We start from the raw sequence: 53,915 nt of genomic DNA on the forward strand, positions 1-53,915 counted from the left end.
AGACGACAAGCATGTGATGAACGGTTTGATCTTCACCGGGCTGCAGGTCACGCAGCGCGGCAGCCCGTCCGGTGCCGGTCACCACGGCGAATACACATGCCCGGCGGCGGCACAGTGAGGGCGTGACAGTTCTCGGCGACAGCGCCTGGCTCAATTGCGGGATCGGTACCGCACCGCCAACGCCTTGGGCAGGCTCTGCGCCCGGGTGAGCAGGACAACGCCGAGTACCGCAGGGTCCGTGCCGCGCTCAAGTCCCCGAAGTGCACTCCGGGCCAAGTCAGGTGTGCACTCAGCGCTAACGACTTTCCGGCAGGAGCACAGGATCCTGGTCCTGCGCTGCCCTGTCAGGTGGTGCAAGGCGAGGCCGGCCTCACGGCCTCACAATCGAACACGGGGGAGAGACATGGCGTTCGCCATCCGCGCTGCACGCGCTGCCTTCATGACCACTGCTCTCGCGGCCACGGCGCTTGCCGTTCCGCAGGCCGTGGCCGCCGACGCCAGCACAGGGTCGCCGGTCCAGATCTCCGCACCGGCGGATGGGGCAACGCGTGCCGTCGCGGCCGAAGATCCACAGGCGGTACGTGCAGCAGCCACCCGCTGCGGTTCCGGCTACAAGCTCTACGTGGCCGAGCGGCTTCCTGATGCAACCAGGCTCGGCACGCTGTTCACATACACGAAGGACGGATCATCCGGCCTCACTGGTGTCTGTGCCATTTTCGACAACAACACCGGCGCCAAGCAGTACATGAAGCTCAAGCTCTGCCCCAACAGGACGAACCCCACCTGTGACACGGAGGAAGGCACCTTCAGTCAGTACGCCGGCCCTGTGTATGTCACCAGCCCGAAGGGCTACCTCTCCTGCTCCAAGGTGACTGCCATCATGAAGAGCGGCGGCGCCACGGTGATCAACCGCGTGATGACTGCTACTCCCTGCGACTGAGGGTGCGCCATGGAGTGCTTCTCGAAAGACACCACAAAGGGGGCATAATCGGAGTAACGAGTTCTGTGTCCTTGGCCAGCGGCGTCAGTAAGGCTCACGCCTGCGTGGGTCGATGGTGAAGCATTCGGGGTGGGCGGCGCGGACGTAGGGGATCGCGGTGTGCGAGGTGATGCCGAACAAGCGCATCAACCGGACCGGGTCAGCGGTCTCCCGTGCCTCGTCGATGAATCGGTCCTGTCTCGGCCGCCATCCGGCCGACGGCCGCGGCGATCGCCGGCAGTTCCGGGAAAGTTCGGTCTGCTATCCGATGCGCGTGGTCCATCGCCAATGTCCGTGGCAGTGGCAGTGGCAGTGGCAGTGGCAGTGGCGGCCAGGACAGCTGACCGGGAACGTGCGGTGGGCAGACTCTCTGGTCGTCGCGAACGGGGTTCAACCGCGGCCCCGGCGACCAGGAGCCGCCCGCGGGGAACGGGCAGCTCAGGGCCGGAGGGAAGGCCGGCCACCCGGCGTTCGCCCTGCTCGCGAGAGGCACGATACGACTCCGGCTCGGCCTGCATCAGGCCGGCGACAGTGCAGTCGCTCCATGCTCAGCCGCCGGACCGCCCGGCGCATGGACTGCAGGCCGGCCGGCTCCGGGTCCGGGTCCGGGTCCGCCTGGACGGTCGAGAGGTGGCGGCCCGTAGTGCTGGCCCAGATATGGCCAAGGACCTTTGGACGTCCCTTAGCGCCATGCTGCTCTCGTAGAGATGTGTCGCCCGAGCGTGCCGGAAGAGATGGGAATCAAGCAGGTCACCGGCCCGGGAAGAGAGAGCTCGCCAGCGGTCTTGAGCGCCGTGCGGAACGCGTCGGGCTGCACTGCGTGGCCACGGCGATGTTCAAGGCCGCCACCGCCCGCGGCCCGCCCTTCGGAGAGGAACAGTGGTGCGGCCGGATCCGAGGGATCGTCACGGAAAGATCCGCAAGATCAGCGGATTTCCTCGATGTACCGCCACAGCAGCTTGCGTCCTTCCGCGAACAGGTATGCCTGCCGCTCACGCCTGCCCGAGCCGCCGGCTTCCTGGCCCTGGACCACGAGCCGGCCCCACTGCCCCAGCTCCCAGTAGAGGTCCCAGAGGCGGACCGCGCACTTCTCGCTCGCGCGGACGCCGGAGATGTAAGCGAGCTTGGCCAAAATCTGCCGGCGACTTGGAGACCTTGACACGTACCGCGTGAACTCCACTTGGCCGCTGCCGCTGCGCCGTCGCCTTGGCGCGACTACGCCGTCACGGGCCGTATGGAAGCGATCACGGCATGGGGCGGCACTCGGACCTGTCCTCGGGTGAGCACAAGCCTCGGTCCGCAGCGCGCAACATGTCGCTTCCCGCATCGCTCGTGAGGTATCGCAGGAAGGCAGAGGCCAGCGAGCCGTGGGACGGAAGCCCGTTGGCGTAGGCGTACGTCACTCTCCAGAAGGGATAGTTGTAGTAGCTGGCGGTCTGTCTGCCTGCCGCATGCCCGTCGAGGTTGAGGAGCAGGTCGGCAGTCCTCGAGGCTTCATCGAGTTCGCTGTAGCCGAGGGCACCGGGGATTGCCGGTACCGTGTCCAGCACCTCACGGGTCGAGCTGAGTTCACAGCGGACGATACGGTGCGTGGCACCACGGTCCGGACTCTTGCAGTCGGTGGAGGTCAGCGCGGGCTCAGGTCGCCCGAGAACGCTCTGCTCGAGGATCTGCCGGGTGCTGGAGTCGGCCGGCCGACTGACGAGACGGACCGGCAGATCCTTGCCGCCCACCTGTTTCCAGTTGCTGACCTCCCCCGAGTAGATCTTCCTGATCTGATCCAGGGACAGCCCTGTGACTCCCGCATCCTTGTTGACGACGAATGTGTAAAGGGAGTAGGCGATCGGGTACCGGACAAACCGTGGATCGGCTTGGCGGGCTTCGCCTTCGGTGAAAGCCAGCGTCTGCGAACTCCCGGAATCCTTGCCTTGCGCCACGCGGTTGAGTGAGCTCTGCACCTCATAGCCGCCGAGGAGTTCGAAGGAGAACCTGGCGTCCGGGCAGTCGCTCGCGTACCGAGCAGCGGCTTTGCGCATGAGGGGTGCGAAGGCCGTGGAACCGGTGAGAGTCAGCCTGCCTTCGGGACAGTCGCCGACATCAGAGGCAGTCGCCCACTCCCGGACGGCGATGCCTGACGCCACTGATGTGGCTAACAGCACCGCCATCAGAAGTGCCCGGCGACGGGCGACCGGGATCCGGGGCCGCGCGCCGTCTTGGTCTTCCGTGGCGAGTAACGGCGGTGCGGGTTGCCTTGAGGGGGGATCAGGGGGCTGGAAGGCGCGGTTCCGGAATAGGCTGATATGGCTGGCAGAGTTGCGGTGGCCTTGTTGCGGCGGAGGCAGCATTTTGGCCGGGAGCGACTCGGCAAGGTGATCGTACAGAGTCGACATGCTGAGCAACTCGGGCGCGCCCGGGACCCCGCGGACAATGGCGTCGATGAGTTCGCCGGTGAAAGCGGTGTAGGGCTTGCCTTTCGGGGCGAGCGCCTGTCGTGTCGCTGCGGTGGCGGTCAGTACGAACGTACCGCGGATATCGGCTTGCCGTCCTAGGATCCCGTCGGCTGCGGCCATGGTGCCGTCCAGTGCGGCACCGCTCCAGCAGCAGTCCAGGATGACGACCTTACGGCGGGCCCGCGGCCCACCCGCCGCGTACGGGGGCGCCAGCACACGCCGTAGATCTTCGTATCGTAGAGCTCTGTCCAGGCGGTCCTCGCAGGAGTCCTCCAAAGCCAGGTACAGCTCGCGCGTGTAGGGGTCGATCAGGCCGTGGCCCGCGAAATACAGCACCAGCGTGTCGGCGGCAACGGAAGCGGCGGTGTGCAGGGTGTCGAAGACGTCCTTGCGTGAGGGCTGGAGAAGTTCGATGCACCGGTCCTCCGGGAGCCCCCACAACTCCGGGTCGCGCATGAGCTCACCGAGCCGTCTGACATTGCGTTCGACCGCTGGAAGGTCACCCAGGCTCTCGTACGCGTAAGTACCGATCAGCATGGCTTGTGATGCTGCGGGATCGGAGAGTTGCGGCAACGCTGCTACTCCGGCGATGAGGGCGTCGCGTGGTCACCGGTGCGGTGTGCAAGAGGGTGCGGCTCAGGGTTGGTGGCGCTCAGCGCCTCCACGAGTTGACGGATCTCCTCAGGGTCGGTGCTGTACAGGAGGACGGTCGTCCCGTCCCGCTCCAGACGGACCTGAGGCCGGCGCGGGTGTGACAGTCGCCACGTGGCCGCAGTCAGGGCAAGCTGGGCCAACGGGGCAGCCCCGTTGAGTACGGCGACGACCGCGTCCAGCGCCGTTGACCCCATGAGGTCGGTCTCTTCGTCCGGTGCAGCGGCCGAGTTGCCGGAGGCGAGGGACAGCTCGTCGACGGCGCTGCCCACCCCGGGATCGCTGACCAGCCATTGGTAGAGCGACCGCACCGCCTCGGCATGGGCGTCCGGTTCCTCGCCCCGCTCCGCCTCGACGACCTCGATGACCTCGATACGGACCCGCATCCCCCGGCCCTCCATCGCGCTGTGTACGCACGTCACGTGGCCGCTGAGCATAACGGGTTGCACGGATGCGCGTGGGCCCCGCGCGCGAATCGGCAACCGGGTCTTCCCCATCGACTTCGGCGAAGATGACCGCCGCTGTGACCTCGGCCCCGGTCGAAGATCCGCGGCATTCTTCCGGGCGGCGGCAACCGCCGGAACGCCCACCGTGCTCACGATCGACGGCTACGCCGTCCGCGTCGTCCAGGGGCGGAGCTTCTCGGGGTTCCGGACCGCCCAGATGTGCGTGATCCGGTCGCCCGCGACGTCGAATGCGAACACCGCCACGGTGACGCCGTCCTGCTGGGCCGTCAGTCCGGGCTGGGCGTTGACCGTGTGCTCCAGGATCGTCAGGTCGGGCACCCTGCCGACGAGGTCGATCAGGTAGTGCGCGATCCGATCGCTGCCTTCGATGGGACGCAGTACGGCATTGACGAGGCCGCCGCCATCGCCGACCGCCCTGGCGTCGGGCGCGAGCAGGCCGATGAGGCCGTCGATGTCCTTGGCTTCCCAGGCTCGCTTGAAGTCCCTGACGATGTCGGCACGTTGAGCCGCCGGAGCCGTGGGGGCCTGCGTCGCGTGGAGGCGTCGGCGGGCCGAGGAGGCCAGCTGGCGGCAAGCGGCCGGGGTGCGGCCGACGATCTCGGCGACTTCGGCGAAGGAGTAGCGGAAGACGTCGTGCAGGATGAACGCGACGCGTTCGGCCGGGGTCATCGAGTCGAGGACGACGAGGAAGGCCATGTGGACCGACTCGTCGAGGGTGACCCGCTCGGCCGGGTCGGCCGTGATGTCACCCGGCCGCTCGTCGATCCACACCGAGCGTCCGGGCAGCGGCTCGGGGATCCATTCGCCTACGTAGCTCTCGCGCCTGGCCCGTGCCGAGCCGAGCAGGTCGAGGCAGATGCGACTGGCGACCTTCGTCAGCCAGGCGCCGGGACGGTTGACGGCTTCCTGCCGCTGCGGGGACATCGCGTACCAGCGGGCGTAGGTCTCCTGTACGACGTCCTCGGCGTCGGCCAGGGAACCGAGGAGCCGGTACGCCACGCCGATCAGATGACGTCGCTCGCTCATGATCGTGCTCAGGCCCGGATCGAGCGGACCGGGTCCCGGCTCGGACGAGGTGTTCATGGTGTTCCCGACTCTCCCTGGTCGCCTCTGCTCACTCCAGTACGACGAACGACCCTCCCGGAATGTGAGGCGGGACGCCCACCTGACATTCCGGGCGGCTGTCTCGTCGTACTGCTGAGACACCCACCCGCCATCGGACAGAAAGGCCCATCGACACCATGACCGACATCCAGGCCCTCGAGGATCGCGTGGAAATCGAGGCGCTGCGGGGCGAGTTCACCGACGCGGGGATGATGCACGACTACGACCGCTTCGCGTCGCTGTTCACCGACGACGGCGCCTGGCGGATGCCCCACATCCCCGTCGAGTTCGTCGGCCGGAAGGAGATCCGCGCCGCGATCGAGAGGCTGCAGGGGCACTGGGAGTACTTCGTGCAGACCGTGCACCCGGGCACGATCCGGATCGAGGGCGACACGGCGGTCGGCCGTGCCTACGTCGCGGAGTTCGGCCGTATGCACGACGGGAATTCATACCTGAACCACTCCCTGTACCACGACCGCTACCGGCGCACCCGGGACGGCTGGCGGTTCACCGAACGCCGCTACGAGGTCAGGTACCTCGACACGACGCCGCTGACGGGCTCGGCGCCCCACCCCGCGCCAGGCTCCGTACGCGCGTCGTGAGCGTCCCGGAACCCATGCAACCGCGTCGGCTTCGTCGCCCGGCATGCGATGCCGCCGTGAGGTTGTCACATGCACGGGCCCGGCGGTGTCTTCATGTCGAACAGCCAAACAGCCGAACAGGCCACCGCACAGGGAGAACACCATGGCGCTTCGCGTCCCGAAGGCCGAGCTCGCACCCGAGTTCAGGGAGATCATGATCAAGCAGCTCGGTGCCGTGCCCGAGCCCGCCGAAGTGCTGGCGAACCATCCCAAGGTCGCCGAGGCCAACCAGGAGTTCTCGGCCAGGCTGGCGGCGTGGGACGCGGCCGACGCGAGCCTCAAGACGTTCGCGCACATGGCTGTTGCGGCACAGGTCGGGTGCAGCTGGTGCCTGGACATCAACTTTTTCCACGCGCAGAACCAGGACCTGGACCTGGCCAAGGCGAGCCAAGTGCCGCGCTGGCGCGAGTCGGAGGTGTTCACGCCGCTGGAGCGGGACGTCCTCGAGTATGCGGAGGCCATGACGAACACACCGCCGACCGTCACCGACGAGCTGTACGCGAGCCTGCTCGACCGGCTCGGCCCGGCCGCGATGGTCGAGCTCACCGTGTTCATCGGCTTCGCCAACTTCGCGACCAGGTGCAACACGGCGCACGGAATCACCTCGCAGGGCTACTCCGATGCCTGCGAGATCCCGCTGGCCGTACGTGCGGCCGGCACCGGCGTGGCGTCCACGGCATGACGGAGGACCCCTTCGTCACCCATCGCAGCCTGCTGTTCACGCTCGCCTACGAGATGCTCGGCTCCGCGGCCGACGCGGAGGACGTGGTGCAGGAGTCCTGGCTGCGGTGGGCCGACGTCGACCGGTCGCAGGTGCGTGACCCGCGGGCGTACCTCGTCCGGGCCGTCACGCGGCAGTCGCTCAACCGCCTGCGGACGTTGTCCCGCAGCCGCGAGGACTACGTGGGCGAGTGGCTGCCGGAGCCCCTGTTGACCAGCCCTGATGTCGCCGAGGACGTCGAACTCGCGGAGAGCGTCTCGATCGCGATGCTGACCGTGCTGGAAACGCTCGGTCCGGCGGAGCGGGCGGTGTTCGTGCTCCGTGAGGTCTTCGAGATGCCGTACGGCGAGATCGCCGGGGCCATCGGGAAGTCCGCGGCAGCGGTGCGGCAGATCGCGCGGCGGGCCCGCGAGCACGTGGCGGCTCGGCGGCCGCGGGTGCAGGTGAGCCGGTCGGAGCAGCAGACCGTGGTGGATCGCTTCCTGCTCGCGTTGCGCACCGGGCAGTTGCAGGAGCTCTTGGACGTCATGGCGCCGGACGTGGTCATGATCGCCGATGGTGGCGGACTGGTGGCCGCCGCCCTGGCTCCGGTCCACGGGGCCGACGTGGTGGCGAAGTTGCTCGCACGCGCGAACCAGGTGGTGGCCGCGTTCGAGGCGAGGGCCGTTTGGCTCAACGGCGCGCCTGCGGGCCGGATCGAGTTCGACGGCGAGCCGGCCGCGGTGAGCCTCGTGGTGGAGAACGGGCGGGTCACCCGGATCTACGTGGTGCGAAACCCGCATAAGTTGTCCCGGCTCGACGAACTGGCCGAACTCGCCAGGCAATCCGGCTGATGCTCGGGCGTCGTGCGTGTTCCGGGTGGTGGGAACCGGCCGGAACACGCACGTGACCCCGCCGACCGCGTCGGTGATGCGCGGCCCGCCCGACGAACAGTGTCCGTTGCGTGGGATCTGCGCCGGTTCGACGGCGCCCGCCGCCGGCCCGGGCAGGTTCGGGCTCGCCACGGAACGGCTCCGTATGTCGCAGCCGCCGCTGAGCCAGGCGATCCTCCAGCTGGAACGCCGGCTGGGCGTACGGCTGTTCGACCGCAGCGGGCGCAAGGTGACGCTCACCGAGACCGGCCGGGCCTTCGCTGCGGAGTGCCGCGAGCCGGTGGCGGCCGCGCAGCACGCGCAGGAGGTCGCCGGGCAGGTCGAGGCGGGGCTCGTCGGCACCCTGCGGCTCGGCGTCGTCTGAAGGTCACTGCGGGCGCCAGGCACACCCACGTCTTCCGCAAGCGTTCGAGCAGGTGGATCTTCGTCACGCCCCGGACCCGGCTGACCGCCGCCGAGTTGCGCTCGGGCGTGGAGCCCGGTGTCGAGGCCACCGACGTGATCCGGGACCCGGCGAAGTGGGACGGCCGGGCGGTGATCCGCCTGACGACGACGTCCGCCGGCCGGACCTCCTCCGACTCGGTCACCCTGGGCGACGCTCCGCTTCTGACTCAGCACCACCTCCAGTGAAGAAGGCCGGTATCACCAAGCCTCTGGTCACCTTCGACAAGTACGGGGCCCCCTGGACCCAGGACTTCGTGGAGCCCGCCTACGTCAGCATGACCGGCCCGGGCGGCCACCGGCAGGTCATGCGGGTGATGCTGCGCTCTGCCCAGGCGGACCGGGAGGCGGGCCGCGAGCTGTTCGAGAAGGTGCGCGGCCGCGACATCGGCGTCGTACAGGTCACCGACCGGGCCCGCCCGGACGACTGGTCGCTCAACTCCATGGGGAACCTGGAGACCGTTCCGCCCTGTGCGCACGGCGGGCGCTCGTTCCCGGCCGGGCGCATCATCATGGGCGAGCGCAAGGACAGCGGGGCGCGCTCGTCGAAGGTGATGCGGACGCTGCTCGGGGCGCAGGGCCTCCAGGACCCGCTGCTGCTGGACACCTCGTGGCTGGGCGTCGGACACGTCGACGAGTTCGTGCAGTTGCTGCCCGCCGACACCCCGCGCGGCCTGCGGATCGGCGTCGCCGACCCGCAGGCCGGACTGCGGTTGCTGCGCGATGCCCGACGCGACGGCCACGGCAGGACGAAGATGTTCTCCGTCCCGGCGGCGAAGGGCGTACCGGCGCCGAAGGAGACCATCGACCAGGCGCTCGCCTCCCGGCATCTGATGGCCGACAACGAGAGGGCGGCACGGCGCATCGCGGCCACCCTGGAGATCCTGAAGCGGGCGACGGGCGTCACCGACGACGAGATCGTTCGGGTACCCGCCCTGTACACGCGCGAGGCGGAAGCACCGGACAACGGCCGGGGGCCACCCCCGTACCGCGCCTGACGCGGATGGGCGCCGGCTCCGCCCTGGTGGACGCGCTCGGCCGGCACGGCCGGCAGAAGTGACTCGCCGGGAACGGGACCGCCTCTCGTGCGGCGGCCCCGGCGACGGTGACGACCAGCGCGTACGTCCCCGTCGCCGTCAACGGCGTACTCCTGGGCCGCGACCGCTACCTCGCCCCGCGGCAGTGGGGACCGGTCATCGGCGGCAAGGACGTCTTCACCGAGGCGGTCGACGCCACCTACCGGCGTGCCGGACTGAAGGTGTCGTACATCGACGACCACTACACGTACCACCTCGGCATGGGCGAGGTGCACTGCGGCACGAACACCCTGCGCAACGTGTCGGCCGCGTGGTGGCAGCTCCCGGCGCGCTGACCGGCATGCACGGTTCCCCGGCGCAGGCCGACACCGTCCGCGCCACCGGCGTAGCCTGTCGAAGCAGCACGGGGAGTCGGGGAAATGGTGGATCTGAGCAGCAGGCAGGTGGGGGAAGCGTCGGCCCCGGTCCACCACGGTGAGGTTCTGCAGGGACTGTTCACCGAGGGGGGCGTACTCCGCCGAGGGCTGGTCACTCTCCCCTGCCCCCTGTACTCCGTGCACGCGACGTTCACCACGAACGGCCGACCCAGGCTCTCCGTCTCCCCCGGCTGGAAGAGCAAGGCGAGGACAGCCGCCCAACTCACCCTTGGGCTGTTCGGGCTGCCTGTTGGCGGACACCTGGAGATACACAGTGAGGTACCGCTCTCGCGTGGCTTCGGGTCGTCCACGAGCGACGTGCTTGCTGCCATCGGCGCCGTACAGGACAGGTTTTCGCTGCGGTTGTCCGCGCAGGAGACGGCCCGGCTCGCCGTCCGCGCGGAAACCGCCTCGGACTCACTGATGTTCGGGCCGGATTCGGTCCTCTTCGCGCATCGGGACGGTGTGCTGATCGAGGACTTCGGCTACCCGTTGCCGGCCGTGCACGTGCTGGGTTTCGGGTCCAGGCCGGACCGAGCCGGCCGCGGGGTGGAGACCCTGGCCCTGCCGCCCGCGCGCTACACGGACCAGGAGGTCCGGCAGTTCGCCGAGCTACGCGCCATGCTCCGCGAGGCGATCCTCGCCAAGGACGTGCGGCTGTTCGGGCTGGTGGCCACCGCCAGCGCCAGGCTCAACCAGCGCCACCTGCCCGTCCCCCGGCTCGACCGCCTTCTGGCGATCGTCGCGGAAACGCGCGCGGTCGGTCTTCAGGTCTCGCACAGCGGAGACATCGCGGGACTGCTCTTCGACCGCGACGATCCCGATCTCGACGCCCGCTCGGGCTACGCCGAGGAGTTGTTGCGCAGCACCGGCGTGGTCGAGCTGTGGAAGTTCACGACACCCGAATGAACGGGCCCTGCCTCACGACGAAGCAACGAAGCAACGAAGCAACGAAGCAACGAAGCAACGAAGCGTCAAACATGACATACATGATCTCTTGCTGAAATAGTACGATCATGGACATCGCGACTGCCGCCAGTCGGCCGATCCGTGCTCTCCCTGCGCGCCGGTTCCTCCGGTGAAGGCGTGTACCCGCCGCGCAGCCCTCGCCCTGACCGGTGCCGTCGGTGTCACGGGCGCCGCCGTCTTCATCGTCGTCCTCCCCCGCGCCGAGCACCGCGCGCCGGCGCACGCCGGGCATCCCGCGCCCCGTGCCTCCGCCGAGGCCCCGTCCCCCGGCGCCCGGGGCATCGGCGACCCGCTGCTGCCGCTCGACGGCAACGGCGGCTACACGGTCGCCCGCTACACCCTCACCTTCGACTGGCGCGCACCCCGCACGCCCTTCCCGGCCACCACCGCCATCAGGGCCACCGCCACCCAGGTCCTGTCCCGCTTCGACCTCGACTTCGCGGGCAACACGCTGCACACGGTCACCGTCGACGGCACCCCGGCCAAGGCCGTACGCGAGGGCGACGAGCTCGTCGTCACTCCGGCGCAGCCGATCCCCCGGGGCCGTGCGTTCACCGTCCGGGTCGCCTACACCGCCGACCCGACGCAGCGACGGCACCGCGACGACGCGATCCAGGACTACGGCTGGGTGCCCACGCCCGACGGCATCCTGCTGTCTCCCCAGCCCGACGGCGCCAAGATGGTCTTCCCGGCCGACGACCACCCCAGCGTGCGCGCGCCGTTCACCTTCCGCATCACCACCCCGCCGGGCCTGACCGCGGTGGCCAACGGGCGGCTCGTCGAACACGTACGGCAACCCGACGGACGGGTCCGGTGGACGTACGACTCCGAGCATCCGGTCGCGGCCCAGCTGGTCCAGCTGGCCATCGGAAAGCTCGCCTTCGAGGACAGCAGGGGCCCGGGCGGGCTGCCCGTGCGGGACGTGGTCCCGGAAGGCCTGGTCGGCGACACCGAGGCATACCGTGCGCTCACCCCCGAGCACCTGGCCTGGCTGGAACAGCGGCTCGGCCCTTACCCCTTCCGCCGCTACGGCGTCCTGGTCGGGGACACCGACCTGCCGGTGGCACTGGAGACGCAGTCGCTGTCCGTCGTGCCGAGCGCCGACCTGCTGGGCGACCGGATCGACGCCGAGCGCAACCTCGTCCACGAACTCGCCCACCACTGGACCGGCGACAGCGTGGCGATCCGGCGGTGGTCCGACCTGTGGCTGAGCGAGGGACACGCCCGTTTCTACGAGCTTCTGTACGCCGACACGCGCGGCGGCCCCGGCCTGGAGGACATGATGCGGGCCGCGTACGCACAGCACGACCAGTGGCGGCACGACGACGGCGCGCCCGCCCAGCCCACCGAGCCGGCCCTGTTCCGGCAGATGCGCTACGACGGCTCGGCGCTGGTGCTCTACGCACTCAGGGAGAAGGTGGGCGAGGACACCTTCGACCGGATCGAACGGTCCTGGGTGACCACGTACCGGGGCCGGGCCGCCGGCACCCAGGACTTCGTCAGGCTCGCGTCCGACGTCGCAGGCGAGGATCTGACTCCCTTTCTGACGCCGTGGCTGTACGGGGCGCACACCCCGCCCATGCCCGGGCACCCCGACTGGCAGGTGGACCCGGTCGAGGAGGACTGAGCCCTCCGCCGCCGAAGCGGACGGGCTGCCGCCGACCGGGTGGCCTCGGCCCTCGGCTGGTCCACGCCGGTGACGCTCGGCGCGACGCGGCGCGCGAGGCACGGAAACGTACGAGGGGTGACGTGATGGGCAACCGTCTTTGCCCTGAAGGGCAACCCCCTTTGCCCCGGTCGCGTTTGTCCTGGCCGCGCTGAACCTCGTCGGAGGCACCTCCATGAAAAAACGCGTCGCCCCGCGCATCTCCAGTGCCGTACGCGGGCACCGGCGGATCATCTGCGTGACCGCTTCGGCGGCGCTTCTGGTTCCGTTGCTGATCGACCGCTCGGGCGAGGCCGGCCCACCGGCCGACCAACGCCTGCAAGACGACTACACGGCCGCCGCGAACGAGTACCGCGTGCCCCGAAGCATCCTCATGGGCGTGTCCTACCTGCAGTCGAGGTGGGACTCCCATCCGGGCATCCCGAGCGTCGTCGGCGGCTACGGGCCGATGCACCTGGTGGACGCCCATGGGTCCGGGGCGCGGCAGCCGGGCCGGCCGCACGCGGTGACGGCGGGGCCGCCCGGCTCCCGCCCGCAGAACTCGCCGGCCGGCACCACCGGGCAGTCGGCGGACCTCCGCAGGGCCGCCGGCCTGATCGGACTACCTGCCGCGCAGCTGCGGACCGACGACGACGCCAACGTCCGCGGTGGCGCGGCCCTCCTCGCGGCGGCCCAACGACAGCTCGGCAAGCCGCTCAGCCCCAACCCGGTGGACTGGTGGGAGGCCGTGGCACGCTTCCCGGGCACGACCGACCGTGCGTCGGCGGTGGTGTACGCGGACGACGTCTTCGATGTGATCCGCCGGGGCGCGCACCGCACCACCGACGGGGGGCAGCGCGTCAGCCTGCCCGCGAGCCCCCGCGTCCGCCCGCCCGCTCCCCTCGCCCAGGCACCACGGCGGCCGACGGAGGTCGACTGCCCGGCAGAGCTGTCCTGCTCCTGGCTGAAGGCGCCGTACGTCGAGATCGACGACGACGAGTACGGCAACCACCAACTGGCCGACCGGCCCAGGGACCAGCGGATCGACTACATCGTCATCCACGACACCGAGGCTCCGCTGACGTCGATGCTCCAGACCATCCAGGATCCGGAGGAGTCGTCCTGGCACTACTCCATCCGCTCCAGCGACGGCCACGTCACCCAGCACATCAGGATCAAGGACGCGGCCTGGCACTCCGGCAGTCAGTTCGTGAACGCCCGCTCGATCGGCATCGAGCACGAGGGATTTTTGCGGCAGCCCGACGCCTGGTACACGGAGCAGATGTACCGGTCCTCGGCCCGCCTGGTGAAGTATCTGGCGAAGAAGTACGGGGTGCCGCTCGACCGGCAGCACGTCTTCGGCCACGACAACGTACCGGCCCCGACCGAGGACACCATCCCGGACATGCACGACGACCCCGGCCCCTTCTGGGACTGGCGGCACTACTTCGACCTGCTCGGCGCGCCGCTCAGGGCCACGGCCGGTCCGAACAGCGACATCGTGATGATCCTGCCGGACTACGCCCACCACAAGCCGCTGTTCACGGGGTGCACCAAGGGCGGTGTGCAGTGTGCGCCGCACGGCTCCAGCGCCGTCCGCCTGCGCACCGAGCCGGACGACGACGCTCCGCTGATCCAGGACCCGGGCCGGCGCCCCGACGGCGACGACTCCACGGCGGACGTCGACGACCTGGGGTCACGGGTCTCCGCGGGCCAGAGCTTCGCGGTCGCCGAACGCAGCGGCGACTGGACGGCGATCTGGTACCAGGGCCGGAAGGCCTGGTTCAAGAACCCGGAGAAGCATCCGACCGCTGTCGGTGCGCGCGGCCGGATGGTGACCCCGAAGGACGGCCTGAGGGAGGTCGAGGTGTTCGGCCGCGCCCTTCCGGAGGAGGACGCCTACCCGGAGGAGGTGGACGAGCAGCCCGAGTCGTCGCCGCTCCCGTACACCCTTCGCGCAGGTCAGCGGTATGTGACGCAGTCCCGCGTGCTCGGTTCCTACCTGGAGAAGGCGTCCGGCGGCGACTCCCCGTCACCAGTGGTGCAGGGCCAGGAGGCGTACTACGAGATCCAGCTCGGCCACCGGCTCGCCTACGTCCGGGCGAGCGATGTGGACGTGGTGACCGCGTCGGCCGCGGCGGGCCCGCCCGGACACGCGGCACGCCCTCCCCTGCGCTGACCCGGCCCGGTGGATGGGCCGGTGGGTGGGCCGGGCGGCCAGGACGACGACACGACCGCCGTGCCGGGCCCGCGGCCGCCCCGGTCAGCCCTGTGCGCGCTTCTTGCGGCGTTTCCGGTTCGGCCGGTGCGGGCGCTGGAGCGTGTCCAACTCGCCTATGGCGGCCCGGATGTGCGGCGGGTCGCCCGGAGTGGCCGCACCGGCGCACCACCACGACGGGCGCCCGGACACCTTGCGTACATGCATCCCCAGGTCGTGCACGGAGCAGATCGGCCACGCCTGCCACAGGCGCTCCGTGACCGTGTCCTGGGCGGCTTCGGCGACGGCCGCGAGGGCGTCGGCGGCGGTACGGGGCCCGGCCCACAAGGAGTTCCCGTGCCACTGGCCGTCGGCGAGGGCGACGTGGACCTGCTCCGGTTCGCCGTCCTCCCAGGGCGGCAGTGCCATGAGACACAGGGGCCGCTGCTCCGGCAGGGTCACCGCCAGGTCCCGGTTGACCGCCGCCAGGGCCACGTCCCAGAGCGGGTGTTCGCCGGCGGGTACGAAGCGCGGGTCGGGCCGGTGGAAGGGCGAGTGATGCATGGGGTCATCCTCTCCCCTGCACCCGCACTCCTGTCATCTCGTTTCCCACTCGGTCAGCCTGTGCAGCGCCTCGGCCGTACGGCCGAATCCGTCGTCCCCGAGGAGGCCGCGCAGTTCGGTGTTGAAGCGGTCGACCTCGGGCCTGGCGGCGTCCAGTGCGGTCGACCCGGTGTCGGTCAGCTCCAGCACGACAGCGCGGTGTTCGCGCGGATGCGCGGCTCTGGTCAGCAGCCCGGCCGTGACGAGCCGTCGTACCAGACCGGTGACGGCCGGCTCCCCGAGGCCGAGCGCGCGGGCCAGTTCGCCCTGGGTGAGGCCCGGCCTGTCGTGCACCGCGTACAGGGCGCCGAGCTGGGCCGTGGTGATGCCGGCGGCGGCCAGGCAGCGCCGGTCCGCCGTCGTGCGCAGCCGGTGCGCGGCGCGCTGAAGGAGGAAGAACAGGCGCTGGTCGGCGGGCTCGGACATGGGCCGATCTTGACAGACGCACCCCGTCGGCACCACCCTCACTTCACTGGTGAAGTGAGGTGCGTGCGTGAAGGACACCGGGGACGTGACGGACACCCTCGACCTGGAATCGGCCCGCGAGGCCCTGGCGGCGCAGCCGTTCAGCGTGCTGCTCGGGACACGGCTGGTGGCCTTCGGGGCCGGCGCGGCCACGCTCGAACTCGACATCCGCGAGGAGCTGCTCCAGCAGCACGGTTTCCTGCACGGCGGGGTCCTCGGCTACGCGGCGGACAACGCCCTGACGTTCGCCGCCGGTGCCGTGCTCGGCCCCCGTGTCGTCACCGCCGGTTTCACCATCGACTATCTGCGGCCGGCCACCGGCACCCTCCTGCACGCCGAGGCCCACGTCGTCCGGGCCGGCCGCACCCGCGCCGTGTGCCGCTGCGACGTGTCCGCCATCGCCGCCGACGGCACGCCCCGGTTGTGTGCGGTGGCCCAGGGAACCGTTTCGGTGGCCGGACACGCGCAGAGCTGGACCGGCCGCCCGCTGCAGCCTTCGAAGGACGCCCGCTGGACGCACTCCTGACGAGCCGTGAGACTGGTTCGCGTCCGACGCCCCCCGGCTCTCCAGGACGGTGACCATGGAAGAGGAAGTCCCCCGCGTCGAACTCACCCCACAGGCCGCCGAGCTGGTGCGCCGGCTGCGGGCCGAGCACGGCCCGCTGATGTTCCACCAGTCCGGCGGCTGCTGCGACGGCAGTGCGCCCATGTGCTACCCGGACGGCGAGTTCCGTACCGGCGGCTCGGACGTGCTCCTCGCGGAGCTGGCGGTGGAGGGTGTCGAGGAGCCCGTGACCTTCTGGATGTCGAGGAGCCAGTACGAGGTGTGGAGCCACACCCGGCTGATCGTGGACGTGGTACCCGGACGGGGGAGCGGATTCTCGCTGGAGGCACCCGAGGGGGTGCGTTTTCTCACCCGTTCTCGCGTAGTCGACGCCTAGCCACCCCGTACGCCTTCCCCGTCTGGTGCACTTCCCTTGAGTCCTGGGAGAGTTGACGAGACATCAGGGGGCGCAGTGGCGCGCGATCGGCGGCAGACGGCAGCAGGCAGATCGGTTCTCACGGTTCTCACGGCGTTCGGCGTGCTGGCCGGTGCGGCTCTGACGGGGGCGGCACCGGCCGGTGCCGTACCGCTGGGCCAACGGGTCGCACCGGGAATCACCTACCGGCAGTTCGACATCTCGGCGGCGGCAGGGGAGGCACACGCCCATCTGCTCACCGTCGCCCTGGACAATCCGCACGTCCGCCTGGACCTGTTGTACCCGGGGTCGGTGGCGGCCCGCTCGACCGTGTCGAAGCTGGCGGACTCGGCCGGCGCGTTCGCCGGCGCCAACGGCGACTTCTTCAACATCACCGAGACCCAGCACCCGGGCGTCGAGGCGACGGGCGCGACGGTGGGACCGGCGATCGCGGGCGGGCAGGTGCTGAAGGCGGCGGTGCCGAAGGGCCAGCGGTTCGGGCCTTCGCTGCCGCCCGGGACCACCACGACGGACGTCTTCGGCGTGGGCACCGACCACCGGGCCCGACTCGACCGTCTCACGCTCACCGGCTCCGTCGGCACGCCGGAGGGGAAGTTCCCGCTCAAGGGCCTCAACCAGTACGCGCTCGCGGAGAACTCCGTCGGCGCCTTCACCTCGCGGTGGGGCAGCGCCTCACGGGTGCGGGCGACCTGCGGCACGGACACCGACCGGGCGGCGGCGTGCAGCACGGACACCTACGAGGTGACGGTGAAGGGGGGGCAGGTGGTCTCCGCGTCCGACACCCCGGGCAGCGGCTCGATCGCCGCGGACACCACCGTCCTGGTGGGCCGCGAAGAGGGTGCGCAGGAGCTGCGCAAGCTGTCGGTGGGAGACCGGGTCACCGTCACGCACAGCCTGGTGGCGGCCACGAGCAAGGTCCCGTACACGTTCGCGATCGGCGGCTACCCGGTCCTGCGTGACGGCGAGCCGCTGTCCGGCCTCGACGACTCCACCTCGGCCGTGCGCACCGTCGTGGGCTTCGCGGACGGCGGGCAGCAGCTGCTGCTTCTCGCGCTGGACGGGGCCGCCGCCTACCGGAGCGGCCTGACCATCGCGGAAGAGGCGGACGTCATGCAGGATCTGGGCGCGTCCGACGCGTTCAACCTCGACGGCGGCGGCTCGTCGGAGATGGTCACCCGCGATGCGGGCGCGAGCAGCGTGACGGTCCGCAACCACCCGAGCGGCGGCGCCGAACGCCCCGTGCCGAGCGGCATCGGGGTCTTCTCGTCCTGACCCCGCGGCTCAGGGCCGCAGGCTGCTCACCAGGTCGGCGGTCGCGGTGAGCCCGCTGTGGATGGTCGGCGCCATGCTGGTGCCGGCCAGGTAGAAGCCGAGCAGCATGCAGACCACAGCGTGCGAGACCTTCAGCGCTCCGTTGCGCATGAAGATCACGGCAATGACCAGGAGCAGCAGCACCACAGAGATGGAAACGGCCATCGGGAACCTCCTCCGCCACGCCCCCTTGAGCGGCGTTCGGCCGCAAGTGTGGCGTAGCGGAGGGTTCGTCCGGGCGGCTGACATGTCCCCCGATCGTGTGGTGTTATGCGGACATTTGTCCGTCGAGGAACGCCTCCAGGGCGGCGAGGTCGTCGGTGTTGAGGTAGTCGACACCACCGGCCAGGAGTTCCGTCCACAGGGCGTCCCGGGCCGCTCCGGCCGCGTCCGGAGTGGCCCAGAACCGGATCTCCTGCCCGCGCGCGTGGGCGGCGCCGGTGATGCCGCGCAGCTTCTGCCGCTCGGCGTCCGGGAAGGGACCCTGGCCCAGCCAGGTGAAGTTCAGCGTCCAGTTGTCGCTGATCAGCGGGATGAAGGAGGCGGGGGCCGCGCTGCCGAGGTCGGTGAGCCGGCCGTCGTAGAAGGCGCGGCGCTCGGTCTGGGCCTCCAGGGGGATCCGGGCGGCGCGGTCGCCGGAGATGACGGCGGTGACCGGTCCACGGTGGACACGGCCGCGCGCGTAGGTGGTGAACAGGTGCGGGTAGCACCTGAGGTGCCGGTCGAGTTCGAGGTATGTCGAGGAGCCCTCGGTCTTGATGTCGATGAGGAGCTGCAACGGCCGCCGCCAACCCCGGTAGACGCAGCCGTGGTTGGCCTCGACGCGGGCGGCGAGCGGGTCGAGGTAGAGGGATTCGAGGGTGCGGGTCGGGTCCAGCTCGGAGGCGTCGTGGCCGATGAGGAGCTGGTCGCCGACGAGGAAGATGTCGGCCTCGACACTGCCGAAGCGGTGGTCGAGGGCGTCGAGCAGGGGCCGCGGGTGCTCGTAGTCGTTGTGGGCGTGCGCGTTCCACAGCGGGCGCGGGCCACGGTGGCCGCCGCCCGCCCAGGCGTCGGTGGCGGGCAGGGCGACCGCGCCGGCGAGGGCGGCGCCGAGGGTGGTGAGGGCTCTGCGACGGGTGGTGAGGGCCATGCTCTGCCTCCCTTGAGGGGCCGGATGGGACCGGGGAGAGTATGCGTGCGCTCGCCACTCAACGGGCCCCACCCCGCAGGGAGTTGGCCGGACTGCCGCCCTCTGTTCACTTGTCCGGAGCACGGGCACGGAGAAGCCCGCCCCAGGTGGGGCGGGCTTCACGCGCCGGGGGTCAGGGTGCCTGGAGGTCGACCAGTTCGGCCAGCGCCGAGCGATGCGCGCCCGCGGTGCCGTAGGCGATCGAGTCGGCCTTGGCCCGCTTGAGGTACAGGTGGATCGGGTGCTCCCAGGTCATACCGATGCCGGCGTGGAGCTGGAGCGCCTCCTCGGCGGCGTGTACGGCGACGGAGGCGGCGTAGGCCTGGGCGACGGCCACCGTCACGTCGGTGTCCTCGCCGGAGGCCAGCGCGTCCGCGGCGGCGCGGGCGGCGGCCCGGAGGTTGACGACCTCCAGCCACAGCTGGGCGAGCCGGTGCTTGATCGCCTGGAAGCCGCCGACCGGCCGGTTGAACTGCTTGCGTTCTTTCAGATACCGGACCGTCTCGGTCAACGCCCAGTCTGCGACGCCCAGTTGCTCGGAGGCGAGCAGTCCGGCGGCGGCGCGCAGGGCCCGTCGTACGGCGGGCTCGGCGGTACCGATCCGGCGGCCTTCGGCGCCGTCGAGGGTGATGGTGGCGAGGGGCCGGGTCAGGTCCAGGGAGACCTGCGGGGTGATGGTCACCGCGTCGGCGGCCACGGCGTACAGCCCGCCGTCGTCGGCCGGGACGAGCAGCACGTCGGCGGCGGCCGCGTCCGCGATGCCGGTCAGCTCCCCGTGCAGGGTGCCGTTGTCCAGCCGTACGGTCCTGAGGGCGGCGCCCGGAGCCGTGTGCAGCCCGACCGCGAGGGCGCCGATGGTCCGCCCGGCGGCCAGGCGGGTGAGCAGTTCCTCGTCCTCGCAGGCCAGCAGGGCCTCGGTGGCCACGACCGCGCTGGTGAGGTACGGCACGGGCGCGACCGCCCGCCCCAGCTCCTCGAGAACGACGGCGACTTCGCGGTGGGTGGCACCCTGGCCGCCCTGCGCCTCGGGCACCAGCAGCCCGGCCAGGCCCATGCCGTCGGCGAGGGACTTCCACAGGGCGAGGTCGTGCGGGGCGTCCGACTCGGTGCGGACGATCACGTCGGCCGGTGCGCAGTGGTCCGTGAGCAGGTCGCGGACGGCGGCGCGCAGCGCCTCTTCCTCCTCGGAGTAGAGAAGATCCGGCTGTGTGCTCATCGGGCGAGGTCCTTCCAGGCGACGTCCTTGTCGGTGCGCGGCTCGGCGGGCAGGCCGAGGACGCGCTCGGCGACGATGTTCAGCAGGACCTCGCTGGTCCCGCCCTCGATGCTGTTGCCCTTGGAGCGCAGGTAGCGGTAGCCGGCGTCGCGGCCGGTGAAGTCCACCAGTTCGGGGCGCCTCATCGTCCAGTCGTCGTACAAAAGCCCCTCTTCGCCTCGGAGTTCGACCTCCAGGCCGCTGATCTCCTGGTTGAGGCGGGCGAAGGCAAGCTTCATGCCGGCGCCCTCGGGACCGGGCTGGCCCGCGACGAGCTGCTGGCGCAGGCGCTCGGCGGTGAGGCGGGAGACCTCGGACTCCACCCAGAGCTTGAGCAGCCGCTGGTGCAGGTCGTGGGTGCGCAGTTCGGGGCGTTCCCGCCAGGTCTTCGAGACCGGGCCGATCATGCCGCCCTCGCGGGGCAGGCGCATGCCGCCGATGGCGACGCGTTCGTTGTTGAGCGTGGTCTGGGCGACCCGCCAGCCGTCGCCGACCTCGCCGAGGCGGCGGGAGTCGGGGATGCGGACGTCGGTGAGGAAGACCTCGTTGAACTCGGCCTCTCCGGTGATCTGGCGCAGCGGTCGCACCTCGACACCGGGGTCGGTCATGTCGCAGATGAAGTAGGTGATGCCCGCATGCTTGGGCACGTCCGGGTCGGTGCGCGCGATGAGGATGGCCCAGCGGGCGATGTGGGCGCTGGACGTCCACACCTTCTGCCCGTTGACCACCCAGTCGTCACCCTCACGGACGGCCCGGGTGCCGAGCGCGGCCAGGTCGGAGCCGGCGCCGGGCTCGCTGAACAGCTGGCACCAGACCTCCTCCCCCGTCCACAGCGGCCTCAGGTAGCGCCGCTTCTGTTCCTCGGTGCCGTAGCGCAGGACGGTCGGGGCGGCCATGCCGAGGCCGATGCCGATGCGCCGGGGATCGTTGTCCGGGGCGCCCGCGGCCTCCAGTTCGGCGTCCACGACGGTCTGGAGGGCGCGCGGGACACCGAGTCCGCCGAGGCCCTCCGGGTAGTGCACCCAGGCCAGACCGGCGTCGAAGCGGGCCCGGAGGAAGTCGAGGTGGTCGGTCCCGGCGGGCGGGTGCGCGGCCAGCAACTCCCGTGTACGGCTTTGCAGTTCTTCGGCGTCGGTCATGCCGCGGCTCCGTTCTCCATCAGTACGGCGACCCGGCCGGTGGTCACGCCGTCGGCGACCCGCTGCACGGCCGCGGCGGCGCCGGCCAGCGGCACCCGCTCGCTCACCAGCGGCTTGATCGCGCCCTGCGCGGCCAGTTCGGTGAGCTGCTCGTGGCAGTGCAGGACCAGCTTCGGGTTCTTGGTGTTGTACAGGCCCCAATGGAGGCCGAGGATCGAGTAGTTCTTCACCAGGGCGTGGTTGAGGGCAGGGCTCGGGATGCTGCCGCTGGCGAAGCCGACGACGACGATCCGGCCCTCGAAGGCGACGAGCTTGGCGGACTGGGCATAGGCCTCGCCGCCGACCGGGTCGTAGATCACGTCGGCGCCCCGGCCGCCGGTGGCCTCCTTCACGGCCGCGATCACATCCTCACTGCGGCGGTCCACGACCACGTCACAGCCCAGCTCGCGGGCGACGGCGGCCTTGTCGGCGCCCCCCACGACACCGATCACCGTGGCCCCGGCCGCCTTGCCGAGCTGTACGGCCGCGCTGCCGACCCCGCCGGCCGCGGCGTGCACGAGCAGGGTCTCCCCCGCTTCCAGATGGGCCCGGCGGTGCAGGCCGAACCAGCCCGTCTGGTAGCCGATGTGCAGCGCGGCGGCCTCGGCGTCGTCCAGCGCGTCGGGCGCGGGCAGCAGGGCGCGGGCGTCGGCGACGGCGTACTCGGCGAAACCGCCGTACGGCAGCGCGGGGTTGGCGATCACCCGGCGGCCGTCCTCGGTCTCGGCGCAGATCTCCACTCCGGGTGTGAAGGGCAGCGGCGGCCGCACCTGGTACTGCCCCCGGCACAGCAGCGCGTCCGGGAAGTTGATGTTGGCGGCCCGCACGCGCAGCAGCACCTGGCCGTCACCGGGCGTGGGCCGCTCCACCTCCGCCAGGCGCATCACCTCGCGCGGCTCGCCGTTCTCGTGCACTTGCCATGCCTGCATGCGGGGCCTCCACGGGACTGCTTCGTCTGACCGGTCCGACGGCATACTAAGCGGTCGCTTGCCGATCAGGGAACAGTCGGCTCAGGGAACAGTCGCACGCGTCACTTACGAGCCGGCCGCGCCCGTACGTGCATCCGCTCCCCCTGGGGCCCGAACAGGCTGAGGAACTCCACCGGCCCCTCCCCCGTCGACCCGAACCAGTGCGGCACCCGCGTGTCGAACTCCGCCGCCTCCCCCGCCGACAGCACCACGTCGTGCTCACCGAGCACCAGCCGGAGCCTGCCCGAGAGCACGTACAACCACTCGTACCCCTCGTGGGTGCGCGGCTCCGGCTCCTGCTTGCGCTGCGATTCCAGGACCTTGAAGGCCTGGAGGCCGCCGGGCTGGCGGGTCAGCGGCCAGAAGGTGCGGCCGTGCCGTTCGACGGGCTTCGCCCGCACCCGGGGGTCGCCGACCGGCGGGGCGCCGACCAGCTCGTCCAGCGGTACCTGGTGGGCCTGGGCGATGGGCAGCAGCAGCTCCAGGCTGGGCTTGCGCAGACCGGACTCCAGCCGGGACAGAGTGCTGACGGAGATGCCGGTCGCCCCGGACAGCGCCGCCAGGGTCACCTCCCGCTCCTTGCGGATCCGCCGCAGCCGCGGGCCCACGCCCGCCAGAACGTCGTCGGTGCTCTCGGTGCTCATGTCCATATTGCATTTTCGGCAAAGGCGCTTGTCAATACAGCAGGGTGCGACGGCAACACCCCAAAGGGGCGCGGCGCTGTGTCCGATGTGCGGCTGCCGCCGCGCGGGCGCGACCAGCCACGACGTACCCGCAGGTAAGGCACCGCGCATCCGGCGGAACGCTGGTGCACCATGGCTGCATGCTGCTGTCCCGGCTCGCGGAGGTGTCCCGGGAGGTCGCCGCGACGGCGGCCCGGTCCCGCAAGACGACCCTGCTCGCGGAACTGTTCCGGGAGGCGGAGGCGGACGACGTGCCGATCGTCATCCCCTATCTGGCCGGACGGCTCCCCCAGGGGCGGCTCGGCGTCGGCTGGAAGGTGCTCAGCCGCCCGGTCCCGCCGGCCGCCGAGCCCTCCCTGACCGTGCGGGAGGTCGACGCCCGGCTCAGCGAGCTGGGCAAGGTGTCCGGGCCCGGCTCCCAGGCGGAGCGGACCCGGATCGTCGGCGAGCTGATGGGCGCGGCCACCGAGGAGGAGCAGCGCTTCCTGCTCGGCCTGCTCACCGGCGAGGTCCGCCAGGGCGCGCTGGACGCGGTCGCCGTGGAGGGCCTCGCCCGGGCAACCGGCGCGGACCCGGCCGACGTGCGGCGGGCGGTGATGCTCGCCGGGTCGCTGCAGACGGTGGCCCAGGCTCTGCTTGCCGAGGGACCGGGCGCACTGGAGCGGTTCCGGCTCACCGTGGGCCGTCCGGTGCTGCCGATGCTGGCGCACAGCGCCTCCTCGGTCGCCGAGGCGGTGGAGAAGCTGGGCGCGTGCGCGGTGGAGGAGAAGCTGGACGGTATCCGCGTGCAGGTGCACCGCGACGGCAGCGCGGTGCGGATCCACACCCGCACCCTGGACGACATCACCGACCGGCTGCCCGAAGTGACCCGCGCCGCCCTGGGGTTGGCGAGCGAGCGGTTCGTCCTCGACGGCGAGGTGATCTCCTTCGACGCGGACGGCCGGCCCCGCTCCTTCCAGGAGACGGCGGGCCGGGTCGGCTCCCGGACCGATGTGGCGAGGGCCGCCCGGGAGGTGCCCGTCTGCCCGGTCTTCTTCGACGTGCTCCTGGTCGGCGGCCAGGAGCTGCTCGACCTCCCGTTCTCGGAGCGGCACGCGCTGCTGGCCGAACTGGTGCCCGGCCCGATGCGGGTCCGCCGGACCGTGGCGTCGGGGCCGCAGCACATCCCCGAGGCGGAACAGTTCCTCGCCGACACCCTGGCCCGCGGCCACGAGGGCGTGGTCGTCAAGGCGCTGGACGCCCCCTACAGCGCGGGCCGGCGCGGTGCCTCCTGGCTGAAGGTCAAGCCCGTGCACACCCTGGACCTCGTGGTGCTGGCGGCGGAGTGGGGCCACGGCCGGCGCACCGGCAGGCTCTCCAACCTCCACCTCGGCGCCCGCAACCCCGACGGCACGTTCGCGATGCTCGGCAAGACCTTCAAGGGCATGACCGACGCGATGCTCGCCTGGCAGACCGAGAAGCTCCAGGAGCTGGCCGTCGAGGACAACGGCTGGGGGGTCACCGTACGCCCCGAACTCGTCGTGGAGATCGCCTACGACGGCCTGCAGCGCTCCTCCCGCTACCCGGCCGGCGTCACCCTGCGCTTCGCGCGCGTCGTCCGCTACCGCGAGGACAAGCGGCCCGGGGAGGCCGATACGGTGGAGTCCCTGCTGGCTGCCCACCCGGAGGTCAAGCCGTGACGGTGCGGACGACGAAACGCAGCGCGGGACTGCTGCTGTTCCGGCACACCGACGACGGGCTGGAGGTGCTGCTCGGCCACATGGGCGGCCCCTTCTTCGCGAAGAAGGACGCCGGTGCGTGGACCGTCCCCAAGGGCGAGTACGAGCCCGACGAGCCCGCCTGGGAGGCGGCCCGCCGCGAGTTCCGCGAGGAGCTGGGGCTGGCGCCGCCCGACGGGGAGGCCGTGGCGCTGGGCGAGGTCGCGCAGGCCAACGGCAAGATCGTCACGGTATGGGCGATCGAGGCCGACCTGGACCCGGAGACGATCGACCCCGGCACCTTCACCATGGAGTGGCCGCCGAGGTCCGGCCGGATGCAGGAGTTCCCGGAGCTGGACCGGGTGGCGTGGTTCGGTCCGGACCGGGCGCGAGAGGTGATCGTCCGGGCGCAGGCCGCGTTTCTCGACCGGCTGGCGGAGCACTCGGGCTGAAGAGGGCCTCACGCGTTGCGGCGGGCACCTGCGCGCGCGAAGGTCTAAGCAAGCCCGCTCCCAGGGAGGTCAGCCATGCCCATCGCGACGGTGAACCCGGCGAACGGCGAGACGCTCAAGACGTACGAGCCCATGGGCGAGGAGGAGCTGGAACGCCGGCTCCAGCTCGCCGAGGCGACGTTCCGCACCTACCGGACGACCACGTTCGCCGAACGCTCCCGACTGCTGAACAAGGCCGCCGACCTGCTGGAGGAGGACCAGCAGGAGATCGGCCGGGTCATGACCACCGAGATGGGCAAGCCGGTCAAGCAGGCCCGCGCGGAGGCCGCGAAATGTGCCAAGGCGATGCGCTGGTACGCCGAGCGCGCCGAGGGGCTGCTGGCCGACCAGGAGCCCGCCGAGTCGGACGTGCGGGACTCCGGCGCCCTGCGGGTCCGGGTCCGCTACCGGCCGCTCGGGCCCGTCCTCGCGGTGATGCCCTGGAACTTCCCCCTCTGGCAGGTCATCCGCTTCGCCGCGCCCGCGCTGATGGCGGGCAACGTGGGCCTGCTCAAGCACGCCTCGAACGTTCCCCAGACGGCCCTGTACCTGGAGGACCTGTTCCACCGGGCGGGCTTCAAGGAGGGCTGCTTCCAGACGCTGCTGATCGGCTCGGGAGCGGTCGACGCCGTCCTGCGCGACGAGCGGGTCAAGGCCGCGACGCTCACCGGCAGCGAGCCGGCCGGACGCGCGGTCGCCGCCGCCTCCGGCGAGATGATCAAGAAGACGGTGCTGGAGCTGGGCGGCAGCGACCCGTACGTCGTCATGCCCTCCGCCGACCTCGACCGGGCGGCGCGGATCGCCGTGACCGCGCGGGTGCAGAACAACGGGCAGTCGTGCATCGCCGCCAAGCGGTTCATCGTGCACTCCGACGTGTACGACGCCTTCGCCGAGAAGTTCGTCGCGGACATGAAGGCGCTCAAGATCGGCGACCCGCTGGAGGAGGACACCGAGGTCGGGCCGCTCGCCAGCGAGCAGGGACGGAGCGACCTGGAGGAGCTGGTCGACGACGCGAAGCGCAGCGGGGCCGAGGTGCTGTGCGGCGGGCAGCGCCCGGAGGGGCCGGGCTGGTACTACCCGCCGACGGTACTGGCGGGCATCACCCGCGAGATGCGCATCCACCGCGAGGAGGCGTTCGGACCGGTCGCCACGCTGTACCGGGCCGGCGACCTGGACGAGGCGGTCCTGATCGCCAACGACTCGCCGTTCGGGCTGAGTTCGAACGTGTGGACGCGGGACGACAACGAGGTGGAGCGGTTCGCACGGGACCTGGAGGCGGGGGCCGTGTACGTCAACGGCATGACCGCCTCCCATCCGGCGTTTCCGTTCGGAGGTGTGAAGAGGTCCGGATACGGGCGTGAGCTGTCCGAGCACGGAATCCGGGAGTTCTGCAACATCACCACGGTTTGGCAGGGTGCGTGAGTGCTGCGCGGCTACCATCCCGTTTGTGAACCGCGAAGTGACTCTGCCTCTGATCGTCGACGACCGCGGTACCTTGCAGGTGGCTGCGGCCGACGTGAGTAAGTTGTTGCGGACCGTGGGTGGGCGGTGGCTGCATCTTGTCGAGGACGGGGAGCAGGGGCTGGACGAGGACACGGTTGCCGCGTTGACGATTGAGCTGGCGAAGCTTGCGGATCGTATTGATGTGGCCTGTATCGCGCACAGCAGTGGGGCGCCGTAGGCGCGGCGGAGCCGCATAGGGAACACAGCTCCGCGCCCCTAGGCTGGCTGCCCCAACGTTGCCCAGAACATTGCCTCGTATGCCTGGAGCAAACGGCCGTACTGGTGCGCCGCTGTCTCGTTCAGGCGGCCGGTGTCCAGCGCCGCCTCTACCGCTGACGTCGCCCAGGTGTCCAGGTCGGGATCCGGTTCCGCGAAGAAGTCGAAGAAGGCGCAGGCCTCGTCCGGGAAGTCGTAGTGACGGCGCAGACCGTCGGCGATGCGGGCGCAACAGCCGCCCCACGCCGAGAAGTTGGCGGTGAGGGCCAGGATCGCGTCTGCCGGGCAGGCGTTGAGGGCCAGCCAGGACACGTAGGCGGGGTAGGCCTGGCAGCCGGGCCGGGGGGTGTAGGAGCGGGTTCGTTGCCCGGTCACGCCGGATGCCGCAGCGAACGCGGTCAGATGCTCGCCCGCCAGGGTCTCGCCCTCGGCGAGCGAGGTGAAGAAGGCGGCCGCGGCGGGGGTGCCGGCCGCGCGCTCCGCCAGATGTGCGAAGGAGCGCTGGTCCGCGGCGATCACCCACTGCTGTTCCAGGGCCAGGGTAGCGAGGGTCTCGCGGCTCGCCTCGCCCCGGGCGATCAGCGGGACGAGGCGGTTGGCCCGGGGGTCCGGGGCGAGTTGAGCGGTGGCAGAGGCCAGTAGTTCAGCGGCCGAGGGAGTCATCGGGTCCTCCTGAGGGGGGTGCGGGTCCGGATCCGATCCCTACCCGTTGTCCCCGATTCGGAGTAATCCGACGAGAGATAGTCGCCCCCTCGGGTGAACCTGGGTGGACCACCTTCTGACCGGCGGGCGCAGGTCTGCCGGACGGCGAAAGCAGGGACGGCTCATGGCGACTTTGTGCAGACCCTCGGTGTCCGTACCAGAACACGTGATCACGATGGAGGAGACGCTGGACCTGGCGCGTGAGCACCACGCGGACCACCCCCAGCTCCCGCTGGCCCTCCGGCTGATCGAGAACACGGGCGTCCGCACCCGGCACATCGTGCAGCCCATCGAGGAGACCCTGAAGCACCCCGGGTTCGAGGACCGCAACAAGCTCTACGAGGCCGAGGCGAAGGCCCGCGTCCCCGCGGTGATCCAGCGGGCGCTGGACGACGCCGAACTCCTGACGTCCGACGTCGACGTCATCATCTACGTGTCGTGCACGGGCTTCATGATGCCCTCGCTGACCGCGTGGCTGATCAACGAGATGGACTTCCCGAGCACCACCCGCCAGCTCCCCATAGCCCAGCTGGGCTGTGCGGCCGGCGGCGCCGCCATCAACCGGGCCCACGACTTCTGCTCGGCCTACCCCGAGGGCAACGTGCTGATCGTGGCCTGCGAGTTCTGCTCGCTGTGCTACCAGCCCACCGACCTCGGCGTCGGCTCGCTCCTGTCCAACGGCCTGTTCGGCGACGGCATCGCCGCGGCCGTGGTGCGCGGCCGGGGCGGCACGGGCGTCCAGCTGGAGCGCAACGGCTCGTACCTGATCCCCAAGACCGAGGACTGGATCGCGTACGACGTCCGGGCCACCGGCTTCCACTTCCTGCTGGACAAGCGGGTGCCGACCACCATGGAGCCGCTCGCCCCGGCGCTCCAGGACCTCGCGGGCACACACGGCTGGGACGCCGCCGACCTGGACTTCTACATCATCCACGCGGGCGGGCCCCGAATACTCGACGACCTGAGCAAGTTCCTGCAGGTCGACCCGCACGCCTTCCGGTTCAGCCGGGCCACGCTCACCGAGTACGGCAACATCGCCAGCGCCGTCGTCCTGGACGCGCTGCGCCGGCTGTTCGAGGAGGGCGGTGCCGAGCACCGGGCGCGCGGGCTGCTGGCCGGGTTCGGGCCCGGCATCACCGCCGAGATGACCGTGGGCCGCTGGGTCCGGAACGGCGAGATGAGACGATGAGCGAAGAGACCCTCACCGAGACCCTGCCCCCGGTCCGGCACTGGCCGGCCCTCGACCTGACCGGGACGGACTTCGACCCGGTGCTGACCGAGCTGATGCGCGAGGGCCCGGTCACCCGCATCCAGCTGCCCAACGGCGAGGGCTGGGCGTGGCTGGTCACCCGCTACGACGACGTACGCATGGTGACCAACGACCCCCGCTTCAGCCGCGAGGCGGTCATGGGCAAGCAGGTCACCCGGCTCGCCCCGCACTTCATCCCGGACCGGGGCGCGGTCGGCTTCCTGGACCCGCCCGACCACACCCGGCTGCGCCGCTCGGTGGCCGCCGCGTTCACCACAAAGGGCGTGGAGCGGGTCCGCGACAGGGCCCGCCGCATGCTGGACGAGCTGGTCGACGAACTCCTCCAGGACGGCCCGCCCGCCGACCTCACGGCGACGATCCTCAGCCCCTTCCCGATCGCGGTGATCTGCGAGCTGATGGGCGTCCCGGCCGCCGACCGGCACGGCATGCACACCTGGACCCAGCTGATCCTGTCCTCCTCGCACGGCAAGGAGATCAGCGAGAAGGCCAAGCGCGAGATGAGCGCGTACTTCTCCGACCTCATCGGGCTGCGCGAGGGCAGCACGGCCGAGGACGTCACCTCGCTGCTCGGTGCCGCGGTGGGCCGGGACGAGGTCACCCTGGAGGAGGCCGTCGGCCTCGCCGTCCTCCTCCAGATCGGCGGCGAGGCGGTCACCAACAACAGCGGCCAGATGTTCTACCTGCTGCTGACCCGCCCGGACCTGGTGGAACGGCTGCGCTCCGAGCCGGAGATCCGCCCGAAGGCCATCGACGAGCTGCTGCGCTACATCCCGCACCGCAACGCCGTGGGCCTGTCCCGGATCGCGAGGGAGGACGTGGAGGTCAGGGGTACCCGCATCCGCGCGGGCGACCCGGTCTACGTCTCCTACCTGGCCGCCAACCGCGACCCGGACGTCTTCCCCGATCCGGAGACCATCGACGTCTCCCGCAGCCCCAACCCGCACGTGGCGTTCGGCTTCGGCCCGCACTACTGCCCCGGCGGCATGCTGGCCCGGCTGGAGTCGGAGCTGCTGGTGGACGCCCTGCTGGACCGGGTGCCGGGCCTGAGACTCGCCGTACCGCCGAACCAGGTGCCCTTCAGGAAGGGCGCGCTGATCCGCGGCCCCGAGGCCCTGCCGGTGACCTGGTGAGTGGCCCATGACGGAGACCGAGGGACTGCTCGTACCGCCGGGCCACGGCCGCGTCGTCGCGACGCCGGCCCAGCGGGTCACGTTCAAGGTCACCGGAACCCACTCGCGGACGGCCTCCACCTTCGAGGTGGAGGTCCCGCCCGGCTTCGACGTCGGCGCCCATGTGCACACCCGCAGCGAGGAGTTGTTCTACGTACTCGAAGGCGAACTGGACGTACTCGCCTTCGAGCCGCGCGTCCGTACCCCCGACAACTGGCGGAAGTGGGAGTCGAGTTCGGGCAGCCAAGTGGTACGGGCCGTTCCGGGCACGGTGATCGTCGTACCACCGGGATGCCCACATGCCTTCGCCAACCCGACGGACACACCCGCGAAGATGTTCTTCCAGGCGAGCCCGCCACCGGATCACGAGCGCTACTTCGAGGAGCTGCTGGAGATCCTCGGCAACGGGGGGCCGCCGGACCAGGAGGCCATCGAGGCGCTGCGGGCCAAGTACGACATCCAGCAACTGACTCCACTCAGGCACGGGTGATTCCCCACGGCACTACCGAATCGGCATCCCAGCCAACGTCCGCGCAATAACGAGCCGCTGAATCTCGCTCGTACCCTCAAAGATCGTGTAGATCGCCGAATCCCGGTGCATCCGCTCGACGGGGTACTCACGGGTGTACCCGTTGCCACCGAGGATCTGGATCGCCTGCGCGGTCACCGTCTTCGCGGTCTCGCTGGCGAACAGCTTGGACATCGACCCCTCGGCCGCAGTGAACGGCTTCCCGTTGACCGCCATCCACGAGGCCCGCCACACCAGCAGCCGCGCAGCGTCGATCTGCGTCCGCATGTCCGCGAGCTGGAAAGCGACGCCCTGGTTGTCGATGATCGGCCGCCCGAACTGCTCGCGCGTCTTGGCGTAATCGAGGGCGACCTCGTAGGCGGCCCGGGCTGTGCCGAGCGCCATCGCGCCCACGGCCGGCCGCGACGCCTCGAACGTGGCCATCGCCGCGTTCTTCACCCGCTCGCCACCGGAGGCCTTCGCCTTCTCGCGGGAACGGGCCAGCCGCTCGTCCAGCTTCTCCTTGCCGCCGAGCAGGCAGGAGCCGGGGACGCGGACGTTGTCGAGGATGACCTCGGCGGTGTGCGAGGCGCGGATGCCGTGCTTCTTGAACTTCTGCCCCTGGGCGAGGCCCGGCGTGCCCGGCGGGACGATGAAGGAGGCGTGGCCCTTGGAGCCCAGCTCCGGGTCGACCACGGCGACGACGACGTGGACGTTGGCAATGCCGCCGTTGGTCGCCCAGGTCTTCGTGCCGTTGATCACCCACTCGTCCTTGGCCTCGTCGTACACCGCACGCGTGCGCATGGAGGCCACGTCGGAGCCGGCGTCGGGCTCGGAGGAGCAGAAGGCGGCGACCTTGACGTCGTTCGGGTCGCCGTACATCTGCGGGATCCAGGTGCCGATCTGTTCCTCGGTTCCGTTGGCGAGAACGCCCACGGCGGCCAGGCCGGTGCCCACAATGGAGAGGGCGATGCCCGCGTCGCCCCAGAACAGCTCCTCCATGGCCATCGGGATACCGAGGCCGGTGGGGTCGAAATACTGCTGCGCGTAGAAGTCGAGGGAGTAGATGCCGACCTTCGCGGCCTCCTGGATGACCGGCCAGGGAGTCTCCTCACGCTCGTCCCATTCGGCGGCCGCGGGGCGGATGACGTCGGCGGCGAAGCCGTGCAGCCAGTCCCGGACCTCCTTCTGTTCGTCGTTGAGCTCCATGGTGAACTCGGCCATGTCCCCTCCAGCGGCGGCGCGTGTTACTAGCGGTAACCCGAGTCTGTTACCGACCGGTAGGAAAAGTCAACTCCTCATGACGCCTCGGCATCCCGTTCGATGTCAGGGGCACAGTCAGTGTTAGTTTGCGCAGGCGTCACCGAATCAGCACGGGTGGGGAGAGCACATGGACACCACACAGCGGACCGATCAGCAACGGTCCGCCGACCGCCGACGGCGCGAGCTGCTGGAGGCCGCCGACCGGGTGGTGCTCCGCGACGGCCCGCAGGCGTCGATGAACGCCATCGCCGCCGAGGCCGGTATCACGAAGCCCATCCTGTACCGCCACTTCGGAGACAAGGGCGGACTTTACGCCGCGCTTGCCAAGCGGCACACGGACGCACTGCTCGATTCGCTGCGGGCGGCACTGGACGCTCCGGCCGATCGACGGGAGCGGGTGGAGTCCACGCTGGACACGTATCTGTCCGCAATCGAGGCACGGCCTCAGGTGTACCGGTTCCTCATGCATCCGGCGGAGGGCAGCACCGGCGGCGACCAGGGCTTCGACGTCGGCAAGCATTCGGCTCCGCTGCTTCGGCGGATGGGCGAGGAGCTGGCTCAGGTCATCGAGGAGCGGTTGGATCTCGGACCCGGCAGTCAGCAGCTCGCCCGGGTGTGGGGGCACGGGATCGTCGGGATGATGCACGCGGCCGGGGACTGGTGGCTCGGTGAGCGGCCGTGTTCGCGCGCCGAGTTGGTCAGGTCGCTCGCCGATCTCCTGTGGGGGCGTCTGGCTGCTGCGGGGGACAAAATCGGCGGTCCCGGGTTCTGACGGTTCGCTTCCGGCCCCTGCCCTACACCGCTCACCGGTGCCAGGAAGATCGGGAGATTTGTCTCATCAACCTGCGGTGGCGCCAGCCCGTCAGGTGGTCGGCGTACACCGTGCCCTCCAGGTGGTCGCACTCGTGCTGCAGGCACCTGGCAAAGAATCCTGTGCCGTGCACGGTGACCGGCTCTCCGGTCACCGTGAAACCCTCGACGACCGCGTGGTCGTAGCGTTCCGTCCCCGCCTCCAGCCCCGGCAGGGACAAGCAGCCCTCCGGGCCGCGGATCACCACACCGTCCGTCTCCACCAGCCGCGGATTCACCAGATGTCCGAGGTGCCGCACGTCCTCGTCATCCGGACAGTCGTACACGAACACCCGCAAAGGGACCCCAACCTGGTTCGCGGCCAGGCCCACTCCCTGTGCCGCGTACATCGTGGCGAACAAGTCCTCCACCAGCCGGGAGAGTTCGGCGCCGAAGTCGGTGACTTCCCCGCATGGCTCGCTGAGCGGGGTGTCGCCGAGCAGTGTGAGTGGCCGGACTCGCCCGTGGGCGCCCGGGATGGAACCGTGTCGCATGGTCGCAAGGGTACGGTTCCCTCGGCACACGCCAGCCGCGCAGGCAGCTCACCGGCAGCCGGGATTCGGGTGTGCGAATGGATCTCGATAGGCTGAGGTCCACACCACGTTGCCGGATGGCCCAGGGCGCGGCGCGTACGCAAGGAGGATCGAGAACTGATGGCAGGCAACTCGGACCCGCTCACGCCGCGGGCCAAGCTGGCCGTGACCGCGGGAAAGGCGGTCGCTGCGGCATCACGCGCCGCGGGGCGCGGCAGCGGGTCGGTGATCGGTGGCCGGGTCGCGCTGAAACTCGACCCCGACCTGCTCGCCCGGCTCGCGCAGAACCTGGACGTCGTCCTGGTGTCGGCGACCAACGGCAAGACCACGACCACCCGGCTCATCGCGGAGGCGCTGCGCGCCGCCGGCCCGGTCGTGTCGAACGCGCTCGGCGCCAACATGCCGGCCGGCATCACCTCCGCGCTCGCGGGCGGCTCGGACGGCAAGTTCGGTGTCATCGAGGTCGACGAGAAGTACCTGGCCGGTGTGGCGCGGGACACCAGCCCGAAGTGCATCGCCCTGCTGAACCTCTCCCGTGACCAGCTGGACCGCGCCGCCGAGACCCGCATGCTCGCGGAGAACTGGCGTGAGGGTCTGGCCGGGTCCAAGGCCGTGGTCGTCGCCAACTGCGACGACCCGCTGGTGGTCTGGGCCGCCTCCTCCTCCCCGAATGTGATCTGGGTCGCGGCCGGGCAGATGTGGAAGGACGACGCCTGGTCCTGCCCGTCGTGCGGTGGCGTGATGCAGCGCCCCGGTGACGACTGGTTCTGCGGCGAGTGCGGCTTCCGCCGGCCGACGCCGACCTGGGCGCTGTCCGGGGATCACGTACTGGATCCGCACGGGTCCGCCTGGCCGATCCACCTCCAGCTGCCGGGCCGCGCCAACAAGGCGAACGCGGCCAGCTCCGCGGCCGTGGCCGCCGTCTTCGGAGTGCCGCCGCAGGTGGCCCTGGAGCGGATGTACCAGGTGCAGGCCGTCGCCGGGCGGTACGACGTCGTCCAGTTCCAGGACCGTGACCTGCGGCTGCTGCTGGCGAAGAACCCGGCCGGCTGGCTGGAGACGTTCTCCCTCATCGACCCCCCGCCCACCCCGGTGATCCTGTCGGTGAACGCGCGCGGGGCCGACGGCACCGACACCTCCTGGCTGTGGGACGTCGACTACACGCGGCTGACCGGCCACCCGATCTTCGTCATCGGCGACCGGAAGCTCGACCTCGCCGTCCGCCTGGAGGTCGCGGGGCAGCACTTCCAGGTCTGCGACAACCTCGACCAGGCGGTCCAGCTGGCCCCGCCCGGCCGGATCGAGGTCATCGCGAACTACACCGCGTTCCAGGACCTGCGCCGCCGCGTCGGCAACTGATCAGGAAGGGCGATCACCTCATGAGCGACAACCAACTGCGGCTGGTGTGGATCTACCCGGACCTGCTGAGCACCTACGGCGACCAGGGCAACGCGCTCGTCGTGGAGCGCCGGGCACGGCAGCGGGGCCTGGACGTGGCCCGGCTGGACGTGCGCAGCGACCAGCCGATCCCGACCTCCGGCGACATCTACCTCATCGGCGGCGGCGAGGACCGGCCGCAGCGGCTGGCGGCCGAGAGACTGCGGCGCGACGGCCATCTGCAGCGGGCGGTGGAGAACGGCGCGATCGTCTTCTCCGTCTGCGCCGGCTACCAGATCCTCGGCCACGAGTTCATCAACGACCTCGGCCAGCGCGAGCCCGGCCTCGGCCTGATCGACGTGGTGTCGGTGCGCGGCGAGGGCGAGCGGTGCGTCGGTGACGTCCTCGCGGACATCGACCCGCAGCTCGGCCTGCCCCAGCTGACCGGCTTCGAGAACCACCAGGGCGTCACCCACCTCGGCCCCACGGCCCGCCCCTTCGCCCAGGTCCGGCTGGGCCGGGGCAACGGCACCGGGGACGGGACGGAGGGCGCGTACAACGGGACGGTCTTCGGTACGTACATGCACGGACCGGTCCTCGCCCGTAACCCGCAGATCGCCGACCTGCTGCTGAAGCTGGCGCTCGACGTCAACGCGCTGCCGGCGATCGACGACCGCTGGTACGACGCGCTCCGCAACGAGCGCATCGCGGCTGCGCAGCAGCCTGCGTGATCACTGTGGCGCAGCAGCCTGCGTAAGCGCCGCCTCAGCGGCATCTCAGCGCACTCCGGCACTCTTGCAGGGGGTTCGCCTGACGGGCCGTCCGCTCACATGTGCGGGCGCGTCCAGCAGGCGGACGCCCGCTACGGAGCCACCCCCTCACGCCGGTAGGGTGGCCGGGAATCCGCCGGACGACGTGGTCCGGTTTCCCGGCCCACGTTGAGAAGGTATTTCGGGCTATGCGCATTGGTGTCCTCACGTCAGGCGGCGACTGCCCCGGCCTGAACGCCGTCATCCGGTCCGTCGTGCACCGTGCCGTCGCCGACCACGGCGACGAGGTCATCGGTTTCCGGGACGGCTGGAAGGGCCTCCTGGAATGCGACTACATGAAGCTCGACCTCGACGCCGTGGGCGGCATACTGGCGCGCGGCGGCACCATCCTCGGCTCCTCCCGGGTCCAGCCCTCGCACCTGCGGGACGGCGTGGAGCGGGCCAAGGGCCATGTCGAGGAGCTCGGCCTGGACGCGATCATCCCGATCGGCGGCGAGGGCACGCTGAAGGCGGCTCGGCTGATGTCGGACAACGGCCTGCCCATCGTCGGCGTCCCGAAGACCATCGACAACGACATCGCCGTCACGGATGTCACCTTCGGCTTCGACACGGCGGTGGGAGTCGCCACCGAGGCCCTTGACCGGCTCAAGACCACCGCCGAGTCCCATCAGCGCGTGCTGGTCGTGGAGGTCATGGGCCGGCACACCGGCTGGATCGCGCTGCACTCCGGCATGGCGGCCGGCGCGCACGCCGTCGTCGTACCGGAACGGCCCTTCGACATCGAGGAGTTGGCGAGGAAGGTCGGCGAGCGGTTCGAGGCGGGCAAGCGGTTCGCCATCGTGGTCGCCGCGGAGGGGGCCAAGCCGCGTCCCGGCTCCATGGAGTTCGACGAGGGCGGCAAGGACATGTACGGCCACGAGCGCTTCGCGGGAATCGCACGGCAGCTCTCCATCGAGCTGGAGCAGCGGCTCGGCAAGGAGGCGCGGCCGGTGATCCTGGGGCATGTGCAGCGGGGCGGTACGCCGACGGCGTACGACCGGGTGCTGGCGACCCGGTTCGGGTGGCATGCGGTGGAGGCCGTGCACCGCGGGGAGTTCGGGCAGATGACCGCGCTGCGCGGGACCGACATCGTCATGGTGTCGCTCGCCGAGGCCGTGGAGACGCTGAAGACGGTGCCTGCGGAGCGGTACGACGAGGCGGAGTGCGTCCTGTAGTTCACCCGAGAACAAACCGCCCCCGGTCACAGCCGTGACCGGGGGCGGTTCTACTCTTGGGGGCGGACAGACGCGTACAACCCCCACGAATCAGGAGCCGGCGGATGGATCACAGCGGGCACGGCATGATGATGGATCTGCCGCCGTTCACGCTGGGGCGCGGGCTCCAGTGGTCGGCGGATCCCTTCTTCCTCATCGCCTGCCTGCTGGGGCTCGGCCTGTACGGCTGGGGTGTGGTGCGGCTGCGGCGGCGCGGGGACGCGTGGCCCGCGGCCCGTACGGTGTCGTACGTCGTCGGTGTGCTGACCATCGCGCTGGTGATGTGCACCAAGCTGAACGACTACGGCATGGTCATGTTCAGCGTGCACATGGTGCAGCACATGGTGATCAGCATGCTCTCGCCGATCCTGATCCTGCTGGGCGCCCCGGTCACGCTCGCGCTGCGGGCGCTGCCGGTGGCCGGCAAGGGCCGCAAGGGGCCTCGTGAGCTGCTGCTGGCGCTGCTGCACAGCCGGTACATGCGGATCATCACACACCCGGTGTTCACGATCCCGCTGTTCGTCGCGAGCCTGTACGCGCTGTACTTCACCCCGATCTTCGACTTCCTGATGGGGTCGAGGACCGGGCACATCGCGATGATGGTGCACTTCCTCGCCGTGGGTGTGGTGTTCTTCTGGCCGATCATCGGCGTGGACCCGGGTCCCCACCGGCCGGGTCACCTGATGCGGATGCTGGAGCTGTTCGCGGGCATGCCGTTCCACGCCTTCTTCGGCATCGCGCTGATGATGGCCTCGGAGCCGATGGTGGAGACGTTCAAGAACCCGCCCGCCTCGCTCGGCATCGACGCGCTCTCCGATCAGAACGCGGCCGGCGGGATCGCCTGGGCGTTCAGCGAGATCCCGTCCGTGCTGGTGCTGATCGCGCTGCTGTTCCAGTGGTACGGCTCCGAGCAGCGGCAGGCCAAACGCAAGGACCGGGCCGCCGACCGGGACGGCGACAAGGAGCTGGAGGCTTACAACGCCTATCTGGCCTCGCTCAACGCGCGCGAGGGCTGAGTACGCCGTATCCCCTCCCGGGGGAATTCGGGGCACCATGGTCAAGGACGGACCATGAGGAGGGTGTCGCGATGCCCGGTTCCACGAACGGTTCCACCAAGGCGATGGGGGCGATGACCGTCGGCGGGCTCGTCGTCGTGACGGCCTACACGGTCGCCCTCGGCAGCAACGGCTGGCTGTGGTTCGGCTGGGTGGTGCTGGGGCTGCTGACGCTCGCCATGGTCGTCACCCAGTCGTAGGACGCTCGTTGCGGGCGTGGCTGATTACAGTGCCCGCATGAACAGCAGGGCTGCCTCCTTCGACGACCTCGACCGCAAGATCATCACCGCGCTGATGGCGAACGCCAGGACCAGCTTCGCCGAGATCGGCGCGGCGATCGGGCTGTCGTCCACCGCGGTCAAGCGGCGCGTGGACCGGCTGCGGGAGACCGGTGTGATCACCGGGTTCACGGCGACCGTGCAGCCCTCCGCGCTCGGCTGGCGCACGGAGGCGTACGTCGAGGTGTACTGCGAGGGCGCGGCCCCGCCGCGGCGCCTGGCGGAGGTCGTGCGCAACCATCCGGAGATCACGGCGGCCATGACGGTGACGGGCGGCGCGGACGCGCTGCTGCATGTACGGGCGCGGGACGTGGAGCACTTCGAGGAGGTGCTGGAGCGGATTCGCGCCGAGCCGTTCATCCGGAAGACGATCAGCGTGATGGTGCTGTCCCACCTGCTCCCGGAAAGCCCGGAAGCGGGCGCCACCCACGCCGCACCGGAGTGATCGCGAAGCAAACCTCTGGCCGCGCAGTTCTCGTGCGTTCTTCCCGGCAATAACGCAGCGATGCTGCGCATGCACGCAGCTTTTGTTTCTTGTCGCCCGTCTCCGTCATTTCCTACCGTGGTGTCCACCCTCAGTGACACACAGGAAAGCGGAGGAAACCCTCTGTGGCCGAAAGCCGTGTGCCGCGCCCTCGGCGCTTCCTTGTCTGCGAACCCAGACACTTCGCCGTGCAGTACGCGATCAATCCCTGGATGCATCCCGACACACCCGTCGACGTGGATCTGGCCCAGGAGCAGTGGCAGGCGCTGATCCGCGCCTACCGTGCCCACGGCCACCACGTCGAGGCGGTCGATCCCGTCCCCGGCCTGCCCGACATGGTCTTCGCCGCGAACGCGGCGTTCGTGGTCGGCGGCCGGGTCTTCGGCTCCCTGTTCCACGCGCCGGAGCGGCGCCCCGAGTCGGTCCACTACGACACCTGGTTCAAGGCGGCGGGCTACGACGTCTACCGCCCCGAGGCGGTGACCGAGGGCGAGGGAGACCTGGTGTGGACGGGCCGGTACGTGCTGGCCGGCACCGGTTTCCGCACCACGCGCGACGCCCACCGGGAGGCGCAGGAGTTCCTCGGTCACCCGGTGATCGGTCTGACCCTGGTGGACCCGTACTTCTACCACCTGGACACGGCGCTGTTCGTCCTGGACGACGACAACATCGTCTACTACCCGGAGGCGTTCTCCCCAGGCAGCCGGGAGGTGCTCAAGCGCCTGTACCCGGACGCGGTGCTCGCCACCCGCGACGACGCGATGACGTTCGGCCTGAACTCCGTGTCCGACGGCCGGCACGTCTTCATCGCCCCCAAGGCCGAGGCGCTGGCCGAGCGCCTGGCCGACCACGGTTACGTCCCCGTCCCCGTCGACCTGTCGGAGTTCCACAAGGCCGGCGGTGGCATCAAGTGCTGCACCCAGGAGATCCGCTGATGACCGCACCCGCACACGCCCGTACCTCCGGCGACCTGATCCGGGCGGAGGAGCCGGTCCTCGCGCACAACTACCACCCTCTGCCCGTGGTCGTCGCCCGGGCCGAGGGCACCTGGGTGGAGGACGTCGAGGGCCGCCGCTACCTCGATATGCTGGCCGGCTACTCGGCGCTCAACTTCGGCCACCGGCACCCGGTGCTGATCGAGGCCGCGCACCGCCAGCTGGACCGGCTCACCCTCACCTCCCGCGCCTTCCACAACGACCGGCTCGCCGAGTTCGCCGAGCGGCTCGCGGCGCTGACCGGCCTGGACATGGTGCTGCCGATGAACACCGGCGCGGAGGCGGTGGAGAGCGGCATCAAGGTGGCCCGCAAGTGGGCGTACGACGTGAAGGGCGTCCCCGCCGACCAGGCCACGATCGTGGTCGCGGCGGAGAACTTCCACGGCCGTACGACGACGATCGTCAGCTTCTCCACGGACGAGTCGGCCCGCGCCGGTTTCGGCCCCTTCACGCCCGGCTTCCGGATCGTCCCGTACAACGACCTGGCCGCGCTGGAAGCGGCGGTGGACGAGACGACGGCCGCGGTGCTGATCGAGCCCATCCAGGGCGAGGCCGGGGTCCTGATCCCGGACGAGGGCTACCTGGCCGGCGTGCGTGAGCTGACGCGCCGCAAGGGGTGCCTGTTCATCGCGGACGAGATCCAGTCGGGCCTCGGCCGCACCGGCCGTACCCTCGCCGTCGAGCACGAGGACGTCGTCCCGGACGTGCTGCTGCTCGGCAAGGCGCTCGGCGGCGGCATCGTACCGGTGTCGGCGGTGGTGGCCCGGCGCGAGGTGCTGGGCGTGCTGCACCCGGGCGAGCACGGCTCCACGTTCGGCGGGAACCCCCTCGCCGCGGCGGTCGGCACGGCGGTGGTCGAGCTGCTGGAGACCGGTGAGTTCCAGCGGCGGGCGGCCGAGCTGGGTCTGGTCCTGCGCGGCGGGCTGGCCGAGCTGGTCGGCAAGGGCGTGACCGGTTTCCGCGCGCGCGGGCTGTGGGCGGGCGTCGACGTCGACCCGGCCATCGGCACCGGCCGGGAGATCAGCGAGCGCCTGATGCGGGAGGGGATCCTGGTCAAGGACACTCACGGTTCCACGATCCGGCTGGCGCCCCCGCTGACCATCACCGCCGGGGAACTGCGCTCCGCGCTGGGCGTGCTGGAGAAGGTGCTGGGCGAGGGGAACTGAGCGGGGGCAGGGGGCCGGCCGACAGCACTGGGCCGGCCCCCTGCTTCTGGATGCGCACGAGTTGGGCCGGAGCTGCGCAATCCAACGAGGGCTGCTTTCCGTACTGATGACAGAAAGCAATTCCTCTTCGGTCCATACCTGTGACACCTGGACTCGTCATGAACTCCACCCATGCCGCAGAAGTCACCTGGACGGGAGTGGCCGTGTCCTGTGCCGTCGCCAACACGGTGCTGCACACGCTGCTCATCCCGGAGCACCTGGAGGAGATGTTCTACATCGGGCTGCTGTTCGCCGTGGGAAGCGCTGTCATGCTCGTCGTGGCGGTGGCACTCGTCGTCCGGAAGCGTCCCTTGGCCGCCTGGCTGACCGGGGTACTGGTCAGTCTCGGGATGATCGTCGGTTTCGCGCTGTCGCGTACCGTCGGCCTGCCGGGCGGCTATTACGAAGACACCTGGGACGCGCCCTACGGCCCCCTGTCCCTGCTCGTCGAGGGGCTGTTCGTCGTCGCGTTCCTCGCCTGGTTCTCGTACCGGACGGCACAGGTACCGGAACCACGACCGACTGCCCGCCTGAGTACCCGTCAGTAAACGTTGCAAGGGGTCACCATGGACAGGGCCGGACCCGGTTCCGCGTGAGTGCATGCGCACTTACGCTGAGTCGATCCGCCCGAGTGAGGAGCGACCCCTTGTTCTACTACCTGCTCAAGTACGTGCTGCTGGGCCCCTTGCTCAGGCTGGTCTTCCGTCCCCGGATCGAGGGCCTGGAGAACGTACCGGCAACGGGTCCCGCGATCGTCGCAGGAAACCATCTGTCCTTCTCCGACCACTTTCTGATGCCGGCGATGCTGAAGCGCCGGATCACCTTCCTCGCCAAGGCGGAGTACTTCACCGGGCCCGGCATCAAGGGCAGGCTCACCGCGTTCTTCTTCCGCAGCGCCGGGCAGATCCCGGTGGACCGCTCGGGCAAGGACGCGGGGCAGGCCGCGATCCGCGAGGGGCTCGGCGTGCTGGGCAAGGGCGAACTGCTGGGCATCTACCCCGAGGGGACCCGTTCGCACGACGGCCGGCTGTACAAGGGCAAGGTGGGTGTCGCGGTCATGGCGCTGAGAGCCCAGGTGCCGGTCGTGCCCTGCGCGATGATCGGCACCTTCGAGGCGCAGCCGCCCGGCAAGGTGATCCCGAGCATCCACCCGGTCGTCATCCGCTTCGGCAAACCGCTCGACTTCTCCCGTTACGCCGGCATGGAGCAGGAGAGGGCCATCCTGCGGGCCGTCACCGACGAGATCATGTACGCGATCCTCTCGCTGTCCGAGCAGGAGTACGTCGACCAGTACGCGGCCGTCGCCAAGGCGGAGCAGGCGGCCGAGAAGAAGCAGCGCAAGTTCCCCCGGACCCCGCTCAGTTGATCTCTGCCCTCGGCGGACGGGTCTTCCCCTACGCGGACGACGAAGGGGCGGCCGGGGAGTCCGGCCGCCCCTTGTCGCCGTACCGGTGTGGTTACGGCTTGGGTGTCGCGTGCGGCGCGCAGGTCACGTCGGAGGTGTCCAGCTTGCCGTCGATGAGGTAGGCGTCGACCCGGGTGTTGATGCACGGGTTGACCAGGCCGGTCACACCGTGGGAGCCCGCGTCCTTCTCGGTGATCAGGCGGGAGCCCTGGAAGCGCTTGTGCAGATCGACCGCGCCCTGGTACGGGGTGGCCGCGTCCCGTGTGGACTGCACGATCAGCACCGGCGGCAGGCCCCGGTGCGTCCTGACGTCCAGCGGGGTCAGCTGCTTGGCCGGCCAGGTGGCGCAGGGCAGGTTCATCCAGGCGTTGGCCCAGGTCATGAACGGGTAGTCCTGGTTGAGCCGGGTGTTGTCCCGGTCCCACTTGCGCCAGCTGGTGGGCCACTTGGCGTCGGCGCACTCGACGGCGGTGTAGACGGCGTTGCCGTTCTCCGCGCTGATGTTGCCGGCCGTGTTCGACAGGTCGGGGGCGGCGGCGTCGACGAGCGCCTTGGTGTCTCCGGCGAAGTACTTGCTGAAGACCGTCGCCACCGGCGCCCACGAGGAGTCGTAGTACGGGGCGTTCTGGAAGAAGGAGATCAGCTCGGCCGGGCCGACGACCCCGCCGATCGGGTTCTTCTTGGCCGTGGCGCGCAGTTCCAGCCACTTGGCCTGGACGGCGGCGCGGGTGGTGCCGAGGTGGTAGGCGGCGTCGTTGGCGGCGACCCAGTCCTGCCAGTCCTTCCAGCGGCCCTCGAAGGCGATGTCCTGGTTGAGGTTGGCCTGGTACCAGATGTTCTCGCGCGAGGGGTCGACCACGCTGTCGACGATCATCCGGCGCAGGTGGCCCGGGAAGAGGGTGCCGTAGACGGCGCCGAGGTAGGTGCCGTAGGAGACGCCGAGGTAGTTCAGCTTCTTCTCGCCGAGCGCTGCGCGGATGACGTCCAGGTCGCGCGCGGTGTTCGGGGTGGTCATGTGCGGCAGCATGGCGCCGCTGCGCTCGGCGCACCCCTCGGCGTACTCGCGGGCGAGCTCGCGCTGGGCGGTCTTGTCGGCCTCGGTGTCCGGCACCGGGTCGGCCTTGGGCGCCTTGACGAACTGCTGCGGGTCGACGCAGGAGATGGGCGCGGAGTGGCCCACACCGCGCGGGTCGAAGCCCACGAAGTCGTAGGCCTTCGCGACGTTCGCCCAGATGGCGTTCTTGGTGGTGATCCGGCGCGGGAAGCGCAGACCGGAGGCACCGGGACCGCCCGGGTTGTAGATGAGGGCGCCCTGGCGCTCCTGCGGGGTCCCCGTGTTGCCGATGCGGTCGACGGCGAGCTTGATCTGCTTGCCGTACGGCTTGGCGTAGTCGAGCGGCACGCTGACCCAGCCGCACTGGATGGGCTTCTCCAGCCCCCAGTCCGCGGGACAGTCCTGCCAGTCGATGCCGGCCTTGGCGGCACGGGCGGCGGCGATCTCGGCGCCCCGGGCCTCACGGCCCTGTCCGTGGCGGCTGTCGGCGCTGGCCGCCGGCGCCGACACCGCACCGGCGATCAGGGTCGCGGTGACGAGCGCTCCGGCGGAACCGAACGCCAGCAGGCGGCTTTTCGGTCTGTTGTCCCTCAAGTGGGCCCCTCCCCCTACACACATCTCTACAAGTGGTCAGGCGGGGATCCTCTCGGCTGTGAGCCGTCCGAGAACAGGGGGCGCAGATCTTCTTTACCAATCCGATAAACGGACGACCACGTCCCGCTGAGCGGGACGCCCTTCCCTAGCCCAGCAAAGTCAACGCCTGGTCCAGCAGTCGCCGCAGGCTCAGCGCGTCGGGGGACACGGCACTGACGAGTACGGCGGGCCCGGCGAGTGGCACCAGCGCTGCGCACTCCCCCAGCATCCGCGCGGCGGGCGGCTGCTCGGCGAACTCGGGCCGTATGACGACCAGTTGGCCTACCGACCTGTGTCCGGCGAGTACGGCGGGCCCGTCCCAGCCGCCGGGCGCCCCGGGCCCGCAGGACAGCTCCTGGTCCAGGACGGTCCGGCCCGCGACCCGCACCGTGAGCCGGCTGGTGAGCCGCCCGGGCTCCTCCCCGAACCGCCCGAGCACCTGCTCCTCGCGCAGCACGAGCCGTGCTCCGGCGCCGAGTTCGGCCCGGGTGGTGACGTACAGGTCGCTGCCGCCGGCCGCGATCAGCTGCTCGGGCAGCCAGTGCAGCTCGGCGTCGTCGGCCACGTCGAGCCGTACGTCGTAGCGGGCCCCGCCCTTGGCCTGGCCCGGCAGTGCGATGGTGGCGGCGGCCGACCCCACGTGCAGCCGGGCGCCCTCCTCCACCCGCGCCTCCAGGGAGAAGCGGTCGCCGCCGAGCGGACCGCTCATCGCGCCGACGACCATGACCCGTGCCTCGCCGCCGCTCGCCCGGGTGCGGCGCAGCGCGAGCGGGCCGTCGCCGTCCAGTACGGGCAGGGCCGTACCGCCGCGCCCGTCGGCGCGGGCGACGATCCGCGCGTGCGCCCGGACCCCGGTCACCGTCATGCGGTCCACGCGGCGAGCCGCTCCCGCACCCAGGCGGCCACGTCCGCGGCTCCTGTCTCACCGCGCAACGACTGGAAGACGACCGGGAGTTCGGCCCGCTGCGCCTTGGCGTCGGCGGCCATCCGGGCGAGGTCGGAGCCGACGTACGGCGCGAGGTCGGTCTTGTTGACCACGAGCAGGTCGGCGGTGGTGACGCCGGGCCCGCCCTTGCGCGGGATGTCGTCACCGCCCGCCACGTCGATCACGAAGATCTGCGCGTCCACGAGCCCCTTGGAGAAGGTCGCGGTGAGATTGTCGCCACCGGATTCCACGAGGATCAGGTCCAGCGGCCCGACCGCGTCCTCCAGGTCCTCCACGGCTTCGAGGTTGGCGGAGATGTCGTCGCGGATCGCGGTGTGCGGGCAGGCACCGGTCTCCACGGCCGTGATCCGCTCGGGCGGCAGCACGGCCTCCCGGAGCAGGAACTCGGCGTCCTCACGGGTGTAGATGTCGTTGGTGACGACGGCCAGCGACAGCTCGTCGCGCAGCGCCCGGCACAGCGCGGCGACGGTCGCGGTCTTCCCGGACCCGACGGGGCCGCCCAGCCCGATGCGCAGGGCACGGCGCGTTCCGTCGGGGCGATGCGCGTCCGCGCTGAGGGCGGAGGGGCCGTGGTGGGTGTGGTCTAGGTGCATCTACGGTTCCTGTCTGAGAGGCCTCGTACTTTCGGCCCGTCCGGCGTTCGAGGACGAGGCCGTTCAGGCCGATGGGGGTCTGGGGGCGCAGCCCCCGGTCAGGAAGCGAACAGTCGGACCGGCCAGGCGGCATGCCACTCCGCACCGACCTCCAGCAAGGGCCCTGAAGCGGCCGGCAGCGCGTCGACGCCCTCGTCAACGACCCGCCCCGCCGCCTCGACGGCAGCATCCGCGACACGATCCAGCTCCGGCGCCAGCCGGGCCAGGGCACCCGTCGCGTCGAACGGATCGAGGCTCAGCAGCCGCACGGTAGCGGTCGCCGGTCCGCTCACGCTCTCGTACGCCGCGCAGTACGCGGCATCCACGGGGCTCAGACCTGCCGCTCTGGCCGCAACCCCGAGCACGACCGGCTGGTGCACCCCCTTGGGGAACTCCCCTGCCAGGGCGTCGAGTTCGGCCGACGGCCAGCTCGCCCGAGCGGCCCGCATCAGCTGCCGGCCGAGCCTGCGCGCGGCGGCCCGCAGGGCGGGCGAGGGCGTGCGGGCGTCCGCCGCCGCGTCCAGCTCCCGGGGTTCGACGCCCAGGACGGCGGCAGCGGCCAGCGCCCCCGCGACCAGCCCGGCGGTGTGCAGCCGCCCCCGGCAGAAGTCCTCCAGGCTCGCGGCGGAGGTGATCCGTCCCGCCTTGACGGCGGCCTCCGCCCCGCCGGAGTGCGCATGTCCTCCGGCGGGGAAGCGGCCGTCGGCCAGGACGAGCAGTGCTGCCCTGCTCATCAGAAGAGGAAGTAGCGCTGGGCCATGGGCAGTTCGGCCGCCGGTGTCGCCTCGACCAGCTCGCCGTCGATGTGCACGGCGAAGCTGTCGGGGTCGACCCGTACCCGGGGACGCGCGTCGTTCTCCCGCATGTCCGCCTTGGTCACCCCGCGCGTGGAGTCGATGGCGAGGAAGCGCTTGCCCAGGTGCAGCCGCTCCGGCAGCCCGTCCTCGATGGCCGCCGGGGCGACGAAGTTGAACGAGTTGGCGGCCGGCGCCCGTCCGATCGCCCCGTACATCGGCCGGGGCAGGACGGGCTGCGGCGTCGGGATGGAGGCGTTGGCGTCGCCCATCTGCGCGTAGGCGATCTGGCCGCCCTTGACGACGAGGTGCGGTTTGACCCCGAAGAACGCGGGCTCCCAGAGCACCAGGTCGGCGAGCTTTCCGGTCTCGACGGAGCCGATCTCGCGGGCGAGTCCCTGGGCGAGCGCCGGGTTGATCGTGTACTTGGCGACGTAGCGCCGTACCCGCCGGTTGTCCGCCCGCCCGTCGCCGGGCAGCGCGCCCCGCCGCCGCTTCATCACGTGCGCGGTCTGCCAGGTGCGCAGGACGACCTCGCCGACCCGGCCCATGGCCTGGGAGTCGGAGGAGATGATCGAGATCGCGCCGAGGTCGTGGAGGACGTCCTCCGCGCCGATGGTGGACGGCCGGATCCGGGACTCGGCGAACGCCAGGTCCTCCGGCACGGCCGGGTTCAGGTGGTGGCACACCATCAGCATGTCGAGGTGTTCCTCGGCGGTGTTGACGGTGTAGGGCCGGGTGGGGTTGGTCGAGCTGGGCAGTACGTGCGGCTCGGAGACCACGGTCATGATGTCCGGCGCGTGCCCGCCGCCGGCGCCCTCGGTGTGGTACGCGTGGATGCCCCGGCCGGCGATCGCGGCGAGGGTGTCGCCGACGAATCCGGCCTCGTTGAGGGTGTCGGTGTGGATGGCGACCTGGATGCCGGTGCGCTCGGCGACGGTCAGGGACGCGTCGATGACGGCCGGGGTGGAGCCCCAGTCCTCGTGGAGCTTGAGGCCCAGGGCGCCGCCGCGGATCTGGGAGAGCATCGCCTCGTGCGAGACGGTGTTGCCCTTGCCGAGGAAGCCGATGTTGAGCGGGTACTGCTCCATCGCCTCGAACATCCGGGCCAGGTGCCAGGGGCCGGGCGTCACGGTGGTCGCCTTGGAGCCCTCGGCCGGTCCGGTGCCGCCGCCGACCAGAGTGGTGATGCCGGAGGCGAGCGCCTCGTCGGCGATCTGCGGGCAGATGAAGTGGACGTGCGCGTCGATGGCGCCTGCGGTCAGGATGCGGCCGTTGCCCGCGATCACCTCGGTCTCCGGACCGATGACCAGATCCGGATGCACGCCGTCCATCGTGTCCGGGTTGCCCGCCTTGCCGATGCCGGTGATCCGCCCGTCGCGGATGCCGAGGTCGGCCTTGACGATCCCCCAGTGGTCGACGATGACGACCCCGGTGATGACCGTGTCGGGGGTGCCTTCCGCGCGCGTGGCACGCGACTGGCCCATGGATTCGCGGATGACCTTGCCACCGCCGAAGACCGCCTCGTCACCGGCGCGGCCGGGGCCGCCGCAGCGGTCCTCCTCGATCTCGATCAGCAGGTCGGTGTCGGCGAGCCGGATGCGGTCGCCGGTGGTGGGGCCGAACAGGTCGGCGTAGGCGGCGCGGGAGATCTCAGGCATCGAGGGCACCTCCGGTCTCGCCGCGCAGTCCGGGCACGATCCGGGCGCCGGCGAGGGGCACGAGTTCGACGGCGACGGGGATGCCGGGCTCGAAGCGCACGGCGGTGCCTGCGGCGACGTTCAGCCGCTTGCCGCGCGCGGCGGCGCGGTCGAACTCCAGGCCGGGGTTGGCCTCGGCGAAGTGGTAGTGGGAGCCGACCTGGACGGGCCGGTCGGCGGCGTTGAGGACGGTCAGCGTGGTGACCTCACGGCCCTCGTTGTAGACCACCGGGCCGTCCGCGAAAAGAACCTCTCCGGGAATCATCGCCGCCCCCTCAGATGATCGGTTCGTGGACGGTGACGAGCTTGGTGCCGTCCGGGAACGTGGCCTCGACCTGTACGTCGTGGATCATCTCCGGGACCCCGTCCATGACGTCGTCCCTGGTGAGGAGCTTGCGGCCGGAGGACATCAGCTCGGCGACGGTACGGCCGTCACGCGCGCCCTCCAGGAGGTGCGACGTGATGAGGGCGACCGCTTCCGGGTGGTTGAGCCTGAGGCCACGGGCCCTGCGCTTCTCGGCCACGTCGGCCGCCACATGGATCAGCAGCCTCTCTTGCTCGTGCGGGGTCAGTTGCACGTCCCACCTCACAGTCCTTGCTCCGGACCGTGCGGGGTCCGATTGCCGCAGCCACCGCGACGGCGGAAAAACCCCTGGTGGCGTCGATCGGCAGGCTAGTTCGCCGGAGTTTCAGCGACGTTAACCGGACCTTGATCGCTACGACACGCCAGGACCCCGGTGTTCCGCCGCGATCCCGAAGCGCTGCCGTTCGTGCGCGGCGGGCGTCACCTCGCGCACCCCGGACACCGAACTGATCACCTGCTCCTCGGCCGGCTCGTCGAGGGCGTCGAGCCGCTCCAGGTCGGCGGCCGAGACCAACGCGACGAGCGGCTTGCCGTGCCGCGTCACGACGACACGCTCACCGCCGTACACCACCCGGTTGATCAGGTCGGCGAGCTCAGCCCTGGCTTGCGTCACCGGAATCTCGTAGGCCATGTGCCCATCATAACGTGACGTACGTCCTGTACATTTTTTACAGAAGCGGGGCCACGGGTGCCCCGCCTTGAGGAGGGGTATGCCCATGACCCGACCGACCGCCCGTCACGTCCTGCCCGAGTTCACCGAGCGCACGGGCACGGGCCACCGCACGCTGGATCCCTACTCGAAGCTGTTCGAGAGCCGGGTCGTCTTCCTCGGGACGCCCCTCGACGACACGGCCGCGACCGACGTGATCACGCAGTTCATGCAGCTCGAACACACGGCACCGGACCGGGACATCACGCTGTACCTCAACTGCCCCGGCGGCTCGTTCACCGCCATGACCGCGGTCTACGACACGATGCGGTACGTCAGTTGCGACGTGGAGACCTACTGCCTGGGCCAGGCCGCCTCCGCCGCCGCGGTGCTGCTCGCGGCCGGGACGCCGGGCAAGCGGTTCACACTGCCGGGCGCCCGCGTGGTGCTCGAACAGCCCGCGCTGCGCGAGCCGGCCCAGGGCCAGCCGAGCGACCTAGACATCCAGGCCCGGGAACTGGACCGGACGCGCAGCCTGTTGGAGGAGATGCTGGTCCGGCACACCGGGCGCACCGCGGTCCAGGTCCACCAGGACCTGGAGCGGGACCTGGTGCTGGATGCGCCGGGCGCACTGGCCTACGGCCTGGTGGACGGCATCGTCCCGAGCCGCAGGGCGGCACCCGGCACCCGGCACGCGGGGTGAGCCGCCGATGCTGCCACCGGAGCTTCCGCCGCTGCCCGCACTGACGCGTGCCGAGGGCGAGCTGATCGACCGTTACCTGGAGGCGGTCGACCTGCTGGGCCGAATCAACCCGGCGCAGTCGAGGGACACTTATCATGGGCTGCGCGCGGCGCAGGCCCTGGTGCGCAAGGCGGCCGAACTACGCGACGCGCTGACCCTGATGCACCAGCGGGGCGAGACGGAGCTGCACGGGGACACGCTGGCACGCGCCTTGCGGGTGCTGGACGGTGAGCGCCGTACTGCGCGCGTCGCGCTCCCGCCCGACTGAGTCTGCTGACCCGGACGTGCGTCCGGCCCGACGGGTTCCCCGTGTAGACGGACCGCCCGGGCCGGACTTCGAACGACCCGAACGGTCTACCGCCGACCGGGGTATCTCCCGGCCCCTTTCCGGGCCTCCCGACTTGCGCAGAACTCGGGTTTGAGGCTCAGGCGGACGTACTCCGCCCCAGGTCCGTGGCTACGCGCGGCACCTGACGGGGACTCGAACGCACCAGTGTCCACCCGAACGGGCGAGTGGTGAGTAACGCCACAAACCCCCGATTCCGTTGGGATTTTCGGACCGCTGTGAGTGAAGATCCCTGACTGACGACAAGCCCCCGCCACCGCGGCGGGGCGATCCGGGCGGACGCCGAGTCCTGCCGCCGCCCGGATGACCGGTCGACAGGAGTGGATCGGCAGGAGTGGAGGACCCAAGCAAGTCGGGTCGCCGGAACGGACGTTCGTCGCAGACGGGCGGTCGTGCCGAGCAGCCCTTGGGGTGAAGCCGCGGCAACGCGGCCGGGCAACTTCGCCAGCCCGAATCCGACAGGTCATCCTTCACAGGCGGCTGACGAAGGGTTGCGCATGACTGCGCTCAATCGTGTCCCGTCGCTGATGGCCCGGGCCGGCACGGCCTCGGCTCTCACCCTCGCCGCCGTGGGCGGCTCTATCACGGTCCCGGGCCTCGCCACCGACGCCTCGGCCGCCACCATAGCGACCAAAGCACTCCAGATCGCGGCCTCCAAGAAGGGCTCCCCCTACCAGTACGGGGCCACCGGGCCCCGCCGGTTCGACTGCTCGGGACTGACGCTCTACTCGTTCAAGAAGGCCGGCAAGAAGCTGCCGCGCACAGCCGCCCAGCAGTACAACAAGACGCACCACATCTCGGCCCGGAGCCGCAAGGCCGGCGATCTGGTGTTCTTCCACTCGGGTTCGAGCGTCTACCACGTCGGCATCTACGCCGGGAAGGGCAAGATCTGGCACGCTCCGAGGACCGGGTCCGTGGTGCGGCTGGAGAAGATCTGGACCAACAGCGTCTGGTACGGCCGGGTCAGCTGACCCTGGCTCAGCCGAGGAGCGGCTCCAGCAGCAGGGCCGCTCCCAGCGCCGTCAGCGCCGCCCCGGTGCCCGCCTGCAGCATGCGGGCGGCCCGGGGCCGGCGCAGCCAGTTGCCGAGCCGGTCCACCAGAAGGGCCACCGCCTGGAACCAGCCCAGCGCGAGCGCGCAGACGATCAGCGCGAGCAGCAGCGTCCTGGGCAGGGCGGAGCCGCCGGACGGCACGAACTGGGGCAGCAGGCTGAGGAAGGTCAGCGAGGCCTTCGGGTTGAGGACGTTGGTGACGAAGCCCTGCCGCAGCGGGTGCGCGGCCGAGGGCCCGGGCTCGGCGGGACCGGTGGCGGGCCGCCGTAGCGACCACAGGGTCCGCAGGCCGAGTTGCAGCACGTAGGCCCCGCCCAGCAACTGGAGTGCGCGGAAGAGCGCGGGTACGGCGACGAGAACCGCCGCGACCCCGGCCACGGCGAGCGTGGTGTGCACCAGGAGACCGCCGGCGATACCGAGCCCGCAGACCGCACCCGCCCGGCGGGAGACCAGAGCGTTGCGGACGACCACGGCGAAGTCGGCGCCCGGCATGGCGACCAGACCGGCGGCGATCCCGGTGAAGGCGATGAGCTGTCCGTCCATGGGGCCAGAGTGCCCGGCCGGAGCCTTCAGCAGGTATTTCGAATCTCCTAGGCCAGCCTTAAGCAGTGCTTTAGGCTTGCTCTATGTACGACCCGACCCGGCTTGCCGCGCTGGTCGCCGTCGCGGAGGCGGGCTCCATCACCCGGGCCGCCGACCGGCTCGGCTACACGCCGCCCGCCCTCTCCCAGCAGCTGACCAAGCTGGAGCGGGAGGCGGGCACGGCGTTGCTGGTGCGCCACCACCGCGGGGCCCGGCTGACCGAGGCGGGCGAGATGCTGGTGGCGCGGGCCCGGCGGGTGCTGGACGAACTGGAGCGGGCCCGGCACGAGCTGGCCCGGCTGACCGGCCTGTCGGGCGGGGCGCTGCGGCTCGGCACCTTCCCGACCGCGGGCGTGCATCTGCTGCCGCCGGCGCTGAGCGCGTTCCGCCGGGCGCACCCGGATGTCCTGCTGTCGGTCGCCGACTACGACCCTCCGTCCGGGGTGACGGCGGTGGCGGCCGGCGAGGTGGACCTGGCGCTGACCCACACCTACCACCCGGCCGAGCCCGTCCCCGTGCCCTCCTCGGTCGGTCTGGAGCCGGTCCTGGAGGAGGAGCTGGTGCTGGTGACGGCCCCGGGCCACGCCCTGAGCAGCGCCTCGTCCCGGCTGCCCCTGGACCACCTGGCCGGGCAGCCGCTGATCAGCATGGCGCCGCACCATCCGGCCCGGCGCGAGGTGGAGGCGCTGCTCGCCGAGGCGGGCGCAAGTCCGGCGCTGCTGGTGCCCACTCCCGGGTACGCGGTCGTGTGCGCGCTGGTGAGCGCCGGGCTCGGGGTGGCCGTCGTACCGGAGATGGTGGCGCGGACCGCGGTCACTCCGGTCGGGGTACGTCCGCTGGAGGGGGGACGGCTGCGCCGCACGATCTCGGTCGCCCACCGGGCCGAGGAGGTCGCTCCGGCGGCGGAGGCGTTCCGTGCCCTGCTGCGGGGGGCGTTCGGCCGTGCGGGGCGCGCAGCGGCGCCGTGAGCCCGCCTGCTGCCCGGAGCCACCCGATCCGGGGAGAGGGTCAACACCGCCCCCCAACCCCCACCCGAACGACTACGCACCGCCCGGGGGGCTACGGCTCCGGCTGTCCCGCCGTGACCGGCTCGGCCGGGATGGACCACGGGAGTTCGATGGAGACGGTCTTGCCGCCCTCGCGGGTGGGGCGGACGCGGAGTTTGCCGCCGCACTCGGCGGTGAGCCAGCGGATGATGACCATGCCGCGCCCGTTGTCCTGCTGGACGGCGGCGGGCAGTCTCTTCGGAAAGCGCGGATGACTGTCCGTCACACCGATGCGCAGGTGTTCGTCGCGGTCCAGGGCGATGTCGACGGTGAAGGTGGGTGACTGGCCGAAGGTGTGCTGTACGGCGTTGGTGGCGAGTTCGGAGACGATCAGCCGCACGGTGTCGGCCACGTCGGTGTCCGACGGCAGGCCCCACTCCGCGAGGGTGCCCACCACGTAGGAACGGGCCGCGGAGACCGAGGCGGGATCGCTCGGCAGAGTGACGGATGCTTCCAGATGGTCTGCCATGGCGACGTCGTCCCTTTCCCACGGGACCGCAGTCCGACAAAGAGCGGATGGTTCGAGTACGGTCCCGGACTGGTGCGTTCGCCGCCAGACTGCCATCACCCGGCCGGTCAGGGGAGCGATCCACCGGGATATGCATATATCTGTCGCTCAAAGCGGTGAACTCTGCGACGGGAGACCGTATTTGGGCGGCCCGTAAGGAGTAAGGAGTACCCCATGCAGAACGGTCCCGCGGTGCGGCGCCGCAAACTGGGTGCCGAGCTGCGCACGTTGCGCACGGGTACGGGACTCACCAGCGGCGAGGCGGCCCGCCTGGTGGGCTGGCACCAGTCGAAGGTGAGCCGCATCGAGACCGGCGCGAGCGGCGTGAAACCGGCCGATGTGCGGTTACTCCTGGACGCCTACGGGGTGCGGGACGGGCAACTGCGCGAGTTGCTGCTGATGTTGGCGGGGTCCGAGGAGGCGGGCGGGCGCAACCGGTGGTGGCACGCCTACCGGGGGATCCTGCCGCCCACCTACCGCGATTTCATCAGCCTGGAGTCGCAGGCGAGCGGGATGCGCACCCTGGAGACCACGGTGGTCCCGGGCCTGCTCCAGACGCCGGAGTACGCCCGCGCGGTGACCCGGGCGGCCGTGGAGGGCGTGGACGAGGAGCGGCTGGACGCGCTGGTGGAGGTGCGG

At 70.7% G+C, this 53,915-nt stretch carries 62 protein-coding genes and 1 riboswitch (1 of these 63 running past the window's edge); of the genes, 37 read left to right on the forward strand and 25 right to left on the reverse strand.

Going from position 1 to position 53,915, the window contains the following annotated elements; genetic code table 11:
- Positions 1-403: 403 nt before the first annotated feature.
- Positions 404-940 (forward strand): hypothetical protein, encoded by a 537-nt coding sequence (locus AQI88_RS37655; protein ID WP_067008935.1) that lies wholly within the window; start codon positions 404-406, stop codon positions 938-940.
- A gap of 964 nt (positions 941-1,904) precedes the next feature.
- Here the strand turns inward: AQI88_RS37655 and AQI88_RS37660 are convergent.
- From AQI88_RS37660 to sigJ, 4 genes are all read right to left on the reverse strand, one after another.
- Positions 1,905-2,111, reverse strand: coding sequence for a site-specific integrase (locus AQI88_RS37660; RefSeq protein WP_067008938.1), 207 nt, complete (start codon positions 2,109-2,111; stop codon positions 1,905-1,907).
- Positions 2,112-2,223: 112 nt separating this feature from the next.
- The gene (locus tag AQI88_RS37665; protein WP_067008942.1) at positions 2,224-3,966 is read right to left on the reverse strand and encodes a caspase, EACC1-associated type; all 1,743 of its coding nucleotides are present in this window, start codon (positions 3,964-3,966) and stop codon (positions 2,224-2,226) included.
- Between the two features lie 41 nt (positions 3,967-4,007).
- Complete coding sequence (locus AQI88_RS37670) at positions 4,008-4,502, reverse strand: effector-associated constant component EACC1 (protein WP_159050492.1); 495 nt, start codon at positions 4,500-4,502, stop codon at positions 4,008-4,010.
- A 186-nt stretch (positions 4,503-4,688) separates the two neighbouring features.
- Entirely contained in the window at positions 4,689-5,630 is a 942-nt protein-coding gene (gene sigJ, locus AQI88_RS37675; RefSeq protein WP_067008948.1) for an RNA polymerase sigma factor SigJ, read from the reverse strand.
- 158 nt (positions 5,631-5,788) lie between these two features.
- Between sigJ and AQI88_RS37680 the strand changes: the two genes are divergently transcribed.
- The 10 genes from AQI88_RS37680 to AQI88_RS37715 all read left to right on the forward strand — a co-directional run bounded on the left by AQI88_RS37680 (position 5,789) and on the right by AQI88_RS37715 (position 14,572).
- Positions 5,789-6,253, forward strand: coding sequence for a nuclear transport factor 2 family protein (locus AQI88_RS37680; protein ID WP_067008951.1), 465 nt, complete (start codon positions 5,789-5,791; stop codon positions 6,251-6,253).
- A 142-nt stretch (positions 6,254-6,395) separates the two neighbouring features.
- Positions 6,396-6,974, forward strand: a complete 579-nt coding sequence (locus AQI88_RS37685) for a carboxymuconolactone decarboxylase family protein (RefSeq protein ID WP_067008954.1) — start codon at positions 6,396-6,398, stop codon at positions 6,972-6,974.
- Positions 6,971-7,846, forward strand: coding sequence for an RNA polymerase sigma-70 factor (locus AQI88_RS37690; RefSeq protein ID WP_067008957.1), 876 nt, complete (start codon positions 6,971-6,973; stop codon positions 7,844-7,846). The genes AQI88_RS37685 and AQI88_RS37690 overlap by 4 nt, the downstream gene beginning before the upstream one ends.
- Positions 7,847-7,898: 52 nt before the next feature.
- Positions 7,899-8,249: a LysR family transcriptional regulator gene (locus AQI88_RS48685; protein WP_279616595.1), complete on the forward strand. Its 351-nt coding sequence runs from the start codon at positions 7,899-7,901 to the stop codon at positions 8,247-8,249.
- A 95-nt stretch (positions 8,250-8,344) separates the two neighbouring features.
- Complete coding sequence (locus tag AQI88_RS48690; protein ID WP_279616596.1) at positions 8,345-8,515, forward strand: hypothetical protein; 171 nt, start codon at positions 8,345-8,347, stop codon at positions 8,513-8,515.
- Positions 8,512-9,324 (forward strand): protein-arginine deiminase family protein, encoded by an 813-nt coding sequence (locus AQI88_RS48695; RefSeq protein ID WP_279616597.1) that lies wholly within the window; start codon positions 8,512-8,514, stop codon positions 9,322-9,324. Before AQI88_RS48690 ends, AQI88_RS48695 begins: the two co-directional genes overlap by 4 nt.
- Positions 9,325-9,431: 107 nt before the next feature.
- Positions 9,432-9,698, forward strand: a complete 267-nt coding sequence (locus AQI88_RS48700) for a protein-arginine deiminase family protein (protein ID WP_279616598.1) — start codon at positions 9,432-9,434, stop codon at positions 9,696-9,698.
- A gap of 84 nt (positions 9,699-9,782) precedes the next feature.
- Positions 9,783-10,688: a GHMP family kinase ATP-binding protein gene (locus AQI88_RS37705; RefSeq protein ID WP_067008963.1), complete on the forward strand. Its 906-nt coding sequence runs from the start codon at positions 9,783-9,785 to the stop codon at positions 10,686-10,688.
- A gap of 169 nt (positions 10,689-10,857) precedes the next feature.
- Positions 10,858-12,375 (forward strand): M1 family metallopeptidase, encoded by a 1,518-nt coding sequence (locus AQI88_RS37710; protein ID WP_244184514.1) that lies wholly within the window; start codon positions 10,858-10,860, stop codon positions 12,373-12,375.
- A gap of 214 nt (positions 12,376-12,589) precedes the next feature.
- Positions 12,590-14,572 (forward strand): N-acetylmuramoyl-L-alanine amidase, encoded by a 1,983-nt coding sequence (locus AQI88_RS37715; protein WP_107118780.1) that lies wholly within the window; start codon positions 12,590-12,592, stop codon positions 14,570-14,572.
- Between the two features lie 84 nt (positions 14,573-14,656).
- Here the strand turns inward: AQI88_RS37715 and AQI88_RS37720 are convergent, their stop codons facing one another.
- Positions 14,657-15,154, reverse strand: a complete 498-nt coding sequence (locus tag AQI88_RS37720; protein WP_067008966.1) for a hypothetical protein — start codon at positions 15,152-15,154, stop codon at positions 14,657-14,659.
- Positions 15,155-15,187: 33 nt separating this feature from the next.
- Positions 15,188-15,619 (reverse strand): MarR family winged helix-turn-helix transcriptional regulator, encoded by a 432-nt coding sequence (locus AQI88_RS37725; RefSeq protein ID WP_067008968.1) that lies wholly within the window; start codon positions 15,617-15,619, stop codon positions 15,188-15,190.
- A gap of 85 nt (positions 15,620-15,704) precedes the next feature.
- On the opposite strand from AQI88_RS37725, the gene AQI88_RS37730 reads away from it, so the two are divergent.
- From AQI88_RS37730 to AQI88_RS37740, 3 genes are all read left to right on the forward strand, one after another.
- Complete coding sequence (locus AQI88_RS37730) at positions 15,705-16,184, forward strand: PaaI family thioesterase (RefSeq protein ID WP_067009130.1); 480 nt, start codon at positions 15,705-15,707, stop codon at positions 16,182-16,184.
- A 55-nt stretch (positions 16,185-16,239) separates the two neighbouring features.
- Positions 16,240-16,599, forward strand: coding sequence for a DUF779 domain-containing protein (locus tag AQI88_RS37735; protein WP_067008971.1), 360 nt, complete (start codon positions 16,240-16,242; stop codon positions 16,597-16,599).
- A gap of 141 nt (positions 16,600-16,740) precedes the next feature.
- Positions 16,741-17,910: a phosphodiester glycosidase family protein gene (locus AQI88_RS37740; RefSeq protein ID WP_067008974.1), complete on the forward strand. Its 1,170-nt coding sequence runs from the start codon at positions 16,741-16,743 to the stop codon at positions 17,908-17,910.
- A gap of 9 nt (positions 17,911-17,919) precedes the next feature.
- Here AQI88_RS37740 and AQI88_RS37745 read toward each other — a convergent pair whose 3' ends face one another.
- From AQI88_RS37745 to AQI88_RS37770, 6 genes are all read right to left on the reverse strand, one after another.
- Positions 17,920-18,114 (reverse strand): hypothetical protein, encoded by a 195-nt coding sequence (locus AQI88_RS37745; RefSeq protein ID WP_067008978.1) that lies wholly within the window; start codon positions 18,112-18,114, stop codon positions 17,920-17,922.
- Between the two features lie 103 nt (positions 18,115-18,217).
- Positions 18,218-19,081: a phosphatidylinositol-specific phospholipase C/glycerophosphodiester phosphodiesterase family protein gene (locus AQI88_RS37750; RefSeq protein ID WP_067008982.1), complete on the reverse strand. Its 864-nt coding sequence runs from the start codon at positions 19,079-19,081 to the stop codon at positions 18,218-18,220.
- A gap of 172 nt (positions 19,082-19,253) precedes the next feature.
- Entirely contained in the window at positions 19,254-20,336 is a 1,083-nt protein-coding gene (locus tag AQI88_RS37755; protein WP_067008985.1) for an acyl-CoA dehydrogenase family protein, read from the reverse strand.
- The gene (locus AQI88_RS37760; protein ID WP_067008988.1) at positions 20,333-21,514 is read right to left on the reverse strand and encodes an acyl-CoA dehydrogenase family protein; all 1,182 of its coding nucleotides are present in this window, start codon (positions 21,512-21,514) and stop codon (positions 20,333-20,335) included. The genes AQI88_RS37755 and AQI88_RS37760 overlap by 4 nt, the downstream gene beginning before the upstream one ends.
- Positions 21,511-22,482 carry an NADPH:quinone oxidoreductase family protein gene (locus AQI88_RS37765; protein ID WP_067008991.1) on the reverse strand — a complete coding sequence of 324 codons (972 nt, stop codon included), beginning with the start codon at positions 22,480-22,482 and terminating at the stop codon, positions 21,511-21,513. Before AQI88_RS37765 ends, AQI88_RS37760 begins: the two co-directional genes overlap by 4 nt.
- 101 nt (positions 22,483-22,583) lie before the next feature.
- Complete coding sequence (locus AQI88_RS37770) at positions 22,584-23,165, reverse strand: helix-turn-helix domain-containing protein (protein WP_067009133.1); 582 nt, start codon at positions 23,163-23,165, stop codon at positions 22,584-22,586.
- 179 nt (positions 23,166-23,344) lie between these two features.
- Between AQI88_RS37770 and AQI88_RS37775 the strand changes: the two genes are divergently transcribed.
- From AQI88_RS37775 to AQI88_RS37790, 4 genes are all read left to right on the forward strand, one after another.
- Positions 23,345-24,883 (forward strand): ATP-dependent DNA ligase, encoded by a 1,539-nt coding sequence (locus tag AQI88_RS37775; RefSeq protein WP_067008994.1) that lies wholly within the window; start codon positions 23,345-23,347, stop codon positions 24,881-24,883.
- On the forward strand, positions 24,880-25,353 hold the full coding sequence (locus tag AQI88_RS37780) for an NUDIX hydrolase (protein WP_067008997.1): 474 nt from the start codon (positions 24,880-24,882) through the stop codon (positions 25,351-25,353). The genes AQI88_RS37775 and AQI88_RS37780 overlap by 4 nt, the downstream gene beginning before the upstream one ends.
- 75 nt (positions 25,354-25,428) lie before the next feature.
- Positions 25,429-26,814, forward strand: coding sequence for an NADP-dependent succinic semialdehyde dehydrogenase (locus AQI88_RS37785; protein WP_067009000.1), 1,386 nt, complete (start codon positions 25,429-25,431; stop codon positions 26,812-26,814).
- A 25-nt stretch (positions 26,815-26,839) separates the two neighbouring features.
- Positions 26,840-27,073 (forward strand): DUF6213 family protein, encoded by a 234-nt coding sequence (locus tag AQI88_RS37790; RefSeq protein ID WP_067009138.1) that lies wholly within the window; start codon positions 26,840-26,842, stop codon positions 27,071-27,073.
- A 38-nt stretch (positions 27,074-27,111) separates the two neighbouring features.
- Here AQI88_RS37790 and AQI88_RS37795 read toward each other — a convergent pair whose 3' ends face one another.
- The gene (locus AQI88_RS37795; RefSeq protein ID WP_067009004.1) at positions 27,112-27,774 is read right to left on the reverse strand and encodes a thiaminase II/PqqC family protein; all 663 of its coding nucleotides are present in this window, start codon (positions 27,772-27,774) and stop codon (positions 27,112-27,114) included.
- Positions 27,775-27,937: 163 nt separating this feature from the next.
- Between AQI88_RS37795 and AQI88_RS37800 the strand changes: the two genes are divergently transcribed.
- The 3 genes from AQI88_RS37800 to AQI88_RS37810 are packed head-to-tail and all read left to right on the forward strand — an operon-like array spanning position 27,938 to position 30,742.
- Positions 27,938-29,002 (forward strand): type III polyketide synthase, encoded by a 1,065-nt coding sequence (locus AQI88_RS37800; protein ID WP_067009007.1) that lies wholly within the window; start codon positions 27,938-27,940, stop codon positions 29,000-29,002.
- Entirely contained in the window at positions 28,999-30,213 is a 1,215-nt protein-coding gene (locus tag AQI88_RS37805; RefSeq protein ID WP_067009011.1) for a cytochrome P450, read from the forward strand. The genes AQI88_RS37800 and AQI88_RS37805 overlap by 4 nt, the downstream gene beginning before the upstream one ends.
- A 7-nt stretch (positions 30,214-30,220) precedes the next feature.
- Complete coding sequence (locus AQI88_RS37810; protein WP_067009014.1) at positions 30,221-30,742, forward strand: cupin domain-containing protein; 522 nt, start codon at positions 30,221-30,223, stop codon at positions 30,740-30,742.
- 12 nt (positions 30,743-30,754) lie between these two features.
- On the opposite strand, the gene AQI88_RS37815 is transcribed toward AQI88_RS37810, so the two are convergent.
- A complete protein-coding gene (locus tag AQI88_RS37815; RefSeq protein ID WP_067009018.1) occupies positions 30,755-31,984 on the reverse strand; it encodes an acyl-CoA dehydrogenase family protein in 1,230 nt (409 codons plus the stop codon).
- 166 nt (positions 31,985-32,150) lie between these two features.
- On the opposite strand from AQI88_RS37815, the gene AQI88_RS37820 reads away from it, so the two are divergent.
- Entirely contained in the window at positions 32,151-32,795 is a 645-nt protein-coding gene (locus AQI88_RS37820; protein WP_067009021.1) for a TetR/AcrR family transcriptional regulator, read from the forward strand.
- 31 nt (positions 32,796-32,826) lie between these two features.
- Here AQI88_RS37820 and def read toward each other — a convergent pair whose 3' ends face one another.
- A complete protein-coding gene (gene def, locus AQI88_RS37825; RefSeq protein ID WP_067009025.1) occupies positions 32,827-33,366 on the reverse strand; it encodes a peptide deformylase in 540 nt (179 codons plus the stop codon).
- 159 nt (positions 33,367-33,525) lie between these two features.
- Between def and AQI88_RS37830 the strand changes: the two genes are divergently transcribed.
- From AQI88_RS37830 to AQI88_RS37870, 10 genes are all read left to right on the forward strand, one after another.
- Entirely contained in the window at positions 33,526-34,764 is a 1,239-nt protein-coding gene (locus tag AQI88_RS37830; protein WP_067009028.1) for a MurT ligase domain-containing protein, read from the forward strand.
- A 20-nt stretch (positions 34,765-34,784) separates the two neighbouring features.
- Positions 34,785-35,513 carry a type 1 glutamine amidotransferase gene (locus AQI88_RS37835; protein ID WP_067009031.1) on the forward strand — a complete coding sequence of 243 codons (729 nt, stop codon included), beginning with the start codon at positions 34,785-34,787 and terminating at the stop codon, positions 35,511-35,513.
- A 227-nt stretch (positions 35,514-35,740) separates the two neighbouring features.
- Positions 35,741-36,766, forward strand: coding sequence for a 6-phosphofructokinase (locus tag AQI88_RS37840; RefSeq protein ID WP_067009034.1), 1,026 nt, complete (start codon positions 35,741-35,743; stop codon positions 36,764-36,766).
- A gap of 104 nt (positions 36,767-36,870) precedes the next feature.
- The gene (locus AQI88_RS37845; protein WP_067009037.1) at positions 36,871-37,821 is read left to right on the forward strand and encodes a cytochrome c oxidase assembly protein; all 951 of its coding nucleotides are present in this window, start codon (positions 36,871-36,873) and stop codon (positions 37,819-37,821) included.
- Positions 37,822-37,892: 71 nt separating this feature from the next.
- Entirely contained in the window at positions 37,893-38,060 is a 168-nt protein-coding gene (locus tag AQI88_RS45445; protein WP_101372805.1) for a hypothetical protein, read from the forward strand.
- A gap of 37 nt (positions 38,061-38,097) precedes the next feature.
- Complete coding sequence (locus AQI88_RS37850) at positions 38,098-38,583, forward strand: Lrp/AsnC family transcriptional regulator (protein WP_067009039.1); 486 nt, start codon at positions 38,098-38,100, stop codon at positions 38,581-38,583.
- A gap of 164 nt (positions 38,584-38,747) precedes the next feature.
- Positions 38,748-39,557 carry a dimethylargininase gene (gene ddaH / locus AQI88_RS37855; RefSeq protein WP_067009042.1) on the forward strand — a complete coding sequence of 270 codons (810 nt, stop codon included), beginning with the start codon at positions 38,748-38,750 and terminating at the stop codon, positions 39,555-39,557.
- Positions 39,557-40,783, forward strand: a complete 1,227-nt coding sequence (gene rocD, locus AQI88_RS37860; protein WP_067009045.1) for an ornithine--oxo-acid transaminase — start codon at positions 39,557-39,559, stop codon at positions 40,781-40,783. Before ddaH ends, rocD begins: the two co-directional genes overlap by 1 nt.
- A gap of 158 nt (positions 40,784-40,941) precedes the next feature.
- Positions 40,942-41,370 carry a hypothetical protein gene (locus AQI88_RS37865; protein WP_067009048.1) on the forward strand — a complete coding sequence of 143 codons (429 nt, stop codon included), beginning with the start codon at positions 40,942-40,944 and terminating at the stop codon, positions 41,368-41,370.
- A 98-nt stretch (positions 41,371-41,468) separates the two neighbouring features.
- Positions 41,469-42,188 (forward strand): lysophospholipid acyltransferase family protein, encoded by a 720-nt coding sequence (locus tag AQI88_RS37870; RefSeq protein WP_067009052.1) that lies wholly within the window; start codon positions 41,469-41,471, stop codon positions 42,186-42,188.
- Between the two features lie 91 nt (positions 42,189-42,279).
- Here AQI88_RS37870 and AQI88_RS37875 read toward each other — a convergent pair whose 3' ends face one another.
- From AQI88_RS37875 to AQI88_RS37910, 8 genes are all read right to left on the reverse strand, one after another.
- Positions 42,280-43,899 carry an alpha/beta hydrolase gene (locus AQI88_RS37875; protein WP_067009055.1) on the reverse strand — a complete coding sequence of 540 codons (1,620 nt, stop codon included), beginning with the start codon at positions 43,897-43,899 and terminating at the stop codon, positions 42,280-42,282.
- A gap of 121 nt (positions 43,900-44,020) precedes the next feature.
- Positions 44,021-44,779, reverse strand: a complete 759-nt coding sequence (locus AQI88_RS37880; protein WP_067009141.1) for an urease accessory protein UreD — start codon at positions 44,777-44,779, stop codon at positions 44,021-44,023.
- Positions 44,776-45,453, reverse strand: coding sequence for an urease accessory protein UreG (gene ureG, locus AQI88_RS37885; protein WP_067009058.1), 678 nt, complete (start codon positions 45,451-45,453; stop codon positions 44,776-44,778). Before ureG ends, AQI88_RS37880 begins: the two co-directional genes overlap by 4 nt.
- A 98-nt stretch (positions 45,454-45,551) precedes the next feature.
- Entirely contained in the window at positions 45,552-46,226 is a 675-nt protein-coding gene (locus tag AQI88_RS37890) for an urease accessory protein UreF (RefSeq protein ID WP_067009061.1), read from the reverse strand.
- Positions 46,226-47,947 (reverse strand): urease subunit alpha, encoded by a 1,722-nt coding sequence (locus AQI88_RS37895; RefSeq protein WP_067009064.1) that lies wholly within the window; start codon positions 47,945-47,947, stop codon positions 46,226-46,228. Before AQI88_RS37895 ends, AQI88_RS37890 begins: the two co-directional genes overlap by 1 nt.
- Positions 47,940-48,251 carry an urease subunit beta gene (locus AQI88_RS37900; RefSeq protein ID WP_067009067.1) on the reverse strand — a complete coding sequence of 104 codons (312 nt, stop codon included), beginning with the start codon at positions 48,249-48,251 and terminating at the stop codon, positions 47,940-47,942. The genes AQI88_RS37895 and AQI88_RS37900 overlap by 8 nt, the downstream gene beginning before the upstream one ends.
- A 10-nt stretch (positions 48,252-48,261) precedes the next feature.
- Positions 48,262-48,564, reverse strand: a complete 303-nt coding sequence (locus tag AQI88_RS37905; protein WP_067009070.1) for an urease subunit gamma — start codon at positions 48,562-48,564, stop codon at positions 48,262-48,264.
- Positions 48,565-48,702: 138 nt separating this feature from the next.
- Positions 48,703-48,981 carry a type II toxin-antitoxin system Phd/YefM family antitoxin gene (locus tag AQI88_RS37910; protein ID WP_067009073.1) on the reverse strand — a complete coding sequence of 93 codons (279 nt, stop codon included), beginning with the start codon at positions 48,979-48,981 and terminating at the stop codon, positions 48,703-48,705.
- A gap of 85 nt (positions 48,982-49,066) precedes the next feature.
- On the opposite strand from AQI88_RS37910, the gene AQI88_RS37915 reads away from it, so the two are divergent.
- From AQI88_RS37915 to AQI88_RS37925, 3 genes are all read left to right on the forward strand, one after another.
- Positions 49,067-49,702 (forward strand): ATP-dependent Clp protease proteolytic subunit, encoded by a 636-nt coding sequence (locus AQI88_RS37915; RefSeq protein ID WP_067009076.1) that lies wholly within the window; start codon positions 49,067-49,069, stop codon positions 49,700-49,702.
- A gap of 7 nt (positions 49,703-49,709) precedes the next feature.
- Positions 49,710-50,009, forward strand: a complete 300-nt coding sequence (locus AQI88_RS37920; RefSeq protein WP_067009079.1) for a hypothetical protein — start codon at positions 49,710-49,712, stop codon at positions 50,007-50,009.
- Between the two features lie 442 nt (positions 50,010-50,451).
- A riboswitch (cyclic di-AMP (ydaO/yuaA leader) is annotated at positions 50,452-50,581 on the forward strand.
- 3 nt (positions 50,582-50,584) lie between these two features.
- Entirely contained in the window at positions 50,585-51,058 is a 474-nt protein-coding gene (locus AQI88_RS37925; RefSeq protein WP_067009081.1) for a C40 family peptidase, read from the forward strand.
- 7 nt (positions 51,059-51,065) lie between these two features.
- Here AQI88_RS37925 and AQI88_RS37930 read toward each other — a convergent pair whose 3' ends face one another.
- Positions 51,066-51,683, reverse strand: a complete 618-nt coding sequence (locus AQI88_RS37930) for a LysE family translocator (protein ID WP_067009084.1) — start codon at positions 51,681-51,683, stop codon at positions 51,066-51,068.
- Between the two features lie 83 nt (positions 51,684-51,766).
- Between AQI88_RS37930 and AQI88_RS37935 the strand changes: the two genes are divergently transcribed.
- On the forward strand, positions 51,767-52,690 hold the full coding sequence (locus AQI88_RS37935; RefSeq protein WP_067009088.1) for a LysR family transcriptional regulator: 924 nt from the start codon (positions 51,767-51,769) through the stop codon (positions 52,688-52,690).
- A 91-nt stretch (positions 52,691-52,781) separates the two neighbouring features.
- Here the strand turns inward: AQI88_RS37935 and AQI88_RS37940 are convergent, their stop codons facing one another.
- Complete coding sequence (locus AQI88_RS37940; protein ID WP_067009091.1) at positions 52,782-53,237, reverse strand: ATP-binding protein; 456 nt, start codon at positions 53,235-53,237, stop codon at positions 52,782-52,784.
- Between the two features lie 213 nt (positions 53,238-53,450).
- Here AQI88_RS37940 and AQI88_RS37945 point away from each other — a divergent pair, with 213 nt between their 5' ends.
- Positions 53,451-53,915, forward strand: the 5' portion of a protein-coding gene (locus tag AQI88_RS37945) for a helix-turn-helix domain-containing protein (protein ID WP_067009094.1). Its footprint extends 396 nt past the window's final position; 465 of the gene's 861 nt are visible here — the first part of the coding sequence; it begins with the start codon at positions 53,451-53,453; its stop codon lies beyond the right edge, outside the window.

The sequence above is a fragment of the Streptomyces cellostaticus genome (assembly GCF_001513965.1).
Taxonomy (GTDB): Bacteria; Actinomycetota; Actinomycetes; order Streptomycetales; family Streptomycetaceae; genus Streptomyces; species Streptomyces cellostaticus.

Excerpts from the sequence above, each read along its gene's own strand:
- AQI88_RS37875 (WP_067009055.1), bottom strand. The coding sequence starts at position 43,899 with ATGTGTGTAGGGGGAGGGGCCCACTTGAGGGACAACAGACCGAAAAGC.
- AQI88_RS37805 (WP_067009011.1), top strand. The coding sequence starts at position 28,999 with ATGAGCGAAGAGACCCTCACCGAGACCCTGCCCCCGGTCCGGCACTGG.
- sigJ (WP_067008948.1), bottom strand. The coding sequence starts at position 5,630 with ATGAACACCTCGTCCGAGCCGGGACCCGGTCCGCTCGATCCGGGCCTG.
- AQI88_RS37760 (WP_067008988.1), bottom strand. The coding sequence starts at position 21,514 with ATGACCGACGCCGAAGAACTGCAAAGCCGTACACGGGAGTTGCTGGCC.
- AQI88_RS37785 (WP_067009000.1), top strand. The coding sequence starts at position 25,429 with ATGCCCATCGCGACGGTGAACCCGGCGAACGGCGAGACGCTCAAGACG.
- rocD (WP_067009045.1), top strand. The coding sequence starts at position 39,557 with ATGACCGCACCCGCACACGCCCGTACCTCCGGCGACCTGATCCGGGCG.
- AQI88_RS37775 (WP_067008994.1), top strand. The coding sequence starts at position 23,345 with ATGCTGCTGTCCCGGCTCGCGGAGGTGTCCCGGGAGGTCGCCGCGACG.
- AQI88_RS37895 (WP_067009064.1), bottom strand. The coding sequence starts at position 47,947 with ATGCCTGAGATCTCCCGCGCCGCCTACGCCGACCTGTTCGGCCCCACC.
- AQI88_RS37920 (WP_067009079.1), top strand. The coding sequence starts at position 49,710 with ATGCTGCCACCGGAGCTTCCGCCGCTGCCCGCACTGACGCGTGCCGAG.
- AQI88_RS37850 (WP_067009039.1), top strand. The coding sequence starts at position 38,098 with ATGAACAGCAGGGCTGCCTCCTTCGACGACCTCGACCGCAAGATCATC.
- AQI88_RS37745 (WP_067008978.1), bottom strand. The coding sequence starts at position 18,114 with ATGGCCGTTTCCATCTCTGTGGTGCTGCTGCTCCTGGTCATTGCCGTG.
- AQI88_RS37890 (WP_067009061.1), bottom strand. The coding sequence starts at position 46,226 with ATGAGCAGGGCAGCACTGCTCGTCCTGGCCGACGGCCGCTTCCCCGCC.
- AQI88_RS37880 (WP_067009141.1), bottom strand. The coding sequence starts at position 44,779 with ATGACGGTGACCGGGGTCCGGGCGCACGCGCGGATCGTCGCCCGCGCC.
- AQI88_RS37935 (WP_067009088.1), top strand. The coding sequence starts at position 51,767 with ATGTACGACCCGACCCGGCTTGCCGCGCTGGTCGCCGTCGCGGAGGCG.
- AQI88_RS37765 (WP_067008991.1), bottom strand. The coding sequence starts at position 22,482 with ATGCAGGCATGGCAAGTGCACGAGAACGGCGAGCCGCGCGAGGTGATG.
- AQI88_RS37685 (WP_067008954.1), top strand. The coding sequence starts at position 6,396 with ATGGCGCTTCGCGTCCCGAAGGCCGAGCTCGCACCCGAGTTCAGGGAG.
- AQI88_RS37655 (WP_067008935.1), top strand. The coding sequence starts at position 404 with ATGGCGTTCGCCATCCGCGCTGCACGCGCTGCCTTCATGACCACTGCT.
- AQI88_RS37835 (WP_067009031.1), top strand. The coding sequence starts at position 34,785 with ATGAGCGACAACCAACTGCGGCTGGTGTGGATCTACCCGGACCTGCTG.
- AQI88_RS37820 (WP_067009021.1), top strand. The coding sequence starts at position 32,151 with ATGGACACCACACAGCGGACCGATCAGCAACGGTCCGCCGACCGCCGA.
- AQI88_RS37810 (WP_067009014.1), top strand. The coding sequence starts at position 30,221 with ATGACGGAGACCGAGGGACTGCTCGTACCGCCGGGCCACGGCCGCGTC.
- AQI88_RS37680 (WP_067008951.1), top strand. The coding sequence starts at position 5,789 with ATGACCGACATCCAGGCCCTCGAGGATCGCGTGGAAATCGAGGCGCTG.
- def (WP_067009025.1), bottom strand. The coding sequence starts at position 33,366 with ATGCGACACGGTTCCATCCCGGGCGCCCACGGGCGAGTCCGGCCACTC.
- AQI88_RS45445 (WP_101372805.1), top strand. The coding sequence starts at position 37,893 with ATGCCCGGTTCCACGAACGGTTCCACCAAGGCGATGGGGGCGATGACC.
- AQI88_RS37915 (WP_067009076.1), top strand. The coding sequence starts at position 49,067 with ATGACCCGACCGACCGCCCGTCACGTCCTGCCCGAGTTCACCGAGCGC.
- AQI88_RS37750 (WP_067008982.1), bottom strand. The coding sequence starts at position 19,081 with ATGGCCCTCACCACCCGTCGCAGAGCCCTCACCACCCTCGGCGCCGCC.
- AQI88_RS37705 (WP_067008963.1), top strand. The coding sequence starts at position 9,783 with ATGGTGGATCTGAGCAGCAGGCAGGTGGGGGAAGCGTCGGCCCCGGTC.
- AQI88_RS37815 (WP_067009018.1), bottom strand. The coding sequence starts at position 31,984 with ATGGCCGAGTTCACCATGGAGCTCAACGACGAACAGAAGGAGGTCCGG.
- AQI88_RS37665 (WP_067008942.1), bottom strand. The coding sequence starts at position 3,966 with ATGCTGATCGGTACTTACGCGTACGAGAGCCTGGGTGACCTTCCAGCG.
- AQI88_RS37930 (WP_067009084.1), bottom strand. The coding sequence starts at position 51,683 with ATGGACGGACAGCTCATCGCCTTCACCGGGATCGCCGCCGGTCTGGTC.
- AQI88_RS37720 (WP_067008966.1), bottom strand. The coding sequence starts at position 15,154 with ATGCATCACTCGCCCTTCCACCGGCCCGACCCGCGCTTCGTACCCGCC.
- AQI88_RS37715 (WP_107118780.1), top strand. The coding sequence starts at position 12,590 with ATGAAAAAACGCGTCGCCCCGCGCATCTCCAGTGCCGTACGCGGGCAC.
- AQI88_RS37840 (WP_067009034.1), top strand. The coding sequence starts at position 35,741 with ATGCGCATTGGTGTCCTCACGTCAGGCGGCGACTGCCCCGGCCTGAAC.
- AQI88_RS37755 (WP_067008985.1), bottom strand. The coding sequence starts at position 20,336 with ATGAGCACACAGCCGGATCTTCTCTACTCCGAGGAGGAAGAGGCGCTG.
- AQI88_RS37725 (WP_067008968.1), bottom strand. The coding sequence starts at position 15,619 with ATGTCCGAGCCCGCCGACCAGCGCCTGTTCTTCCTCCTTCAGCGCGCC.
- AQI88_RS37900 (WP_067009067.1), bottom strand. The coding sequence starts at position 48,251 with ATGATTCCCGGAGAGGTTCTTTTCGCGGACGGCCCGGTGGTCTACAAC.
- ureG (WP_067009058.1), bottom strand. The coding sequence starts at position 45,453 with ATGCACCTAGACCACACCCACCACGGCCCCTCCGCCCTCAGCGCGGAC.
- AQI88_RS37800 (WP_067009007.1), top strand. The coding sequence starts at position 27,938 with ATGGCGACTTTGTGCAGACCCTCGGTGTCCGTACCAGAACACGTGATC.
- AQI88_RS37925 (WP_067009081.1), top strand. The coding sequence starts at position 50,585 with ATGACTGCGCTCAATCGTGTCCCGTCGCTGATGGCCCGGGCCGGCACG.
- AQI88_RS37690 (WP_067008957.1), top strand. The coding sequence starts at position 6,971 with ATGACGGAGGACCCCTTCGTCACCCATCGCAGCCTGCTGTTCACGCTC.
- AQI88_RS37830 (WP_067009028.1), top strand. The coding sequence starts at position 33,526 with ATGGCAGGCAACTCGGACCCGCTCACGCCGCGGGCCAAGCTGGCCGTG.
- AQI88_RS37795 (WP_067009004.1), bottom strand. The coding sequence starts at position 27,774 with ATGACTCCCTCGGCCGCTGAACTACTGGCCTCTGCCACCGCTCAACTC.
- AQI88_RS37735 (WP_067008971.1), top strand. The coding sequence starts at position 16,240 with ATGGAAGAGGAAGTCCCCCGCGTCGAACTCACCCCACAGGCCGCCGAG.
- AQI88_RS37940 (WP_067009091.1), bottom strand. The coding sequence starts at position 53,237 with ATGGCAGACCATCTGGAAGCATCCGTCACTCTGCCGAGCGATCCCGCC.
- AQI88_RS37845 (WP_067009037.1), top strand. The coding sequence starts at position 36,871 with ATGGATCACAGCGGGCACGGCATGATGATGGATCTGCCGCCGTTCACG.
- AQI88_RS37865 (WP_067009048.1), top strand. The coding sequence starts at position 40,942 with ATGAACTCCACCCATGCCGCAGAAGTCACCTGGACGGGAGTGGCCGTG.
- AQI88_RS37910 (WP_067009073.1), bottom strand. The coding sequence starts at position 48,981 with ATGGCCTACGAGATTCCGGTGACGCAAGCCAGGGCTGAGCTCGCCGAC.
- AQI88_RS37770 (WP_067009133.1), bottom strand. The coding sequence starts at position 23,165 with ATGAGCACCGAGAGCACCGACGACGTTCTGGCGGGCGTGGGCCCGCGG.